We start from the raw sequence: 49,579 nt of genomic DNA on the forward strand, positions 1-49,579 counted from the left end.
CGCACGGCTGTCGGCAGTTTCGGCGGGTCGTTCGCCACGACGCCCGCGCATGATCTGGGGGCGGCGGTGCTCGAGGCGCTGGTCGACCGCGCCGGGATCGACAAGGCCGACGTGTCCGAAACCATCCTGGGCCAGGTCCTGACCGCCGCTCAGGGCCAGAACCCCGCCCGCCAGGCGCATGTGAACGCCGGTCTGCCGCAGGAAAGCGCGGCCTGGGGCATCAACCAGGTCTGCGGGTCGGGCCTGCGCGCCGTGGCCCTGGGCGCGCAGCACATCCAGCTGGGCGATGCCGAGATCATCTGCGCCGGCGGGCAGGAGAACATGACCCTGTCGCCGCATGCCGCCAACCTGCGCGCCGGTCACAAGATGGGCGACATGAGCTATATCGACACGATGATCCGCGACGGCCTCTGGGATGCGTTCAACGGCTACCACATGGGCCAGACCGCCGAAAACGTCGCCGAAAAGTGGCAGATCAGCCGCGAGATGCAGGACGAATTCGCCGTCGGATCGCAGAACAAGGCCGAAGCCGCGCAGAAGGCCGGCAAGTTCGATGACGAGGTCATCCCCTTCACCGTCAAGACCCGCAAGGGCGAAACCGTCGTCGACAAGGATGAATACATCCGCCACGGCGCCACCATCGAGAACATGCAGAAACTGCGCCCCGCCTTCACCAAAGACGGCACCGTGACCGCCGCCAACGCCAGCGGCCTGAATGACGGCGCGGCGGGTGTGCTGCTGATGTCCGCCGACAACGCCGAAAAGCGCGGGATCGAGCCGCTGGCGCGCATCGTGTCCTACGCCACCGCGGGCCTTGACCCGTCGATCATGGGCGTGGGCCCGATCTATGCATCGCGCAAGGCGCTGGAAAAGGCCGGCTGGAAGGCCGAGGACCTGGACCTGGTCGAGGCGAACGAGGCCTTCGCCGCCCAGGCCTGCGCGGTCAACAAGGACATGGGCTGGGATCCGGCCATCGTGAACGTCAACGGCGGCGCCATCGCCATCGGCCACCCGATCGGCGCCTCGGGCGCGCGGGTGCTCAACACGCTGCTCTTCGAAATGAAGCGCCGCGACGCCAAGAAGGGCCTCGCCACGCTCTGCATCGGCGGCGGCATGGGCGTCGCACTCTGCGTCGAGCGTCCGTAACCCACCTGACCGGAAAAAGGACGGGCCCTGCCGGGCCCGTTTCCAAATGATCCCCACAGATCCAGACCAGATCGTCTTTTCCGGCGGCGGCTTGCGCTGCTTTTGGCAGGGCGGCTTCATGACCGAACTCGCCAGGACACACAGCTTTGCACCAAAGCGGATCACCGGGGTGTCGGGCGGCGCGCTGGCCGGGGCGGCGTGGATTGCCGATGTCGAAAACAAACTGCTCGAAACCATGTGCGAGGCGTTCGAGACACGCGACAGCAATCTCGATCTCTTCAGCGCGGACGAAGACGGGATCACGCCGCACCAGCGCCTTTACTGCGATGTGGTTCTGACGGTTCTGGACACCGCCGCCTGCGAAAAGATCGCAAACGGCCCGCAATTCCAGATCCTGATCGCGCATCCGCCCTCGACCGGCCTGCCCACGCTCACCGGCACGGCGCTGGCGGCGGCTTACGAGGCGGAACTTCACGCCATAGGCTCTCCGCATTTCAACTGGGCCGAAAAGATGGGCCTGGAGGCGCACCTGGTCGATGCGAACCAGGCCGCGCGGGACGGCAAGCTCACCGACCTGGTCAATGCCGCCGCGGTGATCCCGCCGGTCTTTGAACCGCCGCTGTGGCAGGACAAGCGTGTCGTCGATGGCGGCATGGCCGATCAGGCGCCCATGCCCGAGCCAAACGAGGGCGTCACGCTGGTGTTGCTTACGCGGGACTACAAGCGCCTGCCGGAGGTCGCGGGCCGCCACTACATGTCGCCCAGCAAGGAAACGCCGGCGGACAAGATCGATTTCACCGATCCACAGAAGATCCGGGACACCTGGGCGCAAGGAGAACGCGATGCCCGCCAGTACCGTCAGGAATGACGGGACAACGACAAGCAATAATATTGCGCATCTCTGCGCATCAAGATAACAAGATTACCAAGATAGAATAGCCAGAACGGAGGATATCATGGCAAGAGTTGCACTCGTCACCGGCGGAAGCCGCGGCATCGGAGAGGCGATTTCCAAGAGGCTCAAGGCGGATGGCTATGACGTCGCCGCGACCTACGCGGGCAACGACGACGCGGCGGCGAAGTTCACCGACGCCACCGGCATCAAGACCTACAAGTGGAACGTCGCCGACTACGACAGCTCGGCCGCGGGCATCAAGCAGGTCGAAGAGGATCTGGGCCCGATCGACGTGGTCGTCGCCAACGCGGGCATCACCCGCGACGCGCCGTTCCACAAGATGACGCCCGAGCAGTGGAAAGAGGTGATCGACACCAATCTGACCGGCGTTTTCAACACTGTCCACCCGGTCTGGCCCGGCATGCGCGAACGCAAGTTCGGGCGGGTGATCGTGATCAGTTCGATCAACGGTCAGAAAGGCCAGTTCGCGCAGGTGAACTATGCCGCGACCAAGGCCGGCGATCTGGGCATCATCAAGTCGCTGGCGCAGGAAGGCGCGCGCGCGGGCATCACCGCCAACGCCGTCTGCCCGGGCTACATCGCCACCGAAATGGTCATGGCGGTGCCGGAGAAGGTGCGCGAGTCGATCATCGGCCAGATCCCGGCGGGCCGCCTGGGCGAGCCCGAGGAAATCGCGCGCTGCGTGGCCTTCCTGGCCTCCGACGACGCGGGCTTCATCAACGGCTCCACCATCTCCGCCAACGGCGCTCAATTCTTCGTCTAGGCACTTACGAGGAAAGCCCGCAAGGGCTTGATGAGTTGCCCCGGGCCTCAGCGCCCGGGGCTTTTTCGTGCGCAGGTGCACACTGGCGGCGCGACTTGCCGGGCTTTTCGGCAGATACGCACGGGCTATATCCTTTTGCAACGGACAGGAGGATACCATGCTCAAACAGATCAACGGCCTGCATCACGTGACCTCGATCGCCAGCGGGGCCCAGACCAACAACGATTTCTTTACCAAGGTGCTTGGGCTGCGCCGGGTAAAGAAAACCGTGAATTTCGACGCGCCCGACGTCTATCACCTCTATTACGGAGATGAGATCGGCACGCCCGGCACCGTCATGACCTATTTCCCCTTCCCCAACGCCGCGCGCGGCCGCCAGGGCACGGGCGAGGTCGGCACCACCGCCTTTGCCGTGCCCAAGGGCGCGTTGGGCTTTTGGCAGGACCGTCTGGACGGCTTCGGCGTGTCGGGTCTGAAAAGCGAGACCCGGTTCGGCGAAGACCGCCTGGCGTTCAACGGCCCCGATGGCGACGGCTTTGCACTGGTGGAAACCGATGGCGACAGCCGCACGCCCTGGATCGGCAACGGCGTCAACGAAGACACCGCGATTCGCGGATTCCATTCCGCCGACATGCGCCTCAAGGACGCCGCCGCCAGCGCCGAGCTTTTGCGCTTCATGGGGTACGAAGAGGTCGAGCGTGCCGGAAACATCACCCGTTTCCACGTGCCGAATGGCAACGACGCCAATGTCATGGATATTGTCGAGCTTGATGCGCCCCGGTCGGATCAGGGCGCGGGATCTGTGCACCACATCGCCTTTTCTGTCGACAACCGCGACACCCAGCTCGAGGTGCGCAAGGCGCTGACCGACACAGGCTATCAGGTGACCCCTGTGATTGACCGCGACTATTTCTGGGCGATCTATTTCCGCACCCCAGGTGGCGTGCTTTTCGAGGTGGCGACCAACGAGCCCGGTTTCGACCGGGACGAGGATACGGCACATCTGGGCGAGGCGCTGAAACTGCCCAGCCAGCATGAGCATCTGCGCCCGCAGTTGGAATCGGGCAACCTCGAACCGATCGAGGATTGATCCGATCAGGGTCGCCCGCTGGCAACCGTAGCGACCCGACTCTGACCCGACGCCTTTCGCGCGCCGGGTCGGTCGATTCGCTTATATGCGTTTTTACCGAGTCCCGACCGCCGTTATCGGTGCCAGGTCAGCACGTCGAAGGCTGTGCCATCGTTCAGGGCGTCCGACCCGCGCGTCAGTGCATGGTCTGCGACAGGCGCGTGATCTCTTCCTTGAGGCGCAGTTTTTGCTTTTTCAGTTCGGCGATTTGCAGATCGTCAACACCTGGCGCGCGCTGCGCCTCTTCCACTTCGGTCGAAAGGGATTGATGCTTTTTCTTCAGTTCCTGCAGGTGCGAACTCAAGCTCATGTGATCCTCCTTATGAATGGACTGGACCTCGAGTGCACCACAGATTTCGCTTTCTGTCACGCCGCAAGCGCAGCATAGCCCTAACGAAGCGTTACAATGCTGAAAGCATGGGCCGTTCAGGCGGGAAACGACAGCGCCGCGCCGCACCGCAGAACCGCGGCGATCTGCGGCGCATAATCTTCGCGATCCTCGACATGGGCGGGGCTGTCGTGCAGGATCACCGAGGCATGCAGGCGAAACGCCGCGCGGCCCTGCTTGCGCCCACGGATCAGCACAAGCTTGGGATCGCGCCCGCTGCGCGGTGCCAGCGGCAGGACCTGCACCGCATGCAGATGCGCGGCAAAGGCCGCCAGCAGTTCGGGCAGCCGCGCGGCCCGCTGGATCATCGTGACGGTGCCGCGCGGGTCGGTGCGCCGCGCGGCGACGGCCACCCAGTCGGACAGAGCGGTCGGCCCGGCAAGGCCGGTTTCCCGGCCCGCATCCTCTGCGGCCATGCGCCGACCCGGTTCGAAATAGGGGGGGTTGGCGATCACGTGATCGAACCGCTGCTGCTTGAGATCGGTCGGCAACTCCGTCAGGTCGGCGGTCACGATCTCGGCGGGCAGGTCATTGGCGGCGGCGTTGCGCCGCGCCAGATCGGCATAGGCGGGCTGCAGTTCGATCCCGGTCAAGCGCAGGCCCGGCACCCGCGCGCCCAGGGACAGAAGCGCCGCCCCGGCCCCGCAGCCCAGGTCGAGCACCGACTGGCCGGTGCGCGCGGGCACGGACGCCGCCAGCAACACCGGATCGACGCCGGCGCGGTAGCCGTCCCTAGCCTGCCACAGGCGCAGCTTTCCCCCAAGAAAATCGTCGCAGGTCAGTTCGGCCTCGGCGAAAGGCTCAGTCCTCAAACCGGACCCCGTTCGTCCGCAGGATACGCCGGGCATCGTTCAGATCGGCGCTGCGCACCATCAGGCGGCGCGGCAAAATGCCGATTGATCCTTCCAGGACGCTCATGTTTACGTCCAATTCAAAGCTGTCTATACCCTCATCTTCAAGGAGGGTGCGGGCCAGGGGGATCAGCGTGATGTCATTGGTGCGCAATAACTCTTCCATGCGGATTAGATAGGGAACGACCGCCCCGCTGTCGAGCCTTGTCAGGAGAGATGAATGAGCCTGGATACGCCCGCAGCAAAGCCGCACGAACGGCTGGCCGAAACGCTGGCCACGGACCTGACCGAGGTCAATGCCCTGATCCGGGCGCGCATGGCGTCCGAACACGCCCCCCGCATTCCCGAAGTGACCGCGCATCTGGTCGAGGCTGGCGGCAAGCGTCTGCGGCCCATGCTGACCCTCGCCGCGGCGCGCATGTGCGGCTACGACGGGCCCTACCACGTGCATCTGGCGGCGACGGTCGAATTCATCCATACCGCGACGCTGCTGCATGACGACGTGGTGGACGAAAGCGCGCAGCGCCGCGGGCGGCCCACGGCGAACCTTTTGTGGGACAACAAGTCCAGCGTGCTGGTGGGGGATTACCTTTTTGCACGCAGCTTCCAGCTGATGACCGAAACCGGCAACATGCGGGTGCTGCGCATCCTGTCGGACGCGGCGGCGACGATTGCCGAGGGCGAGGTGCTGCAATTGACGGCGGCGCAGAACCTGGCCACGACCGAGGCGATCTATCTGCAGGTGGTGCGGGGCAAGACCGCCGCGCTCTTTTCCGCCGCGACCGAGGTGGGCGGGGTGATCGCGGGCGTGGACGAAACACACGTCAGATCGCTCTTCGATTACGGCGATGCCCTGGGCGTGGCGTTCCAGATTGTCGATGATCTTCTGGATTATCAGGGCGATGCCAAGGCGACCGGCAAGAATGTCGGGGACGATTTCCGCGAACGAAAATTGACGCTGCCGGTGATCAAGGCGGTGGCCCTGGCGGATGCCGACGAACGCGCCTTCTGGAAACGCACGATCGAGAAGGGCGATCAGCGCGACGGCGATCTTGAGCAGGCGCTGGCGCTGCTCGAGGCGCATGGCACGCTGGAGGCAACGCGGCAGGACGCGCTGGAATGGGCGACGCGGGCGAAGGCCGCGATGGCGTCGCTGCCGCCGCACCCGCTGCGCGACACGCTGATCGAGCTGAGCGATTACGTGGTCGCCCGCATCAACTGAGCGAAGACGCCCGCAAGGGCGGAGGAGCGGCCCCTCCTCAAGCCCTCGCGGCCTTTCTTCGGGGCGGCAAGGTCAGGACAGGATGCGGGTCGCCCTGCCCCACCAGTCCGGATGATCCGCCGCAATGCCGGCAGCACAGTCCGTGGCGGTCTCTTCCGCGTCGAACCAGCCCCAGCAGGTACTGCCCGATCCCGACATTTCCGCGATATCACTCCAGCCCCGCAACGCCGCCAGAACATCCTGGACCACCGGGGCGATGTCAGGATGGCAGGCGACCGGCGTCAGATCGTTGCGCTGCTGCGCCAGCCAGTCCGCAAAGCGCCCGGTGCCCGGCGCATCCATCCCGATAGAACTGAACTCATTCAGCCGGTCATGCAGGTCGAACACCCGGCCCGTCGGCACGCCGACGCCCGGATTGACCAGTACGAGCCACCCGGTCGGCTGCATCGGCGCGGGCGTCAGAACCTCGCCAATGCCGCGCATCCGCATCGCCCGCGGTGCCGTCAGGCAAACCGGCACATCCGCCCCCAGGGGCAGCGCCTCTTGCGCCGTCAGCGGTGCACAGCCCCAAAGCTCCGACAGCAGCCGGATGGCGCAGGCGGCGTCGGAGGACCCGCCGCCGATCCCGCCGCCGTGTGGCAGGTTCTTGGTCAGACGGATCGCCGCGCCCGCGGTCACTCCGCGCATCTCGCGCAGCTGCTCAGCGGCGCGCAGCACGAGGTTGGCCGCGTCGGTCGGCACGCCTTTTGCAAAGAGACCGTCCACCTGCAATCGCAGCTCGCGCGCGGGTGACACGGACAGGTCGTCACCAACCTCTGCGAAGACCACCAGCGAATCGATCAGGTGATATCCGTCGTCCCGCAGTCCGGTCAGGTACAGGCTCAGGTTGACCTTGGCCGGGGCGCGGCCGTCAATCCTCGCCATTGGCGACGTTGAGCGGCGGCGCGCCTTCTTCCTCAAGCACCTGGTCCAGCCCGACCTCGAGCTTGCGGCGGATGCGCTCGGGGTCGGCCTCTTCCGAGACGTCCTCGAGATCGACGAAGGACAGCGCGCGTTTCCACTGGAATTCCGCCTCGAGCTTGCGGCCCACGGCCCAGTAGACATCGCCCAGATGATCATTGACCACCGGGTCCACCGCCATCAGGGCGGCGGCACGTTCCATATGGCCCACCGCCTCTTCGTAGCGGCCCAGGCGGTAAAGCACCCAACCCAGGCTGTCGACGATGTAGCCGCTGTCGGGCCGGGCCGCGACGGCCCGCTCGATCATCTCGAGCGCCTCGTCCAGCTTGATCTGCTTTTCCACGAGCGAATAGCCCAGGTAGTTCAGCACCTGCGGCTGGTTCGGGTTCAGCTCGAGCGCGGCGCGGAAATCGCTTTCGGAGTTCTCCCAGTCGTCCAGACGCTCGTAACAGATGCCGCGCGCGTAATAGAGGAACCACTGCGTGACGCTGGGCTCTTCGAACGTGTCGAGCGCGCGGGTATAGGCGGCGACCGCCTCTTCGAACTCGCCCTGCTGACGCAGGATGTCGCCCAGGGTCGACTGCACCACCGGCAGATCGCCATGGGTCTGGGCCAGCTGCTCCAGCACCTCGACCGCGGCGTCGACCTTGCCGCTGGCCCGCAGGGCACCCGCGCGGCCCAGTTCGGCGGCGTGAAAGGACGGGTCGTCCCGCGCGACCTTCTTGTAGGCCTGCACCGCCAGATCGTGCTGCTCGAGGCTTTCGAGCATTTCCGCGGTCAGCAGGATCGCATCCACATGACCCGGGCGCAGATATTCCGCGATGCGGGCATAAAGCAGCGTGAAGTCGTCGTTGGATTCGTTGCTGAGCGCACCGGCGAGGGTGTAGTAGACCTCGGCCAGGCCATCGCGGGCGCTCCGGATGTGGGTGAACGGCAGCCGCTCTCCGGCGGTGAGGCTGTCGCGCATTTCGGCCAGGCCGGGGTCGACCTCGATCCCGAAGGCCTCCCGGATCAGGGTCACGGCATCGTCGTTGCGTTCCAGCTGGCTGAGGATTTCGGCGCGGGCCATCACCGCGCGCCGGGTCATCTGCATGCCGCCTGCGGCATTCGCGGCAAACAGTGCCTCGGCGCTTTCGTAATCACCGACCGACGCCAGGGCCAGCGCCTTGTGATAAGAGGCAAAGGCCGACAGCCCGTCGGCCTGCGCCACCTCGTCGAACTGCACCAGTGCCGCGCTCATGTCGCCCTGACCCAGTTCGGCCCAGGCCTGCGCCAGCCCGTCGACCAGCGGGCCGACGCCACGGTCGTCCGCGATCTGGGTCAGGATTTCGGTGTATTTCTCTTCGGCGCCGCGGCTGGCCATCAGCACCATCTGCGCCGCCTGGCTGGTCTGCCCCAGATCGCGCAGCTTTTGCGCAAGCACGATCGCGCGGTCCATGTCGCCCAGCGACAGGTTCGACAGCACCGCCATTTCCAGCAGTTCGGCATTGTCCGGGTCAAAGCGCACGGCGCGGCCGAAATACTCGGCAGCGGCCTTGAAATCGCCCGCAAGGCTGGCCTGTCGCGCCGCCAGATAGTCGCCCGCGAGTCCCGGCGTCTGCGCCGCCGCAGGACTGCCCAGAACCATGGCCAGCGCGGCCCCGCGCAGCAGTCGATTAGCCCAATTGGTCACGTTGCCTCACTCCGCCTGTATCTGTTTCGAGAAGCGTACCTGCTGCCCGGGGGGCATGCAATGCGGCACGCCCGGCCAAAGCGGGACATTGCGGAAACGTGACCGGCCGCGCCGGTCGGCGCGGCACAGCCTACATGTTGGGGTAATTCGGCCCGTCACCGCCCTGCGGGACCGTCCAGTGGATGTTCTGGCTCGGGTCCTTGATATCGCAGGTCTTGCAATGCACGCAGTTCTGAAAGTTGATCACGAACCGCGGGTCCTTGCCGTCTTCCTCGACCACCTCGTAGACGCCTGCGGGGCAGTAGCGCTGCGCCGGTTCCGCATAGGTCGGCAGGTTCACGTCAATCGGCACGCTGGCGTCCTTGAGCGTGAGATGCGCGGGCTGGCTTTCCTCGTGGTTGGTGAACGAAAAACTGACGTTGGTCAGCCGGTCGAAACTTAGCTTGCCGTCGGGCTTGGGGTAGTCGATGGGCTTGAACTTCGACGCCTTGCCGGTGGCGGCGGCGTCGGTCTTGCCATGGCTCAGCGTGCCCAGCGCGGAAAAGCCGAAGGTGTTGGTCCACATGTCGAAGCCGCCCAGCGTCAGCGACGCCACCAGCCCACGCTTGGACCAGAGCGGTTTGACGTTGCGTACCTTCCACAGGTCCTTGCCGATGGCGCCGGTCCGTACTTCGGTCTCGTACTCGGTCAGTTCGTCCGATGCGCGCCCGGCCTGGATCGACTTGTACGCCGCCTCGGCCGCGGCCTTGCCCGACAGCATGGCGTTGTGATTGCCCTTGATGCGCGGCACGTTGACCATACCCACCGAACAGCCCAGCAGCGCCACGCCCGGCGCCACCATCTTGGGCATGGACTGGTATCCGCCTTCGGAAATGGCCCGCGCGCCATAGGCAACGCGTTTGCCGCCCTTCAAAAGCTCGGCCACCATCGGGTGGTGCTTGAAGCGCTGGAATTCCATGTAGGGGTAGAGGTACGGATTTTCGTAATTCAGGTGCACCACGAAGCCCACGTAGACCTGATTGTTTTCAAGGTGATAGATGAACGATCCGCCGCCCGCGTTGCTGCCCAGCGGCCAGCCCATGGTATGGGTCACGGTGCCTTCGCGGTGCTTGTCGGGGTCGATCTCCCAGATCTCTTTCATGCCAAGGCCAAACTTCTGCGGCTCCTTGCCCTTGGAGAGGTCGTATTTCTCGATCACCTCCTTGGCCAGCGACCCGCGCACGCCCTCGCTCAGGAACACGTACTTGCCGTGCAACTCCATGCCCGGTTCGGTGTTGGGGCCGTAGCTGCCATCAGGCTCCAGCCCGAAAACGCCCGCGACAACGCCCTTGACCTCGCCATTGTCACCATAGACCAGTTCCGAACAGGCCATGCCCGGGAAGATCTCGACGCCCAGTTCCTCGGCCTGCTCCGCCATCCAGCGGCAGACATTGCCCATCGACACGATGTAATTGCCATGGTTCGACATCAGCGGCGGCATCGGGAAATTCGGCACCCGCATCTTGCCCGCCTCGCCCAGCATGTAGAAGTTGTCTTCTTTCACCGGAACATTCAGCGGCGCGCCCTTTTCCTTCCAGTCGGGGATCAGCGCATCAAGGCCGCAAGGGTCCAGAACCGCGCCCGACAGGATATGCGCGCCGACCTCGGAGCCTTTTTCCAGCACGACGACGTTCAGATCGGCATCAAGCTGCTTGAGCCGGATTGCGGCAGAGAGCCCGGCGGGCCCCGCGCCGACGATCACCACGTCGTATTCCATCGCTTCGCGTTCAATATCGGCCATGTCGGACGGCTCCCATGCTGATTGCGCGGCCCCTGGACCGGCGGAAAACATTCGCATTCAGCTAAACCAGCGATGTCGCCAATTCAATCGCGACACGACGTAAAATTGCGCTATCGCGACGTTTGAACACGTCCCGGCGAACGGATGAGCTGCCAGCCGAAACAACAGACCCAGACCGTGGTGACGACGCCCAGAAAGCGTTCGAACGCCCCGTCATAAGCGGTGGGCAGCAGGAAGAACACCGGCGCGCCAATCCCCCACAAAGCCGCGCAGACCCACGACACCCGGGTCAGGCCCAAATGCTGCCCGACCAGCCCGGCCAGCGCGAATACGGCGGTGAAGAGCACGCCCATGGCGTAGACCACGTAGATGTGGATCACCACGCCTTCGTTGTCGCCGTCGCCATATTCGTTGCGCACCGCGATGATCGTCACGCAAAGCGCGAGCAGGGCAAGGCCCAGGATCACGAAATTCCACGCGCGCTTGCCGGGATGCGCATGCGCCGCCGCGATGGCCAGCGCCAGCAGCGACCCGGCATAGCAGTAAAGCGTTACATCCTGAATGATCTCGTACCGCCCGGCCGCCAGATCGCTGACAGTGTCGGCGACCCAGTCGTGCCCGGGCACAAGGATGCTGCCGACGACGTTACCCGCGATCAGCGCGATCGCGCCCAGAATGGCGATGATGCCCGCGCCGCGCATCAGATGCGGGTCGCATGGCCTGTCGTCGCAGTTGTCCATAGCGCCCCGCAGATGAGTTCAATAAGGGCAAACGTGCCTCGGGGCACATGGGTTCCCGGCCAAGAGTTCCGCTAGTGCGCGAGCATGGCCGCGATATCGTCCTTGAGCCGCATCCGCTCTTTGCGAATCTCGGTCATGCGCTGGTCGTCCAGAGGGGCGACGCCGGTTTCGGCGCGGCGCACGGCGCGGTTGACGTCATGGTATTTCTCGCAAAGCCGGGCGAAATGCGCGTCGCTCGCCTTGAGGTCATGAATTTTCTGCACCTGATCGGGAAAGTCGGCGGCCAGTTCGTGGGGAGTGTGGGACATCATTGTCTCCTGTCCTTGGTTGAAAATGGTGCGGTGCTTCAGCCGCGTCTGGCGGCCGGGTGGGTGGCCGCGGTCAGAATATGGTCAGAGGCGTGCACCACGTGGCTGGCCTGCCCCACGATCAGCGGATCGGGGGCGGTGGCGATGCTGTCATCCTTGCCGGGGTAATCGATCTGACTCAGGAAATGCTTCATGCAGTTGAGCCGTGCGCGCTTCTTGTCGTTCGACCGGATCACCGTCCAGGGCGCATCGGCAGTATCGGTGTAAAAGAACATCGCCTCTTTCGCCTGGGTGTACTCGTCCCATTTATCCAGGCTCGCCCGGTCGATGGGCGACAGCTTCCATTGCTTGAGCGGATCAGTCTCTCGCGCGGCAAAGCGGCGCTTTTGTTCACCTTGCGTGACCGAGAACCAGTATTTGAACAGCCGGATGCCCGAGCGCACCAGCATACGTTCGAATTCGGGTGTCTGGCGCATGAATTCGAGGTATTCGCCGGGTTCGCAAAAGCCCATCACCCGCTCGACCCCCGCGCGGTTGTACCACGATCGGTCGTACAGCACGATTTCGCCGCTGGTCGGCAGATGCTTGACGTAGCGCTGAAAAAACCACTGACCGCGCTCATCATCCGATGGTTTGTTAAGCGCCACGACCCGGGCCGACCTGGGGTTGAGATGTTCGGTAAAGCGCTTGATCGTGCCGCCTTTGCCCGCCGCGTCGCGACCTTCGAAAAGCAGCACGTATTTCTGCCCGGTCTCCTGCACCCAATGTTGCACCTTGAGCAATTCGGCCTGAAGCCGTGCCTTCTCCTCTTCATAGACGCGGCGGCCCAGCCGGGTGGCGTAAGGGTATTCGCCCCGTTCGAATCCCAGAACCCCGGCGTCGGGCCCTTGCGTTTCGGGCGCCGCGCCGGTTGGGACGGGCGCCTGCGCGGCGGCGGCTTTGGCGGTGATCGTGTCGGATGTCATGGCGGCCCTCTCATGAGTCGATGATTTTGGGCACAGACTGCCCGCACGGTGCGCCGGGCTGCCATGATCCAGATCAACGGGACGGTGCGATACCGCCGGTTTCTTGCGCGGTGTGGCGCCGCCGCAGCCCGCAGCCCGTTGCACCGCAGGCGGCCTTGCCCTATTGCCAACACCGGCAGCTTGCGCGCACAGTCGGGGCTGACAGATGTGCAAGCACGCGGGCGGCGCTGATCTCCGCCCCAATCGACGATACAAGTTTCGGGACAAAGACCCATGGAAAAGCTACCGATGACCCGCGCGGGTTTCTCCGCGCTCGAGGCTGAATTGAAGCAGCTGAAATCCGTTGAACGCCCCGCCGTGATCCAGGCCATCGCCGAGGCGCGCGAACTGGGCGACCTCAAGGAAAACGCCGAATATCATTCGGCCCGCGAAAAGCAGGGCTTTATCGAAGGCCGCATCAAGGAGCTTGAGAGCGTGCTGGGCCTGGCCGAGGTCATCGACCCCAAGACCCTGAACGGCCCGATCAAGTTCGGCGCCACGGTCCAGTTGGTCGACGAGGACACGGACGAGGAAAAGACCTGGCAGATCGTCGGCGAACACGAGGCCAATATCGAAAAGGGCCTGTTGAACATCAAATCGCCCATCGCCCGAGCCCTGATCGGCAAGGAAGAGGGCGACAGCGTCGAGGTGCGCACCCCGGGTGGTGACAAATCCTACGAAGTGCTGAAGATCGACTACATCTGAAGCTTGGGACAGGGCCATGGCCGACACCAACGAATCGCGACCCACGCCTTTGGGCCTTTACGATCGCCGTGACCGTGGCGGCGTGTCGGGGATCGAGATCACGGCCGCAGCACTCAGCGTGGCGTGGCTGCTGCTGGCGGGCGGCTTTTTCCTGTTCGTCAGCGACGGCGATACCGACGGCATCCGCTTTCTGCTGACGCTGATGACGCTGTTCCTGCCGGTGGCGATGATTTGGGTTGCCGCCACGGCGACCCGCGCCAGCCGCGTGATGCGCGAGGAAAGCGCGCGGCTGCAGACCGCCATCGACGCGATCCGCCATGCCTACGTGGCGCAGGCACAGGGCCAGGCGGGCAAGCCCGACAAACCCGATCAGGCGATCAGCAAGAAGCTCGACGATATTGCGGCGGCGCAGAAAAAGACGGAAACCGCGCTGGCGATGTTCACTTCGACCCGGGTGGCGCAGGCCAATACTGTCGCCCCCGCCGCGCCCATGGCAGCCACCGGGGAACAGCCCGCGCTGGCGCTTGGCACGCCCGCGGATTCGCTCGATCCGCCGCTGTCCAACGCCGATCTGATCCGGGCGCTGAACTTTCCCGAAACCGCGCAGGACAATGCCGGATTTGCCGCCCTGCGCCGCGCGCTGAAGGACCGCCCGTCGGCCCAGCTTGTGCAGGCCGCGCAGGACGTGCTGACCCTGCTGAGCCAGGACGGCATCTATATGGACGATCTGCGGCCCGACGCCGCGCGCACCGACGTCTGGCGCCGCTTTGCCGCCGGGGACCGGGGCCGCGCCATCGCCGCTTTGGGAGGGATCCGCGACCGGTCGTCGCTGGCGCTCACGGCCGGACGGATGAAGCAGGATCCGATCTTTCGCGATGCCGCGCATCACTTCCTGCGGCTTTTCGACAAGACCTTTGCCCGGTTCGCCCCCACGGCCACCGACGAAGAAATTGCCGATTTCGCCAACACCCGCACGGCCCGCGCCTTCATGCTGCTGGGGCGGGTGGCAGGCACCTTCGACTGATATCCTGCTGTGCAGGATACGAGAGACGCTGTCTCTCGTGCTCTCTGAGGTATTTGCGAACCAGAGAAGCAGAGAGCGTCAAAGACCGAAGCTGGCGAATGGCAGATAGCGGACCGGATTGCCGGGCCGGACATGGCGTTCCTCGTCGCCCAGTTCGACCAGTCCCTCCGCCCAGCTCAGGCCCGAGATGCGCCCCGACCCTTCGGAGCGGAAGACCTCGGCCCGGCCGTCGCGCACCCTGGCGCGCAGGTATTCGCGCCGCCCCGGTTTCTTGCGTTTTTCAAAGGCCGCGGGCAGGTCAAAGCCTTGCGGTGCGCTCCAGCCTGCGCCGGACAGCAGCGCCATGGCGGGGCGCGCGAAGATCAGCGTGCAGACCAGCGCCGCGACCGGGTTTCCGGGCAGGCCGAAAACCGGCTTGCCCCGCCACAGACCCAGCGCCAGCGGCCGGCCCGGTTTCAGCGCGATGCGCCATTCCTGCATCGCGCCCGCATCGCGCAAGAGCGCCGAAACGTGATCCTCGTCCCCCGCCGACGCGCCGCCGGAGGTCAGGATCACATCCGCCCCCTCCGCCGCCGCATCCAGCCGCGCACGCAAGGCCGCGCGGTCGTCGGGCACACGCCCCATGTCCTGAGCGGCGTGGCCCCAGCGGTCCAGCATGCTCAGCAGCATCGGGCGGTTGGCATCGAAAATCTGGCCCGGAGCGGCGGTCTCTCCGGCCTCGCGCAGTTCGTCACCGGTGGACAGGACAGCGACGCGCAGCCTTTCGTAAACGGGCACCTGCCCATGCCCCACGGCGGCAGCCAGCGCCAGATCGGCGGGCGTCAGCACCCGCCCCTGGCCCAGTGCGACCTCGCCCGCCGCCACGTCCTCGCCCGCCTTGCGGGTGTTCGCCCCGGGTTTGAGCGTGCCGCGAAACGCGACCTCTGATGCGTCCGCGCGCACGTCTTCGTCCAGTACCACCGTGTCGGTGCCCTCGGGCAGTGCGGCGCCGGTCAGCACCCGCAGGCAATGCCCCTCGGGCACCCGGCCCGCATTGGGTTTGCCCGCTGCCGACCGCCCCACCGCCAGCGGCAGCCGCAGGGTGTCGGGGCCCAGCAGGGAACTGTGAAAGGCATAGCCGTCGACGGCGGTATTCGCCTCGGGCGGGTTTGGACGCCGGGCCGTCAGGTCCTGCGCCAGCACCCGGCCCGCCGCTTGCATCAGCGGCACGCTGTCCTGCGCGACGACCGGGTTCAGGCGGTCGCGCAGCATCGCCAGTGCCGCATCGACCGGGGTCCAGTCCACGCCAGCGGGCAGGGCGAAACAGTCGTTGCGCAGGGGCGGCGGCTGCAAAGGGACGGCCCTGCCGTCGGGCGGCACGCCCAGGATCCAGCCCTCCTCGGGCGCTGAGACGTCCAACAGTCCCGCCAGCCGATCCGGCGCCATCCCGGCCAACCAGCCCGCCACGCTCGCGACCTGATGCGCATCCTTGATGACACCCGTTGGCGCGTCCGTGACTGTGAGCGAGGGCCAGATCTCGACCAAGGCAATCGGCGTCTCAAGCGGCTCGAACGGCCAGACCGCGACCTGCCCTGCAAAGGCCCGGCGCAGGCGCGCCAGCACCGGCAGGCCCATGAAAACCTGGCTGCCCACTGCCCCCGCGCCCGCCAACTGCCAGCAGGTGAACGCCCCCTTGGCGCGCGTTTCGACCTCGCGCCGCTCGGCAAACGGGTTGGCATAGTCCGCCTTGGTCCGTGGCAGCCCGTCGATGTCGCGTTGCAGACCGTTCATCCAGAACGGCCCCTTGCCGCCCAGCAGGCGGTTGATCTCGGCCGCGACATCGAAGCGGTTGTTGGCCTTTGGCGCATCCTCGATCCGCTCCGCAAACCAGTCCCACAGCACCAGCGGATCGTCCTGGCCGGTCACCGCGCGGGCAAAGCCGCGGGGATAGCCGAAGGGAAAGTCGAACCCGGCCATCACCCGCCGCCCGGCGCTCAGTTCAACGGCGAAGAATCGGTGCAACCAGTCCTCGGCAACCTGCCGATTGCGCAGATAGACCGGATCTTCGGCCACACCCCCCCGGACCACTGCCGCCCAGATCGCATCCTTCTTTGGGGCCTTGCCACGGTCGTTGCCGCCCGACCAGTCGACCATCACAAAGGTATCGAACCGGGTCACAGACCCACCTCTTTTAAAATGAAGTCGGCGATGGCGCGGGTGTCGTTCAGATCGAAGACCGGGCGGTCGCTGTTCAGCGGACTGTCACTGGCGATGGCGCGGATCGTGGGGTCGCCGGGGGCGATCAGCGCATTTCCGGTTTCGGCGCGAAACGCCTCGACCTTGGGGTGGCGGTCGCGCTTGTAGCCTTCGATCAGCACCAGATCGACCGGGGCAAGCTGGGCCAGCAGCGCCTCCAGCGCGGGTTCCTCGGCGCCGCGCAGCTCGGTCATCAGCGCGGTGCGGTTGCGCGAACTCAGCATGACCTGCGACGCGCCCGCGACGCGGTGGCGGTGGCTGTCCTTGCCGGGGTGATCGACGTCAAAGGTATGATGCGCATGCTTGACGGTGCTGACAGTGAAGCCGCGCCCGGTGATGTCGGTCACCAGCCGCTCCATCAGCCCGGTCTTGCCTGCATTCTTCCAGCCGGTGACGCCGTAGAGTCTCATACCATCGCCTCTGCCCGCGCCAGATCCTCTGGCGTGTTGACGTTGAAGAACGGATCCGCCACGCTGGCATCGAACACCGCCTCGCGTCCGTTCTGCGCCTCGGTCCAGAGGACGACCTTCTTCAACCCGCTCTGCAACGCGTCGCGCAGATCCTCGCGCAGCGCCACCGGCCACAGCCCGAAGGTCGGGTGCCGGATCAGGCCAGAGCGCGATTTGCTGCGGGTCTGCGCCTCGCCTTCGGTCGCGGCCAAGACCAGCGGATGCGTCTGCCCGTCCGCTGCGGCCTGCAACCGCGCCACCAGATCGCGTGGAAAGAACGGCGTGTCCGCCGCCACGGTCACGATGGTCTTCGCCCCCTGTCCGGCGGCCCAGTCAAGCCCGGCCAGCACGCCCGCGAGCGGGCCGGGAAAGCCCGCGATGCTGTCGGGCAGCACCGGCAGGCCGAACCCATCGAACCGGGCGGGATCGCCATTGGCATTCAGCGCCATGGCATCGACCTGCGGGGCCAGCCGCGCGATGACATGGTCAAGCAGCGTCTGCGCCCCCAGGGTCAGCAGGCCCTTGTCGCCACCGCCCATCCGCGTTGCCTGACCGCCTGCAAGGATGATGCCAAGGGGGCGGGTCACGCCGCGGCCTTTCGGCGGGCCACACGGTCCGACACCTCGGCGATGAAGGCCGCGCGGCTGCGTCCCTCCGGCAGGGCGGAATCGGGGACGATGATCCCGAAGGTGCCCAACGGGATCAGGGTGACATCGGGCAGCTCGACCACGGGCCGCGCCAGCGAAAGATCGGCCTCGCGCGCGCTCAGACGGGTTTGCTCGCGCAGCCGCTCGGCGCCGATCTGCAGGGTGGAATCCCCTTCCGCCGCAGACAGCTCGGCCAAGTGGCGGCACAGCCGGCGCTGATGAAGCATGACGACGACAAGGCTTGTGAACAGGCCGAAAAGGAAGGTCGCCAACAGGGGAAAAACCGGAAGGTCGTACGCCAGATCGGGCCTTAAACGAAAGTACGCCAGAGAGGCGAGAAAAATCACCACCCAGCCGCAAACCCACGTCAGCCAGCCGAACTTTCTGCTGCCGGACTGCTTCGCGAGGCCCTTGGTCAGCATCTGGCTGGCCCGGGCCACAACCGCGGGCGCAAGCCGGTAGCGCAGCGTCAGGATGTCTGGCCAAGGTTCACGATCATCCATGTGCCACCTCTGCGCGGTGCCAGTCCTTCCTTTTGGCGCGGATCCCGGCCGGGTCTCCGGCCAGCGCCCGTAGCCGCATGCCATGCCGGATCTCTTGAAAGCCAGGATCATTGGGAAACGTGTAGGTCACTCGGCGCTCTTTCGTCCATGTTTGCGGCTTTCGTCCGGCACGCTGTCGGGGTCGATATCGCGGACCAACCGGTCTTCTCCGCTTAGGCAGACGAACCGCCTGCCGCGCATCCGCCCGATGCAGGTCAGGCCCACTTGCCGCGCGATCTCCACCCCCCAGGCGGTGAAGCCCGAGCGTGAGGCCAGAACCGGGATGCCCATGAGCGCGGTCTTGATCACCATTTCCGAGGTCAGCCGCCCGGTGGTGTAGAGGATCTTGTCGTCGGCCCCGACCTCGTGCTTCAGCATCCATCCCGCGATCTTGTCGACCGCGTTGTGGCGCCCGACATCCTCCATATAGACCAGCGGGCGGTCAGCCTGGCACAGGACCGTGCCGTGAATCGCCCCGGCCTCGAGATAAAGCGACGGTGTCGTGTTGATCCGCGCCGCCAGCGCATAAAGCCACGAGGTCCGCAGCTCCGTCGCGGGCAGGCGCACTTGATCAAGGCCTTCCATCATGTCGCCGAACACGGTGCCGACCGCACAGCCGCTGGTGCGGGTCTTTTTCTTGACCTTCTCTTCATAGGTTGTCTGGCTCGCCGTGCGCACGACCACAACCTCAAGGTCCTCGTCATACTCGACGCCCGTGACCTCGTCGCCGTCCTGCAACATCCCCTGATTGCGCAGAAAGCCGAGCGCCAGATACTCGGGGTAATCCCCGATGGTCATCGCTGTGACGATTTCCTGGCTGTTGAGGAAGATCGTCAGGGGCCGTTCCTCGACCACCGAAATCTCGACCTCCGCGCCGGTCTGGTCGCGTCCGGTCACGGAACGGGTCAGGCGCGGGGCCTTGGGATCGGGGGCGATGAGATATTCGGGGGCGTCGCTGGTCAGAGGCAATTGCATCTTTCCCGTCCGTTGGTTAGCCAGAGCCTGGCAAGACTAGGGGACAGTGATGGCGGGCACCAGCGCAATGTCAAGCTACTGGCGTGGCGTCCGCGACGCGCTCCCTTTCGTGATCATGGTCGTGCCCTTCGCGATGCTCTTTGGCGTGGTGGGCACGGAGTCGGGCCTGACGGTCACGCAGACCGTTTCGTTCAGCGTCGTGGTGATCGCCGGGGCGTCGCAGTTCACCGCCTTGCAGCTTCTGAACGAAAACGCGCCGGTTGCGGTGGCGCTGGCGTCGGCCATCGCGGTGAACATGCGCATGGCGATGTATTCCGCGTCGCTCATCCCGCATCTGGGGCCTGCGCCGCTGTGGCACCGGATCTTCATCGCCTATTTCCTGGTCGATCAGACCTATGCCGCCTCGATGCTGGAGTTCGAGCGCAGCCCGCGCATGACGCTGGCGGAAAAGACCGCGTATTTCTTCGGCATCGTCACGCCGATCTGCCCGCCGTGGTATGTGGCGACTTGGGCGGGCGCGGTGCTGGGGTCGGCCATCCCGACCGAACTGGGGCTGGATTTCGCCGTGCCCATCGCCTTTCTCGCGATGATCGCGCCGCTATTGCGCACGCCTGCGCATCGGATCGCGGCGCTGACCTCGGTCGTGCTGGCGCTGGGGTTCGTCTGGCTGCCTTACAACCTGGGCCTGATCGTCGGCGCATTGGGCGGCATGCTGGCGGGTGGACGGGCCGAGCTTTGGGCCGAACAAAAGGCCGCGACATGATTGACGCCCCCACCATCTGGATCGTGATCTTCGGCCTGGGGCTGGCGAGCTTTGCGCTGCGTTTCGTCTTTCTGGGCTTCGTCGGAAACCGCCCTCTGCCGCCGTGGCTGTTGCGGCACCTGCGCTACACGGCGGTCGCCGTCCTGCCCGCGCTGGTGGCGCCGCTGGTGCTGTGGCCCAGTGCTACGGACGGGCAGCCCGACCCAACGCGTCTGGTCGCGGCCGCTGTGACCTTCGGCGTGGGTTACGTCACGAAAAACGTGGTTTTTGCCATGATCGCCGGGGCAACCGTGCTGATCGGGCTGGGCTATCTGCTGGGTTAGATCTTCGCGCCTGACCGGGGATCAGTTGCCCGGCACACCCGCATCCAGTTCGCGGATCGCGATGGATTTGTCATCGGCGTCGTTCTCGTACAGCCTGCGGGTCGACACGCCCGGGATGGCGCCGAACTGTTCGGACAGGTTGTTGGGGAACCATGTCGACCTGATGCCGCCGAACCCGGGCAATTGCTGCAGGATCTTCGCCGTGCTGGCCGCGCATTGCGCCTGCGGCACCGGCCCGCTGGCCTGGGCCAGCCGCAGGGCCTGTTCCGCCACTTCGGGCGACACCTCGATGCGCTGGATGATCACATGATAGGTCTCCCGCGCGTGGGCGCGAGCATAGAAATCGGCGATCTCCGGCGTGACACCGTAAAGCACATCGCGGACTTCGGGCAGGCGGGAATGCCGAACGGACCCCGCCGGATCAAAGATCACACGCTGCGATGCGTTGATCATCATGCTGGTATGCGCGCCCGATCCGGAGCGGTTGTTGACCATCGTGTAAAGCGTCAGCGCCGACGGGCCGTTGTGGCGATAGACGGCCCTTGCCACCTCTTCGGGGCTGGCATCCTCGCCGGATGTGTTGGCCGCGCATCCTGCCAGCGACAGCGCCGCAAGGCCCATCAGCAACCACAATACCAGACGCATGATAAGGACCTTTCAGCCGCGAAGCCCAAGCTTAGCCGTTGATCATCGCCAACAGGATCACCGCCACCAGAATGACGATAACGGTCTTGGTGACGAAGCTGATGAAGCCTGCAAAGGTCTTTTCCTGAACTTCGATGTCCATTTCGCCGTGCTTGTGTTCTGCCATGTCAATCCGTCCCCGGTTAGCGTTGTCGAAGCGTGGTTAGCGCATTTGCCCGGCCCTGTCACCACGTCAGAACCGCGCATTCTGACGCGGGCGCCTGCCGCCTCAGTCGGTGTCGAGTTCGGCGGCCAGACGAAAGCCGATGCGGCGCGGCGCCGCGGCGGCGGTCACCTTGGGCAAGGCCCGCAGGAGCACGCTGAGCTGGCTCACATGCTGGATCAGCTGGGTGCGCGTGCCGCGGTCGTCGCTGCCGTAGAAGGTGACGATATCGGGGTCGAAATAGCCCATACCCTCGATTCGCAGTACGCCCGCCTGCCCGCCGGTAAAGCCCATGGCAACCTCTTGTTCATTGTCCAACTGCTCTTCGAACTTCTGGATGTAAAGGATCAGCCGCTCATAGGCCCATTCCGCCGGGGATTTCGCGGCAACGGGCTTGCGCTTGACCGCGTCAGGCAGGTCCTCGGTGGTTGTGGCGCCCTGCGCATCATCGCAATGCACGTCGACCTTGCGTGGCAGGGCGGTCGCCTCGTGCGCCTCGGCGATAGTGGCAATCTCGTCGGTCATGGCGGTCCTTCATAGCGGCAGGGCGGTGGTGTCCTTGATCTCTTCCATAACGAAGCTGGCAGAGATATCCGAGAGCGGAACCTGCGCGATCACACGTTTGTAAAAGGCATCATAGGCGGGCACATCCGCGACCCGCACGCGCAGCAGATAATCAAGGTCCCCGGTCATGCGATAGGCGCCGATGATCTCGGGCATGGCGCGGATGACCTTTTGAAACTGCGCCATCCACTTGGCGTCATGCGCGCTGGTGCGCACCATGACCATCACATCGAGCGGGCAGCCAACGCGCGCGGCGTCGACCAGAACGACCCGACCGCGGATGGTGCCCGCTTCCTCCATCAGGCGGATACGGCGCCAGCAGGCGTTGCGCGACAGGCCGACACGGTCCGACACCTCGTCGACGCTGAGGCTGGCATCCTTTTGCAGAACGGTGAGGATACGACGGTCTGTTTCGTCAATCTTCGCAGTCATGTTGGGATTTTATCCCAAAACATACCGCAAGCAAGGTCTGATTTGGGACCTTTGCCCGCCCGCCATCGGCGATACCAGCACCAACCGAAAAGGAGACCGACATGACCACCACACTGACCGCCCCGCTGAGCCGCCTGTTCCGCGACCACCCCGCCAAGGTCGGCGAAAGCTATCTGCAGCACATGTTCTTTGCCCTGGGCTTTGCCTTCTGGCTGGCGGTCGCTGCGGGGGCTGCGCTGGTGCACGCGCTGATCCCGGCGCTGTGCGAAACCACGGCCAGCCGCATTCTGTGCCGTCTGCACGGCAGGATCACCCGCCGTCACGCGCGCTGAGGTGCCGGAAGATTCGAATTTTCCGGCCCGTTTTCCTTGAGGGAAAACGCGCGCCTAGACCTGCTGGAACACCCAGGCCCCGTCGGCGCGCAGGCTGCGCGTGGCACGGCCTTCGTGCCAAAGGTGCAGGCAGTGCGCCATGGATTCGACGAGGGCGAGACCGTATTCGCCCTCACCGATCTTGCGTTTGAAGAGCGGGGCAAAACAGTCGCCCGCCGCACGCGGCTCGGCCAGATGCGCCTCGAGCCGTTCCAACGCGCCATGGTGATTGTCGATAAGCTGTCGCATCCGTTGCGGCAGGCCGGTAAAGGGCAGCTTGTGCCCGCCCAGAACCAGATGATCGGGCCGCGCCAGCGTGCTCAGCCGTTCGCAGGCCTCCAGCCAGTCGGCGACGGGGTCGGCCTCGGGTTCGGTGGCATAGACGCCGATGTTGGAGGAGATCGACGGCAGGATCTGGTCGCCGCCCAGCACAAGGTTGTCATCCCGCGACCAGAGCGTCGCGTGTTCGGGCGCATGGCCATTTCCGATATGCACATCCCAGTCACGCCCGCCCAGCCGCAGCACGTCGCCCTGTTTGATCCGGGCAAAGCCCAAGGGCATCGGATAGACCACATCGGCAAAGTTGAAGGGCCGTTCGGCCTGCCGTTTGGCAAGGATCTCGGCATCCATGCCGCAGCGCCGCCAGTAGGTCAGCGTCTCTTCGGTTGGGCGGTCCTGCGCATCCAGCGTCAGCATCCGCGCGAAAAGCCACGCGGTCCGGGTCGCCAACAGGCGCGCCCCCTGCCCCTGGAACCAGCCGGCCAGCCCGACGTGATCGGGGTGGTGATGCGTGATCAGAACCCGGTGCACCGGCTTGCCCGCCAGCGGCCCGTTCAACAGCCTTTGCCAGATCCCCACCGTGCGCCTTGAATGAAACCCGGTATCGATCAGCGTCCAGCCGTCGCCATCGTCCAGCGCGTAGACGTTCACGTGATCAAGCTTCATCGGCAGCGGCAGGCGCATCCACAGCACACCCTCGGCCACCTCTGTAGCCGTGCCTTCGGCAGGCGGTTCGGCCCAGGGGTAGCGGATGACGTCGCCCGCGCCGTCCATCATGCGGCCAGATCGTCCGTGCTGAGCGCGTAAAGATCGTCCGAACCCGCGCGCGCCTGCGCAAAGAGGCTTTTGTGTTCCGCCAGCAGACGCAGGATGTAGAACCGCGCCAGCCGCGCCCGCGCGCCCCCCGGTTCGGCCACCGCGGCCCGCAGGTGGAAGTAGCCGCCCAGCACCCGCGCGAACCCACGCAGGAACGGCACCGCCCCGGCAAAGCGCGTGGTCATGTCCTGCTGCGCGACCAGCCATTCCACCGTCTCGCGCAGCGTCTCTGCTGCCTGCCAGACCGGTTCGGCCAGATCGGGCAGATCGGATTTCGCCGCTTCGGCAAAGGCTTCGATCTCGTCCAGCAAGGCAAAGGCCGCGTCGCCGCCGTCCATCATCTTGCGCGCCACAAGGTCCATCGACTGGATGCCGTTGGTGCCCTCGTAGATCGCCGTGACCCGTACGTCGCGGCAATACTGCGCGGCGCCCGTTTCCTCGATAAAGCCCATGCCGCCGTGGACCTGCACGCCGGTGTCCGACACCGCGATGCCGGTGTCGGTGCCGAACGCCTTGGCAATCGGGGTCAGCAGCGCGGCGCGGGCGGACCAGTCGGCATCCCCCGTGGCGTGGGCCATGTCGATGGCCACGGCGCAGGACAGGGCGATGGCCCGCGCGGCAAAGACATCCGCCTTCATCGTGGCCAGCATCCGGCGCACATCGGCGTGATCGACGATCGTATTGCCGCCCTCGACCGGGGTACGGCCCTGCTTGCGGTCCATGGCGTAGTCCAAGGCGTGCTGATACGCCGCCTCGGCCACGCCGATGCCCTGCCCGCCGACACCGAGGCGCGCGTTGTTCATCATGGTGAACATGCATTTCATGCCGTCATGTTCGCCGCCGACCAGCCAGCCGGTGGCACCGTCGTATTCCATCACCGCGGTGGGCGATCCGTGCAGGCCCATCTTATGCTCCAGGCTGACCACCCGCAGATCGTTGGCCTTGCCGGGGGTGCCGTCGTCGTTGGGCAGGTACTTGGGCACCATGAAAAGCGATATACCCTTTGTCCCGTCGACCCCGTCCGGCAGGCGCGCCAGGACCAGATGGCAGACGTTTTCGGTGAAATCGTTGTCGCCCCAAGAGATATAGATCTTCTGCCCGCTGATGCTGTAGGAACCGTCGCCGTTGGGCTCGGCCTTGGTCCGCAGCGCGCCCACATCCGACCCGGCCTGCGGTTCGGTCAGGTTCATCGTTCCGCACCATTCGCCGCTGATCAGCTTGGGCAGGTAGGTCGCCTTGATCTCATCGCTGGCGTGGTGTTCCAGCGCCTCGATCTGGCCCTGGGTCATCAGCGGGTTGAGCTGGATCGCCAAACACGCGGCGCTCATCATCTCGTTCACCGCCGTCGTCACCGTCATCGGCAGGCCCATGCCGCCATGTTCGGGATCCGCCGCGATGGCGACCCAGCCGCCTTCGGCGATGGCCTTGTGCCCCTCGGCAAAGCCGGGCGAGGTGCGCACGACCCCGTTTTCCAGGCGCGCCGGATGCTGATCCCCGGCGCGCTGCAGCGGGGCCAGCACCTCTTCGCACATCTTGCCCGCTTCGGTCAGGATGGCATCGACCATGTCGGGCGTGGCTTCGGAAAAACGGTCGGTGGCGGTGACGGCGTCAAAGCCCACGACATGGTCGAAAAGAAAGCGATATTCGGAAATCGGCGCGCGGTACGGCATGACTGTCTCCACTGCGGATGGCTTGGCAAGGTGCCGCGACTCCCCTATGCAGAGCCGCGCTGTTGGGGTCAGATTTATCCCCGCCGCGTGAAGCATCAACCGAAACGCCGCGTCACGGGACCCATGAACCAGCCCGCCCTTCAACGTCTAGGCACCGATGCCGACGCCCTGCGCGCGGCCGCGACCCACCTGCGCGACGGGCATCTTGTCGCCTTTCCCACTGAAACCGTCTACGGGCTGGGCGCCGATGCGGGCAACGATCACGCGGTCGCCGGGATCTTTGCCGCCAAGGGCCGGCCCAGCTTCAACCCGCTGATCGTGCATCTCGCCGAACGGGATGCGGTGCAGGCGCTGGTGCGCTGGTCGGACGCGGCTGAGGCACTGTCGGATGCCTTCTGGCCCGGGCCGCTGACCCTTGTGCTGCCGCTGATGCCCGGCGCGCCGGTGTCCAGGCTGGTGACGGCGGGGCTGGACAGCCTGGCGGTGCGAATGCCCGCGCATCCGGTGGCGCGGGCCCTGCTGGCGGAATTCGGCGGCCCGGTCGCCGCGCCGTCGGCCAACCGGTCGGGCCAGATCAGCCCCACGACGGCGCAGCACGTGGAACAGGGCCTGGGCGACCGGATCGCGGCGCTGGTGGATGCCGGGCGCTGCGACGTGGGTCTGGAATCGACGATCCTGGGCCTGACCGGCCAGCCGACCCTGCTGCGCCCCGGCGGCATCACCGCCGCGCAGATCGAAACGGTACTGGGCCGACCGCTCGCCCAGCGGCGCGATACCGAGGCGATTACCGCGCCGGGGCAGCTTTTGTCGCACTACGCACCCACGGCGCCTGTCCGGCTGAATGCCACACAGTGGCGCCAGGGCGAGGCGCGGCTTGGCTTTGGCGCGGTCAAGGCCGACCTGAACCTGTCGGAACGTGGCGACCTGACCGAGGCGGCAGCGAACCTCTTCGACTACCTGCACCGGCTGGACGCCACGGGGGCCAAGGCCATCGCCGTCTCGCCTATCCCGCATCGCGGCCTCGGCATCGCCATCAACGACCGGCTGAGCCGAGCCGCCGCACCGCGCGGCTGACGCTCAGGCCCGCCCGCCTTCGGACGACAGGGTCAGCGCCGATACGCCCAGCGTCGCCAGTGCCGCCTGCCATTTGCCGTCATCGCTGGTGCGGAACACCAGATCGGGCGAGGCGTCGCAGACCAGCCAGCCGTTTTCGGCCAGCTCCGCCTCAAGCTGCCCGGCCCCCCATCCCGCATAGCCCAGCATCATCAATCGTTCGCGCGGCCCCTGCCCCCGGGCGATATCCTCGAGCACATCGAGCGTCGCGGTCATGTGGATATCGGGATCGACCTCGAGCGTGGTCATGACCGATTCGTAATCCGGCGAATGCAGAACAAAGCCGCGCCCCATCTCGACCGGGCCGCCGAAATGCACCTGCTGGCCCGACATGTCCGCCGACGGCTCGATCGACAGCTGATCAAGCAGCATGGTCATGCTGACATCGCCGCTGGGCTTGTTGACGATCAGGCCCATCGCGCCCTCGTCCGAATGGGCGCAAAGATAGACAACCGAATGGGCAAAGCGCGGATCGCCCATGCCCGGCATGGCGATCAGCAGCTTGCCCGTCAGATCGGTCGAGGCGCTCTGCGCATCCATTCGCGTGCCCTTTATCCAGTGGTTTGGCCCAGCATGTACCCGCGCATCGCGACGTGCAAGGCCGCAACGCCGCCGCCCTGCACACGCAGGAATCGCCAACACGTGACTTGGCATTTCAGCGCGGACGCGGCATTCCGAACAGCATGACACGCATCTTCCTGACCCTTCTTGCCCTGATCGGCGGCCTTTCGGCGCCGGTGCTGGCGCAGTCCGACGACAGCATTTTGCGGGCCGAGCTGCGCCCGGGGTGGCGATTGGCGGATGGCGATCACATGGCGGCGCTGCATCTGACCATGGCGCCGGGGTGGAAAACCTACTGGCGCGCGCCGGGGGATGCGGGCATTCCGCCGCTCTTTGACTGGTCGGGTTCGCGCAACGCCAAGACGGTGGCGGTGTCCTGGCCCACGCCCGAGGTGTTTTTCCAAAGCGGCATGCGGTCGGTCGGCTATTCCCCCGAGGTGGTGTTGCCGCTGCGCATCTCGACGCGCGGGTCCGGGCAGGACGTGCGGCTGCGGGGCCAGGTGCAGCTGGGTGTCTGCAAGGATATCTGCGTGCCGAAAACCCTGCGCCTGGACGCGGTGCTGCCCGCCGCGCAGACCAAGGTCGACCCGGTGATCGCCGCAGCGCTGGCCAGCGTGCCCTTCAGCGCGACCGAGGCGGCGGTGCGGTCGGTGCGCTGCACCATCGGGGCCAAGGACGGCGCGATGACCCTGCGGGCGGAAATCGACATGCCCGCGCGCGGCGCGATGGACGCGGTGATCGAAACCGCCAACCCCGAGGTCTGGGTGGCGGAACCCAAGACCACTCAATCAGGCGGGCGGATCGTGGCCGAAACCCGGATGATGCACGTGGACGGCGGGGCCTTTGCGCTGGATCGGTCGGGGGTGCGGATCACCCTGCTGGGCAAGGGCCAGGCCGTCGACATTCGCGGCTGCGACAAGTAGCGACGCCCAAAGCGTTTCGCGATTGACTTGAAACATCCAGCATTGCCTGATGCGTTGAAATCGAAGATTTCAGGCAGCGTCAGGCGATACATGTTTATCGCGAAATGCTATAGGCCGCACGGCGGCGCATCAGCAGGTAGCCCAGCGCCGCCAGCAGATAGACCACCAGCGCCACCGCCGCCGCACCACCGACGAAAAGCAGCAGCGCGACCTGTAGCGCTGGCAGGCCCGGAAGCACCATCAACGGCGCGGGCAGCGCCCCGGTGACAGCCACCCACCCCAGCGTCGCGGCCAGCCATCCCCCCAGCGCCGCCGAGGCCGCCAGCATCAGCCCGCGAAGCCGCCCGTCACGAAAGCGCAGCCCGGTCTTCAGCGCCGCGATCTGGCGCGCGATATCCTGCTGCACCGCGATCAGCGCGGGCACCACCAGCAGCACCAGCACCATCCCGAAGCCCAGCCCGTAGACCAGCGTGATCACCGTGGGCTTGAGGAACTGCGCATCCTGCGATCGCTCATAAAGCAGCGGCGCCAGGCCCAGAACCGTCGTCAGCGTCGTCAGCATGACCGGGCGCAAGCGGTCCGCGGCCCCGTCGATGATCGCCGGGCGCACGCCGCGCGTCTTGGCGTATTCGTCGATCTGCGTCACCAGCACGATGGAATCGTTGATGATGATCCCGGTCATCCCCAAAAGCCCGACAACCGTGAACATGCTGAGCGGTACGTCCCACAGCGCATGGCCATAGATCGTGCCGACCAGGCCGAAGGGGATGATTGCCATCACCACCAGCGGCCGGGTCCAACTCGCAAAGACCCAGGCCAGCACAAGGTAGATGCCCAGCAGCACCAGGATCAGACCGGTGCGCGCATCATTCAAAAACGCGTCCTCCTGCTCGCTCAGCCCCGACAGCCGGTATTCGACCTGCCGTTCCGCCGCGATCCGGGGCAGGATTTCCTGCTGCAGGGCCTGCATCACCTCGGTCGCGCGGGCCGGATCGTCTTCTGAGATGTCGCCGGTCACGGAAATCAGACGGATACCGTTTTCGCGGCGCACCGTGGAAAAACCGGTGCGCTGCCCGACACTGACCAGATCGGCGAGCGACACGTAAGCGCCCTCGGGTGTGCGCATCATCATCCGTTCAAGGAAATCCGCCGTCAGCTCTCCGGCTGGCAGTTCGACCCGGATCGCGGCGGACCGTGGACCGTCGGGATAGGTCGCGGCCTCGATCCCGCCCAGCCGGTTGCGCAGCACCGCGCCCAGGTCGTCGATCCCGAACCCCAGCGCCGCCCCCTGCGGCGTCAGTTCTAGGATCAGCTCTTCCTTGTCGTAGGCGAGGTTATCCTCGACCGCCGACACCTCGGGGAATTGCAGCACGGCGGTTTTCAGATCCTCGGACGCGGCTTTCAGCACCTCGGCGCTGGCGCCGTAGAATTGCACGTCAAGCGCATCGCCCCCGGGGCCCGAGCGCCAGCCGCGAAAGCTGACCGTTTCCGCCATCGGGTGCCGTTGGACCTTGTCCTGCAACTCTCCGACGAAGGCGAAAGAGGAATAGGGCCGCAGGTCCGCCTCGATCAGTTCAATGGATATCCCGCCCAATTGATCGGCGTCCTTGGTATCGGTGCCCGCCAGCCCGCGCCCGGCGTTGCCGCCGATTTCCGCGATCACATAGGCCAGCGGGTTCAGACCGTGGCGTTCCTCGTATTCCTTGCCCAGCGCCTCGGTCGCGCGCTGCATTTCACGCATCATCTCAAGCGTGTCTTCGCGCGTCGCCCCGGGCGCCATGGCAAAGTTTCCGGTGACCGACGACCGTTCCGGCGCGTTGAAGAACCGCCATTGCACATCGCCCGAGATCAGCAGCGCCGCCTGGCTGGCCAGCGCCGCCACGGCCCCCGCCAGCACCACATAGCGGGCCTTGATGACCCCTGCCATGAGCGGGCGGAACAGCGTTTCGCGCATCCAGCGAAAGCCGCGGTTGGTCAGCCGCGATGGCAGGTCGTACCAGTGTTCGCGCGCCGAATGTGCGATGGCGCGGGCCATGTGATGCGGCAGGATCAGAAAGCATTCGACCAGCGAGGCCAGCAGCACCACGATCACGGTAAAGGGGATATCCTTGATCAGGTCGCCGAAGCGCCCGCCGATGGCCACCAGCCCGAAAAAGGCGATGACCGTGGTCAGTGTGGCGCAGAACACCGGCAGCGCCATGCGCTTGGCCGCGGATTCCGCCGCCTCGACCGGGGGCATGCCGCGCCGGGCCAGGTGGTCGGCATGCTCGCCCACCACGATCGCGTCATCGACCACGATCCCCAGCGTGATGATCAGCGCGAAAAGCGAGATCATGTTGATGGTGATGCCAAAGGCGTACATCAGCGCGATGGCCGCAAGCATGGCGGTCGGGATGCCCGCCGCGACCCAGAAGGCGGTGCGCGCGTTCAGGAACAGGAAGAGCAGCATCACCACCAGCGCCAGCCCGGTCAGGCCGTTGTCGAGCAGGATGTTGAGCCGCCCGCTGATCGCCTCGGCCCGGGTGCGGATCAGGTCGATGGTGACACCCTCGGGCAGGGCCGGTTCAAAGCCTGCGGCGACCTCTTCGACGGTGCGCTGGATGTCGATGGCATCACCCCGGTCGCTGCGGTCCACCCGGATCGAGATGGCGCGGTTGTCACCGACGAAATAGCTGCGTTCGCGGTCGATGCCTTCGACCCGGATGACGCCCACATCCCCGATGGTCAGCGCCGATCCGTCCGCTTCGGACCGCAGGACGATATCGGCGATCTGATCGGCCGAGCGTTTTTCGACCCCGGTGCGCACCCGCGCGTTGGCCCCGTCCACATCGCCAGCCGGATCGGCATCGACCTCGGCGGCGATGGCGTTCGCGATCTCGCGCAGGGTGACATCGTGCCGGATCAGGTTGGCCGATGGTACCTCGATCACCGTCTGCGGCGCGGCAAGGCCCTGAATGGTGCTCCGCGTCACGCCTTGGGCAAACAGCCGGACGACGAATTCATCGGCAAAACGGGCCAGCTGCGCGGGTTCCAGCGGCCCGGTGATCACCACGTCCGTCACCCGGTCGCGCCAGCCGCCGCGGCTGACACGCGGGTCTTCAGCCTCTTCCGGCAGGGTGGTGACCGCGTCGACGGCGGCCTGCACATCGTCGGCGGCGCGGCCCATGTCCCAGCCCGGCTCGAACTCCAGCTCGATACTGGCGCGACCCTCGGTCGAGCGGGCGCTGGTTTCCTCGACCCCCTCTACCGCCAGAAGCACCGGCTCCAGCACCTGCACGATGGCGGCGTCCACATCCTCGGCCCCGGCGCCGTCCCAGCGCACGCTCACGTTGACCTCGTCGATGATCACGTCGGGAAAGAACTGCGCGCGCATGTTGGGCGCGGCCAGCAGACCGGCGGCGAAAAGGATGATCAGCAGCAGGTTCGCCATGGTCGGATGGCGGGTAAAGTAGCTGAGGATGCCACCGGTGGATGCGGGCATGTCGCGGACCACGCTCAGCCCCCGATCCGCGCTTCGATCCGCTGGACGACGGCGGCGGGCACCTGGGCCTGTCCCAGCTGCGCCAGGATGCGGGTCCGCGCCTCGGCGGGCATGCGGGTGTTGCTTTCTACAAAGGCGACCAGCCGCTGGCGGCGTTCCTCGGTCAGCTCGAGCATTTCCGGCTCTTCGGGCGCGACCTGGGCGTCCGGACCGCTGCGCAGGGCGCGCACCTTGATGCCGGCCCCAAGAAGCGGCGTGCGTTCGGCGACGACCTCGCGGCCCGCCACGGGTGCGCCCGCGACAAGAACGTCGTCGCCCTGCCGGCGCACCACCTCGACCGCGATGCTTTCCAGCCGCTCTTCTTCCCCCAGCACCAGCACCTCTCCGGCGGCATTGACCGCCGTGGCGGGCAGGCGCACGACATTGTCCAGCGCGCCCTCCTCGATGGTGACGGTGACGAAATCGCCGGGCTTGAATCCCGGTGCCGATCCCAGCCGCGCGAACAGCAGCCGCCCGGTCTGCCCGTCGCCCACCGCGGCGCCTTCACGGCTCAGCACGCCAGAGGCCGTGAGGTTGGTGCCAAAGACATCCAGCGTGACGGTCACCGCCGCCTGCCGCAGCCGCCCCTGCCCGTCCAGAAGCCGCGCGTAGCCTTGGGTCGAGACGCGGAACGCAACCTCGAGCGCATCGGGGTCGACCAGCCGCGCCAGTTGTTCGTTCGACGACACCAGCCGCCCCTCGACCACGCTGACATCCGTCAACGTGCCGTCGAACCCCGCGCGGATCACAGTGTCATCCAGCCTGCGCTGCGCCTCGGCCTCGGCGATGCGGGCGCGGGCCAGCGTGGTGGCGGCCTGATCCACGCGCGCCTCGGCCTGGGCCAGCGCCTGGCGGCGGGTCAGCACCGCCTGCCGCGCGGCCGAGGCCGCAAGCTCCGCGGTTTCCACCGCCGCCGCCGTGCCGACGCCGCGCTCCACCAGATCGCGCTGGCGGGTCAGCGCCCGTTCGCGCAAGTCGGCCTGATCGCGGGCGGCGGCCAGTTCGTCCTGGGCCAGACCCACCGCACGCTCGGCCTCGCGCGCCTCGGCCTCGGCATCGGAAATGTCGCTTTGCACCCGGTCCAGCACCGACTGCATGTCAGCGGGGTCGATCCGGGCGAGAACCTGCCCTTCGGGCACTTCTCCGCCCTCTTCGAAACCATCGGCCAGTTCGATCAGAGTGCCCCCCAGCGCGGCGCGGATTTCAAGCTCGCGCCGGCTTTCGACAGTTCCGAATGCGCTGAGGATCGGGGTGACGGTCGCCGGTTCGGCGCTAACCACATTGACCGCGAACACCCGTTCACGCGCCTGCGGGACGCGCGGTTCGTCCGCCAGCCGCGTCTGTACCGCGTCGCGCACCAGGGTGCCCGCATAGACCAGAAGGCCCAGCGTCAGCGCCGCCAGGAAAAGCCCCGTCAATGCCTGCCTGAGAAACCTCATCCGTCGTCCCTGTGACCGCCCCCCGATGTGGGCGTCTGTCTAATGTAACTGCACCGCGGCATTTTCCAAACCACGCATCTGTTACGACGCGGCGGGTCATTTCCGTCGGCGATGTTCCTCGAGACGCGGAAAAATTTCGACAAAGTTGCAGGGACGGTGGCGATAGTCGAGCTGCTTGGCAAGGATGCCGTCCCAGGCGTCTTTGCAGGCGCCCGGGCTGCCTGGCAGCGCGAAAAGATAGGTGCCCTGCGCGACGCCGCCGGTGGCGCGGGACTGCACGGCGCTGGTGCCGATCTTTTCCATGCTGAGCAGGGTAAAGACCGTACCGAAGGCATCGATTTCCTTTTCGTAGACGTCGCGGTGCGCCTCGACCGTGACATCGCGGCCGGTCAGCCCGGTGCCGCCGGTCGAGATCACCACGTCGACCTCGGGATCGGCGCACCAGTCGCGCAGCTTTTGCGCAATGGCATCGCGGTCGTCGCGCAGGATGTCGCGGGCGGCCAGATGGTGCCCGGCCTCTTGCAGGCGCGCGACCAGCACATCGCCCGACCGGTCGTCGGCGGCCTGGCGCGTGTCGCTGACCGTCAGCACGGCGATGCGCACCGGGATGAAGTCACGGGTCTCGTCGATACGGCTCATGCGGTGGTGCCTTTCAGCTTGGCCTGCACGGCGAGGAGATCGGCCCAGGCCTCGCGCTTGGCGCTGGGTGTGCGCAAGAGATAAGCCGGATGCAGCATCGGCATCGCCGGGCGTCCGAACGCCTCGGCCCAGTGGCCGCGCAGCCGCATGATGCCGCGTTTTCCAAAGCAGGCCTGGCACGAGGTGTTGCCCATGACGATCAGCACCTGCGGGTCCGCCAGTGCCACGTGACGTTCCAGGAACGGCAGCAGCATCGCGATCTCGTCCGGTTTCGGGTCGCGGTTCTGCGGCGGGCGCCAGGGCAGGACGTTGGTGATGTAGACCCCGCCGTCACGCGACAGGCCGATGGCGGCCAGCATCCTGTCCAGCAACTGCCCGGCCCGGCCGACGAAGGGTTTGCCCTGCAGATCCTCGTCTCGGCCCGGAGCCTCTCCGATCAGCATGAGGCGGGCACCCGGCGTGCCGTCGGCGAAGACAAGGTTGCGCGCCCCGCGCTTCAACTCGCAATGCTCATAGGCGGTCATGGCGGCGCGAAGCGCGTCCAGATCGGGCGCGGCGCTGGCGGCGGCGCGCGCGTCGGCCACCGGATCGGCCTGCGCGGGCCGGGCGGGCGCGGGGGCGGCCGCCGCCTGTGCGGCGACCGTGGCCACCTGTGCCACAGCCTCTGCCGCCGCCTCGTAGCGGTTCACCGGCGTCTCGCCGATGGTGTCGGTCACGCCCAGTTCGACCTGCCAGTCGAGGGCGGCCCGAAGCCCGTGCCAATCCAGTTCCGAATCCATGGGGGTGATCCTATCCCGGCCCGCGCGGGTCGGAAAGCCGCGCCTTGGGGCGGCGGCGCCGCAAAGGACGCGGGGGCTCGCCCGCTGGGCCGCGTCAGGCAAAGCCGCTTGCCGCCCTTGGCCGCGCTTTCTATAACCGCACCGACCCGGCAAGGAGCCTGCCCATGCGTTTCGATCAGCGTCACCTTCTGGGGATCGAACCCCTGCGCCCGGACGAGATCACGACGCTGCTGGATCTTTCGGACAAGTACGTGACCCTGAACCGGCAACGCGAAAAACGCTCGGGCATCCTGTCGGGGCTCACGCAGATCAACATGTTCTTCGAAAATTCGACCCGGACGCAGGCCAGTTTCGAGCTGGCCGGCAAACGTCTGGGTGCCGATGTGATGTCGATGGCGATGCAGGCCAGTTCGATCAAGAAGGGCGAGACGCTGATCGACACGGCGATGAGCCTCAACGCCATGCACCCCGACCTGCTGGTGGTGCGCCATCCGCAGTCGGGCGCGGTGGATCTGCTGGCGCAAAAGGTCAATTGCGCGGTGCTCAACGCCGGTGACGGGCGGCACGAACATCCCACCCAGGCGCTGCTGGACGCGCTGACCATCCGGCGGGCCAAGGGACGGCTGCACCGGCTGTCGGTGGCGATCTGCGGCGACATCGCCCACAGCCGCGTGGCGCGGTCGAACATCCTGCTTCTGGGCAAGATGGAGAACCGCGTGCGCCTCATCGGTCCGCCGACGCTGATGCCCGCGGGCATCGACCAGTTCGGTGTCGAGGTTTTCGAGGACATGCGCGAAGGGCTGCGCGACGTCGATGTGGTGATGATGCTGCGGCTGCAGAAGGAACGCATGGACGGCGGCTTTATCCCGTCCGAGCGGGAATACTACCACCGCTACGGGCTGGATGCCGAAAAGTTGGGCTTTGCCAAGGACGACGCTATCGTGATGCACCCCGGCCCGATGAACCGCGGGGTGGAAATCGACGGCACACTGGCCGATGACATCAACCGGTCGGTGATCCAGGAACAGGTTGAAATGGGCGTGGCGGTGCGCATGGCGGCGATGGATCTGCTGGCGCGCAACCTGCGCGCCCGCCCAAAGGAGGTGATGGCATGACCACAATGGAGATCTCGGAATACGACGCGGACACCACGCGGGTCTTTCACCTTGATCTGCCGCCCGAGGCGATCGAACGCTACACCGGCCAGGCCGGGACCGGCGAATGGCCCCTGCAATACGGGCTGGGCGCGAAAAAGCTGCGCCCCGCCTTTGTCGAGATCGTGACGATCCGCGATCTGGGCGACATGCCGCTGTCGACGTACCTGTCCGAAGGCTACGGCCTCAGCGGAGAGGATTTTCGCGCGGATCGCGCCCGGCTGGACGCGCTGCGCGGACATGTGGTGATCTTGACGAGCCAGGCCTTCGACCGGACCGCCCAGACGCTCAGCATCCAGTCGCCGCTGCGCTGGATCGGCACCTATACCGACACGTCAAAGACCCCCGTGGGCGAGCCGCTGCGCAGCGAGAGCGCCAAGGGAACGCTGGCAGGCGGTTCCCCTGCGGTGGCAGGGGCGCGCGGCAGTTCCGGGGTTCTGAAACTGGTGCTGGCGGTTGTCGGGGTCATTCTGCTGGCGGTCATCATCTATGCCATCAGCGGCTGAAGGTGCCGACGGCCACCGCCCCCACGCCACGCCCGACGGTTGGAACGGCATCCTCGACCCCGGCGAGCGGATCGTCTGGCAGGGGCGGCCCGACGGCGGCTGGCACGTGACGGCGGGTGGCATCGCGGCCACGCTTTTCGGCGCGGCCTTCGCGGGCTTTGCGCTCTTCTGGATGGTGCTTGCCGCCGCGGGCGGCGGCTATTTCTGGATGTTCGGGCTGTTGCACTTCGCGGCCGGGCTGAGCCTGGCGTGCGGCGGACTCATCGGCCCGGTCTGGCGGCGGCGGCATACCTGGTACACGCTGACGGACCGGCGCGCCTTCGTGGCCACGGACGTGCCGTTCATGGGGCGCAAGCTCGACTCCTATCCCATCGGGCCCGACACGCCGCTCACCCTGCGCGACGGCCCCTTGGGAACGATCGACTTCGCCACCCGCACGCGCAGCAGCCGCAAACGCTCCTCGATCCAGACGATTGGCTTTGAACGCCTGCCCGACGCCCCTGCCGTCTACCGCCTGATGCGGGGGATTCAGGCAGACCGCACATCGAAAGACATCTCATGACCGACACGCTGATCTTCAACGCCCGCCTGATCGACACCGACGCGCACGAGGTGCGGCCCGGCGCGCTGCTGCTGTCAGAGGGCCGGATCGCCGAGGTCTTTGACACCCCCACGCCCGAGGTCGGGACCGACCGGGTGCCCGAGGCGGCGCGGATCGATGCGCGCGGGCGGCATCTGGCCCCGGGCATCGTCGATATCGGCGTCAAGGTCTGCGAACCCGGCGAACGGCACAAGGAGAGCTTCAAATCCGCGGGGCTGGCGGCCGCCGCGGGCGGGATCACCACCATGGTGACGCGCCCCGACACCCTGCCCGCCATCGACACGCCCGAAAGTCTGGAGTTCATCCGTCGCCGCGCGAACGAGGCCGCCCCCGTCAATGTCCTGCCCATGGCCGCGCTGACCAAGGGCCGTGACGGGCGGGAAATGACCGAAATCGGCTTTCTGATGGATGCGGGCGCGGTGGCCTTTACCGATTGCGACCACGTGATCACCGACACCAAGGTGCTGAGCCGCGCGATGACCTACGCGCGGTCCCTGGGCGCGCTGGTGATGATGCATCCGCAGGACCCGGGCCTGTCGGCGGGCGCGGCGGTGACCAGTGGGAAATTCGCCAGCCTGCGCGGCCTGCCCGGTGTCACGCCGATGGCCGAACGCATGGGGCTGGACCGCGATATCGCCCTGGTCGAGATGACCGGCGCACGCTACCACGCCGATCAGATCACCACCGCCCGCGCCCTGCCCGCGCTGGAGCGGGCCAAGGCCAATGGCTTTGACGTGACGGCCGGCACGTCGATGCATCACCTGACGCTGAACGAACTTGACGTGAGCGATTACCGCACCTTCTTCAAGGTCAAGCCGCCGCTGCGGTCCGAAGAGGACCGGCAAGCGGTGTTGGAGGCGCTGCGTTCGGGCCTCATCGACGTGGTCGGGTCGTTCCACACGCCGCAGGACGAGGAAAGCAAGCGCCTGCCCTACGAAGAGGCCGCGTCAGGTGCGGTGGGGCTCGAAACGATGCTGCCGGTGCTGTTGCGGCTGGTGCATTCGGGGGACCTCGACCTGCCGACACTGTTCCGCGCGATGTCACTCAACCCGGCGCGGCGGCTGGGGCTCGACAGCGGTCGGCTGGCCCGCGGCGCGCCCGCCGATCTGGTGCTTTTCGATGCGGAAAAGCCGCTGATCCTGGATCGGTTCAAGCTCGAGTCGAAGTCCAAGAACACCCCCTTCGACGGCGCGCGCCTGCAGGGCAAGGTGCTGGGCACCTGGGTTGGCGGGGTCCGGGTCTTCGGATAGGGCGTTTCACGCGTTTGCGGGAGCGTCGCCAGAGCTCTGGTAGGGGTTGGAAACGCCGCCCAACAGAGCTGTCAGCAATGCCGGTCCGCTTGCGACGGCCGCACATTCACGCCCGATCCCGGTTACAGAGCAAGCGATCCGATTGCCCACAAGACATCGGCTTCGACGATCTCGCCACGTTCGATCAAATGCTGACCGTGATCCTGCATCCCCTGAAAGCCGCTTGCCGCCGCGACCTGCCGCAATGTGTTCATATCCGCCGCATCCGAGATCGCCTGTGACAGCGGCGCACTGACGCTCAATAACTCGGACAGCACCCGGCGCCCGGCGTAGCCCGACCCGCCACAGGTGTCGCAGCCCGTGCCGGAACAGGCCTTGCAGACCCGGCGCACTCTGATCAAGGCTCGCAATTCACCAGCCGAGAGTGGCAGACGTTTCTTCGCAAGCACGACCTTGAACCCAGCATGAGCCGACGCGGCAATTGTCACGACAACGCGGTCGCCGAAAGCCTCTTCCAACTGCTGAAACGGGAGCCGATAAGGCGCAGAACCTATCCGACACGCGACAATGCAAGGCGTGACGTGTTCGAATACATCGAGCTCTTCTACCACCCGAAGCGCAAGCACACGAACAACGGCATGCTGTCGCCCGTTGACTTCGAAAACAGGCAGCTCAAACTAAAACAGGCAGGTGTCTAGGAAACTTGGGGCACCTCACTCTGCCACCGCGCGCATTAAAGCTTCTGCATCCTCGCTCAAAGCCATGTTGTCTTTAGCGGTCGCTCACCCGGACCACGCAATTCCGATATTGCTGGCCGTAGGAAACCTTGTTCAGCGCGAAACCAGTTCCGAGCGATTGGGCAGAACCAGCAACCGGTTCTTTAGCTCGGGTGTTACGTCAAGGGATAAGAGTTCGTCGTAAAGCGACATGACATCGGACTGTGACGCACCGCCCATCCACCGTGTCAGGATCGTCTCGTAAAGCGCGCAATAGCCCAAGATGTAGTCGCTATCAGTTGACTTCTTGCGCTGACCCCACCGCTTTTCTGCATCTGCAGCTGCGCGGTACGCATCGATTGCCGCTGGATGGTCGCGCAGACGTGCCAGGCAGTTTGCCTCCTGCACCATTGCGATCTGGCGGTTGCCCTCCTGAAGCCTGATACTGCGCAGCACATCCAACGCCTTGGCGTCTTCCTTGCGACTCATAAGAGTGATAGCGCGCTCCCAGCGTATAACCCCCCGGGCGCGCGCTATAGCTTTAATCACCGTCAGCCTCCACTGATAGCTTCGAGGATCTTCTCGACCTGCCTGAGCAACTTTGCCCACCACGGCTCTTCCGGCGGTTCCGGGGGTGTTGGCGGACCGGAGGGTACCTCTGTCGACGAATAGGTCTTCATCGGTCCCCAGGGCGTATTCACCGTATATGACCCGTCGTCATTTGGCCCCGGCTCAGCCTCTGGGCCTTCGAGCGGCGGAATCTCGGACATGGCTTTGCTGATTGCTTCGACCAGCGAGAAGACGCCAGAGAAGATCGCCCCCCATCCTGTCGCCTGCGCCTCCTGACAATCCGTTGCCGCAGTGCAGATCGCCTGAGCCGCGGTGACGGCCGTCATCGTCGTCAGCGCCCGGTAGCTCATAGTCGCGGTCAGGCCGGTCGGATCGACAAGGTTAACCGGATCGTTTTGCACGTAGGCATAAAGGTTCGGATTACCGCCGCCGAAACCGATCGGATCTTTCTGCAGGAATGTGCCGGTTTCGGGATCATAGGCGCGGGCGCGGAAGTGGATCAGGCCCGATTCCGCATCATGCTCCCTGCCTGTGAAGCCGTATGGCTGTTCAAACGCGGCGCTTTGGCTGCGAAGACCATATCCTTCATAATCGTAATCCTGCGCCACACTGCCGGTTGCGATTGATACCGCCGCGATGATGGATCCCAGGCGATTGGCTAACAGCTCGAACGTCGAACCCGATCCCGGCGCGGTTGTCCCGGCGTAGTCCTCGAACGCGAGCGGTTCATCGACCTTCGGACCAAAGAGCCAACGGCGTTCAACCTGCCCGCCGCTCCAGGTTTGCACCACATCGTGCGTTTCGGGCGCACTGAGCCTATCCGCATCATAGATGTAGGCCTCAGTCAGGCTGTTGGTGGTCTTTGCGATCCGCCGATACAGCGCGTCATAGGCGTATTGCGCCGTATCTGAGGCGGATTGGTATCCCACCAGCCGATTTTGGCTGTCATAGGAATATGTCTCGACCTCTCCAGTCGCCTTGGACACGCGCGATGTGCGGTTGCCGCGCGCATCGTAGGTGTATGTGTAGTTCGCGTCCTCGGTCAGGCTGTTCTGGGCATTCGTAGAGTACAGCCCGGACAAATGCGTGCTCAGACGATTGCCTTCACCGTCGTAGGCGTAGTCTTCAACCGGAACCGGTGTGCCACCGTCAATTGGCGGAATGCCTTCCGTGACCTGGACAAGCCGGTTCAGCGCGTCATAGCTGGTAAACCGTGAGTTGGCAGGATCAAGAGCATCGACAACCGAGGTCAGCTTGCCATCGGACGCATAGCCATAAGTCCGATCAAGCAGCGCCACACCGGACTGAACGTGGGTAAGCGCACTGAGCAGGCTGTTTGTATAAGCATACGACGTGGAACGGCCAGAGGTCCCGGTCAGCGAAGTCCGCCGCCCCTCGCCGTCATATTCGAAGCTGTAGACGTCTCCCCAAGGGGCGGCCAGCGTTGTCAGACGGCTCTCGACGTCATAGCCGTACGCCGTGCTTCCGCCCAGATCGTCGGTCAAGCCTATGCGACGGCCCAACAGGTCGTAGCTGTAGCTGAGCGTGACCTGGGGCTGCGGGCCGACGGTACCGTCCGTTGTGGCAGAGACAACCCGATTGCGCCCGTCGTAGGCAAAGCTGACCCGGCTGTCATCGTCAGACGCCTCGACCAGGTTGCCCTGTGGGTCAAAGCTGTAGTTCAACGTATTGTCCGCGGTCACAACTTGGACACGGCGGCTTTCGCCATCGTATGTCGCGGTTTCAACCGAGGCGTCTTCGCGGGTCAGTTGCACCAGATTGCCGCGAGCATCATAGGCCCAGCCCATGGTGTTGCCCGATGGATCGGTCCGGCTAACCATACGATTGCGGCTGTCATAGCCGAAGGTTGTCGTGCCGCCCCGTGCGTCCGTGAACGCAAGCAGGTTGTCCTGAGCGTCATAGCTCATGGACTTAACAAAGCCTTCGGCATCCGTGGTTTCACGCAGCCGCCCCACTTCATCGTAGTCGAATGCGTTGACCGCGCCATCACTGGATATGTGGCCGACCATTTCCCCGGCTTCATTGAAAAATCTCTGCAATTCACCTTCGGCCGGATCGGTGAAGGTAACGAGACGCTCAAGCCCGTCGTAGCCCATGGTCGTGACCAGACCGGTCGCGTCGGTGAAGCTGGCCACGTTGCCTGCCGGCAAATAGCTGTACTCCCGAAGACCGTCGATCTGAACGCCGTCCGCGCCGGTTACCTCGACAGTCAGTATGCGATTTAGGCTGTCGAATGTGCGACGGACCTGCCGTTCGATGGGCGTACCCTGCGCCTCGGCAACAATGGTCGTGTTGCCGGCCGCGTCATAGGTCAACGCGGTGATCGAACCATCGGCATAGGTCATGGAGGCAATGTTCAGATCTTCGTTATACGTCATCTCCGTGACGTTGCCGTTCTTGTCGGTGCGTGTGGCGAGCTTGCCTTCGGGGGTGTAGGTCATCGCTTCGCTGTTGCCGAGCGAGTCGGTGATCTGAACCACTTCACCAAAGGCGTCATAGGCGTAGGTCATGGTGAACCCGTCGCCATCGGTCTTGGTTACAGGCTTGTTGAACACCGGCTCGTAGGTGAACGACATCGACCGCTCAGCCGAGCTGCCGACCGCTTCGGTGACGCTTTGAACGTTGCCGCGCAAATCATAGGTAAGCGTGTCGACGCGAATGCCGCCCGGGGACGCATCACTTGGACGTTCGATGCGTACGGCAAGGTTTTGTTCATCGCGCGTGACCCGAGTTTCGCGATCCAAGGGATCGACCGACCGGACGACATAACCGAACTGGTTCACCTCAACCGTCGTGACCTGACCCTTGCGGTCTGTTACGGTCGTAATCCGGTCTTCAGGTTTGACGTATAGAAGAGGATTGGTGGCCGGACCGCCCAGTCCGTCGACCAATCCCAACGACGATGCCACCTGATTGGCAATCTGCGAGCCGTCGGGCATCTGCGAACCAATCATGTTGCCGATATCGTCATATGCGTAGGCCGTCGTATTCCCGTTCTGGTTGGTCGATGACACCAGACGACCGTTCTCGTCATAGCTGAAGCCCACTGTGGAGCCTGTCGGCTCGGTCGCCTGGGTCAGATTGCCGATATCGTCGTATTCGAATGCGGTCGACCGCCCGTCCGGATAGGTGATCTGCGACACCCGTCCCGAAGCGTCATAGACAAAGCTGGTCACGCCGCCGACCTGGTCGGTGATCGTCTCCAGCCGACCATCGGCACCGTAGGCATAGGTCTTGGCGTTGCCTTGCGGATCGATCTCGGCGGTTTGCAGGCCGTTCTCGTCATAAGTGATGACGGTGCCGTCCTTCATCCGGCGTTCCCATGTGCCATCGGGCAGTCGGGTCAGCTCGGAAAACTCGCCATCGCCGGACACAAAGCGGCCCGAGGCGGAGGGTTTGGAAAAATGCACAGTCGTGCTGAAGCGCTGGGTTGAAAGCAGATCGAGGCTGCCATCACCGTTGATGTCTTTCAGGTCGATCTCGCCAAAGCCGTAATCCACCAGGCCGGATTCGAACGGCAGAAACGTCCCGTCGCCTTTGGATCGGTAGACGAACACCTCGTTGCCGAAGGTCGCCACAAGGTCGATCAGCCCGTCGCCGTTGGCGTCGGCCACGTTGACCGCCATGATCGAGGTGGCCTGCGGCGGGCGGGTGATCGTGACCGGCGCGCCAAAGCTGCGATTGCCGGTGTTTTCGACATATTGCAGGTCTTCGTTGCGCGAGTAGATCAGATCCCTATCGCCATCACCGTCAAAATCGGCAAAGCGCGAGAACGGTCCTAGCAATGCGCGACCGCCGTTGCCGGTCTTCGACAGCACCCGGGACATGTTCCGGTTGCCGTTGTTGTACCAGAAATCCATGCCCTGCGTCGTGCGGTAGCTCACATCGTCCAGACCGTCGCCATCAATGTCGGTCACATGGACCTGCAAGGTGCTGTCGCCGTTGAAGAAGAGCCCCTCATAAAGCTGCAGACTGCGGCCGTTCGGCCCGCCGTAGCTGATCCAGACCTCATCCGTGCGGAAGATGAAGAAGCCGGAATTGGCCACGTAGATGATGTCTTCGAAGCCGTCCTGGTCGATATCCGCCACGGTCACGTCCAGCGCCCGGCTGCCCGTATTTCCGGACTCGAAACCGACCGAATAACCACCGAAGCCATCATTGGCGAGGAACCCGTAGCTGCGCTCGTTCTGCGTGGTGAAGGCCACATCGACGGTGCCGTCGTTGTTGAGCTCGCCAATCGCGGTGCCGGACAGGTTGGGCGGGTAGCTGCCCGTCTGCGGCACGGCGTTGGGGTCGACAAAGGCCACCGTGTCTTCCAATCGCAGGTCGCCGTTGCCGTAGTTGATGACGGTGGTCAGCGCGCCCTTGCCGTTCTCGCCGTAGACCACGTCAAGATCGCCGTCGCCGTCGATATCGGTGCCGAAAACGCCTGTCGTGCCGATGGAGGGGAACACAAACGGGTCGTCAACGAACTCGGTCAGGGTGGGCTCGGGATCGAAGGTGGTCACGCCGTCGTCGTCGATGATCGACACCTTGCCATCCGGGCCTTCGACCAGTTTCTGCAGCCCGTCGATGGACCAGCCATTGCCGTAGGGCGATGTGGCCTCGTTCTGCACGTAGAACTCTGCATTGTGCGAGGCCCCCACGGTCGAGCAGTCGTATTGCGCGCGGCTGACAAAGCGGTAGGCATAGCGGCCGGAATCCAGGCCCGAGCCATCGACCGGCATGGATTGGCTGAGGCGGACCTCTTCGCCCACCAACGCGGGCGTGGAACCGTCAAGCCCCTGGCGCGGAGTCCAGCTGCGGGTATCGAGGATCGACAGACCGCCCGCTTCAATGCGCGTATCCAGCGTTACCGGCAACGAGGCATCGCCCGCGATCGTGACGTCGCCGGCCACGATGACGGTTGGGTTTGCAGCCTGGCTATGATAGCTCAGCGTCACGTCCTGCATCTCGCCAAAGGCGGTGTAGCCAGGCAGCGTGTAGCTGGTCGAATTGTCCCCCTTGAAGGGCGTCAGCATCTGCATGCCCGTGGGCGCATCCGCCCCTGCGCGGGTGGCGGGTGCTTGCGGCAGGAAGGTGAACAGCGCACCCTGTTCGATCCGGTTGAAGGTGCCGCTGACGGTCGCACCACCTGCATCCACGCCAGCATCCGCGACACGGCGGAAAAGGCCGTTCAGGCCGCTCACCCGCCACATTTCAAGCCGCGTCGACTCGGGCAGGTTGTCGAGATTCGGACCGGTGATGGTCATGCCTTGGGTAAAGATCGCCCCCGGCGCATCCAGGGCGTAGATGCGACAGGCCCGGGTGTCTTCGTCAAAGCCCGCCTGGTCGAACAGATCGGGCAGCGAACCAAGGCACACGTCGCCCGTGTAGGCCGCACCGGTGCTGGTCTGCACGGAATCCGCGGCGATGGTCACCGACAGGCCGGACGCGACCGAAGAGATCACGGTGTCCTGTCCGGCCACGACCGTGGCACAGCCATCGGTCAGCGGCACCAGCAGAAAGTCGGGATCAAGATCGCGGTTCTGGTTTTCGGTGACGGTGATGGTGCGCAGGGTGCCCAGGTAACCGCCGGGTCCGCCATTGGCCGATGGTTCGATGATCACCTGATCACCGCCTGCGCTGAGGCTGCCAAAATCAAAGGCGCCGCTTGCGTCGGTGGTGGTCATCAGCGCCGCATCGCGCAGGCGCACCGGCATGTCGCCAAGGGGCTGAAGGGTCTTGGCATCCAGCACGCGGCCAAAGACGCCGGTGTCGCCCGCCGTGGCATCGACCACGTCGATATTGAGAACAGCGGTGTCGGTCAGCGTCCCGTCGGACACGCCCACGGTAAAGCTGTAGCTGCCCAACTGGCCCGCCTCGGGGCGGAACCGCAGCGCGCCGCTCGTCGCTTCGAGCCCGATGCCCTGCGGCAGCGGGAGGGGTGTGGCAAAGAACGAGATCGGGTCGTCATCGGGATCGCTTCCCGTCAGGTCCAGCGCCAGTTCCAGACCCAGCTCGACCACATAGCGATCGCGCAGATCACCAAGCACCGGCGGCTGGTTCAGCGACGCGGCGGTCACGGTCAGGCTGGCGGTGTCGGTCAGCAGACCGTCATCGACGGTGGCCATGATTTCGTACTCGCCCGGCTGATCGGCCACAAAGCCGACCTCGCCATCGCCAAGATCGGCGAGGAACGGGTCAGAGCCCGCGGGCTGCGCGGTGATGGCATAGCTGAAGGTCAGCGGATCATTGTCGGGATCGGAGGAGCCTGCGGCGGAGTAGGTCACCTCGGTGCCGACATCGACATCCGCCGGCCCGTCAAGTGCTGCGACGGGCGCGCGGTTGGGGGCGGTCACCGTGAAGGTGACCGGGTCGCTGTCGAATTCGTAATCCGACACGATCAGCTGCACCACATAGTCGCCCCGCCGGTCCGGAGACAGGCTGGCCAGCGGCTGATCGGCATCCAGCAGGACGGCGCTCGATCCGTCGGGTCTGCTCAGCAGCGTCCAGGCGTAGCTGAGCACGTCGCCGTCGATGTCGGAAGAGGTCGTGCCGTCCAGGGTGGCGGTGTCGCCGACAAAGGTCTCGGCAGGGCCGGTAATCGCGGCGGTCGGGGGCGAGTTGAGAACCTCGACCTCGATCACCGCCGGTTCGGCGATCAGTTCGCCGTCGGTGGCGGTGATCTGCAGCAGATAGGTGCCGACGCGGTCGGGGGCAAAGGTCAGCGCATCGCCCGGCACGACCGCGGCGTCCAGAGCGGCGGCGCTGCCATCGGGCCGCGCGATCAGCGACCAGCCAAAGCTCAGCGCATCGCCATTGGCATCGTAGGCATAGAGGGACGCGGTCAGGTCGACGGTCTCGCCCGAGATCAGTTCGAAGCGCGCGCCACCGTCCACAACGGGCCGCAGGTTGGTGTTGCCGACAAACACCGTATCGGCCACCGAGGCGCCCGCGCCATCGGCGACGATCAGCTGCACCACGCCCGAGCCGGGGCCGGTGCAGACCGGATTGTTGCGGTTGAAGGGGTTGGTCTTGGCGCGGTCTTCCGCCTGCAGGGTGCCCGCAACATAGGCGCCCATATCGGCCTTCTTGCCGATCTCGGCCGAGGTCACATGCACCGACACCCGGCCCGGCACCGTCCAGGTGCCATGTTCCACGCCGTCGCTGTCGATCAGCGTGACGTCACGGGTGTATTCCTGCTTGTTCTCGATCTCCCAGACCAGCAGGTCGCCCTGCATGCCGTCCTGGCGGCCGCGGCTGTGCAGCGTGATCTGCACCGGCTCCGAGGCGCTGGCGGCGAGGTCGCCGGGCAGGCGCGTGTCGAACTGGCAATAGCCGCCTGTGTCGGCGCGCTTGAAGTGATAGACCGGCGCAAAGCGGATCACATCGCGGAAGCGGCCTTCGCGGATCGACAGGCTGACATCCGGCATCGCGGTGTCGGCACCGGTCAAGGCCACGGACGATCCGTCGCCCATCAGACCCAGCGACGACCAGGCGTATTGCACCCCGCCGCTGCCGACACTCAGCGTGCCATCCAGCGACAGCTGACCCAGATCGCCGACCAGACGGTCCCGGCCCGCCTCGGCCACCGGGCGCGGCGGCGCCACGCGGATCAACGTCGTGGCGGGCACGCCCGCCACATCCGCATCGGCCACCAACAGCTGCACTACATAGTCACCCGCGACATCCGGGGTGAAGGCCACAAATCCGGTGCGCTCGGCCTCCAGCACCGCCGACGCGCCTTCCGGCGCCGAGAGCAGGCTCCAGTCATAGGACAGAAGATCGCCATCGATGTCGTAGCTCTGGCTGCCATCGACGATCAGCCGCGCGCCCACCGCGGACGTTGTGGCCGGCGCGATCCGGGCCACGGGGCGCAGGTTTCCGCCACCTGCCACGACCAGCAGATGATCCTGATCGGTAAAGCGGCCATCGTCGACATTCAGCGCCAGCAGGTAATCGCCCGCCGTATCCGCGGTAAAGCTCGACAGACCGTCGATATCGGTGCTCAGCTGCGGTGCCGCACCCGCGGGCGCGACAAGAACGCCAAGCGCGCCAACCAGCACCTCGCCATCCACATCCGTCGAGGCATAGGGTTCGACCGACAGCGTCTCTCCGAGCGCCGCACCCAGCTGATCGAACCGCGCCGAAGCCACCGGCGCCACCACGCGGCCGCCCACGCCTTCGTAGAAATCGACGCCGCGCGCTTCCAGATCGGCGCGGGTCAGAAGCGTCCCGATCACGTCCGTCAGTGTGGCCGAACCGCCGGTCTGCCCGAAGATCAGCGTCAGGTCGGTGCGGCCCGCATCGGGCGACATCCGCGCATTGGTCAGGGGATCGGTGTCCAGCTCCAGCGCATCGACCATAGCCAGCAGCCCGCCCGCGTCGCTGGCGGTATACAGGTTCCCGCCAAGCGTCACGCTCAGCGTGTCGGCCAGCGCGCCCGCGCCGTCATCCAGCACGAAGCCGTCGATGCGGGTGTGATCGCCGGGGGCGGTCAGACGCTCGCCCAGATCGAATGTGTCGGCCACCGCGGCATCGGCGGTCTGCACGCTGTCATAGTTCAGGCGATAGACATCGGTGCTGCCGGAATTCGGCAGGAAGGTCAGGTCGAGGACATCGGGCTCGGACGTCACGCCCTGCGCGTCCTGAACCCTGAGAGCGACGCGGTATTCCCCCTCGAGATCGAGTGACACGGCCGCCATCGGCCCGGTCCCGATAATCGCCGCGGCACTGCCCGCAGGCGCGGTCTCGACCGACCACATGTAGCTCAGCGAATCGCCATCGACGTCATAGCTGTCCGCGCCATCCAGCGTGACCGGAGAGGTCCCGTCCGGCACATCGCGAATCACCGCCTGCGCAACTGGTGGGAGATTTCCGGTGCCGAATGTCAGAAGCGCCGTGGCCGCGGCGCCACCATCCTGGGCCAGCATGGTGATGCGCGCAACGTAGGTGCCGCCGATATCGGGCGTCACGCTTGGACGCAGCAAAGCGGCATCCGAAAAGTCCGCCACGCTGCCTGCGGGCCGCGAAACCCATTCCCAGGAAGGCGTCAGCGCACCGCCGACGGGAAGCTCAAGCCCGTCTGTCGGATCCAGTTTGAGGGAGTGCCCGACCGCGGCACGCATCGGTGTCGGCGTATCGGCAAGGGCTTGATTGAAAAGCAGAATTTGCGAAAGGTACAAAAAAATGGCCGCGCAGCAAGCGCGCTTCAATGCAATCATAACATGTCCCCCGTAACCGGTTATCGTCTTTTGAGGACATCGTTAACCAACTCACCTCAAGTCGCAATGACAAATTCGTGAACTTTCTCGACCGATGAACAGAGGCCGCCGTTTTCCATTAAAGACCGCGCAGAACGGAGCTGATTCAGAGCTGTCGGAATCCGGATTTTCCGGTCATCAGCGCAGCTCCAGAACTCTCCCCTGAGATGATCCGCTGCCAAGCGCGACAATTCCCAGCAGCCGCGACTGCCCGGCCGAATCAATCCGGACCTCGTAGATCGCACCCGAAGGCGCGCTCCGCCACTCCTCGCGAATCTCTCCACCCAGAAGCTCCAGCAACCTGTCCGGCAGCCTTGATGAGGTTTCGGCACTCGTCTGGTGGTTCGCCTGACCTGCCACGGGATATTTCCTCCAACTGGAACCAGAGTCCACCCAAGGAAGGGACGGACAATGAAGCGAACGAGATACAGTGAAGAACAGATCATCGGCATTCCGACCGAGCATGAGGCCGGCGCGAAGTGTGCCGATCTGTGCCGCAGGCATGGCATGTCGGAGGGCACATTCTATGCCTGGAAGGCGAAGTATGGCGGGATGACGGTTTCCGACGCCAAGCGGCTGAAGGCGCTTGAGGACGAGAATGTGAAGCTGAAGAAGCTGCTGGCTGAACAGATGCTGGATGCGGCGGCGATGAAGGAGCTCTTGTCAAAAAATGGTAAGGCCCGCCGTAAAGCGCGCGGCCGTTGCGCATCTGCAGGCCCGAATGGGTCTGTCGGAACGGCGGGCCTGTCAGATTATTGGCGCGGATCGCAAGATGGACCTGTCACGCTTTCGTGCCGCTCCGATTGCTCACTTATGCAGCCTTTGCTTTGAAGGCCAAAGGGCTTTTCCAGCCGAGTGCTGAATGCCTCCGTCGCGGATTGTAGAAGCCATTGATGTATTCAAAGATGGAGATCTCGGCGTCGCGACGTGTGCGCCAGGAGCGTTGCCACAGCAACTCAGCCTTGATCGTTTTGAAGAAGGTTTCCACCGCTGCGTTGTCGTAGCAATTTCCAGTGCCACT

General features: G+C 65.4%; 46 protein-coding genes and 2 pseudogenes. 18 read left to right on the plus strand and 30 right to left on the minus strand.

Translation table 11 applies throughout. The annotated features are described in order from the left end of the window. From ACOXXX_RS20040 to ACOXXX_RS20055, 4 genes are all read left to right on the plus strand, one after another. Window positions 1-1,146, plus strand: a 1,146-nt coding sequence (locus tag ACOXXX_RS20040) for an acetyl-CoA C-acetyltransferase (protein ID WP_422828404.1), incomplete at its 5' end; no start/stop codon positions are given. A gap of 46 nt (window positions 1,147-1,192) precedes the next feature. Beyond that, window positions 1,193-2,014 carry a patatin-like phospholipase family protein gene (locus tag ACOXXX_RS20045; protein WP_422828405.1) on the plus strand — a complete coding sequence of 274 codons (822 nt, stop codon included), beginning with the start codon at window positions 1,193-1,195 and terminating at the stop codon, window positions 2,012-2,014. Between the two features lie 88 nt (window positions 2,015-2,102). Beyond that, window positions 2,103-2,825 carry an acetoacetyl-CoA reductase gene (phbB, locus tag ACOXXX_RS20050; RefSeq protein WP_422828406.1) on the plus strand — a complete coding sequence of 241 codons (723 nt, stop codon included), beginning with the start codon at window positions 2,103-2,105 and terminating at the stop codon, window positions 2,823-2,825. 157 nt (window positions 2,826-2,982) lie between these two features. Next, on the plus strand, window positions 2,983-3,915 hold the full coding sequence (locus ACOXXX_RS20055) for a VOC family protein (RefSeq protein ID WP_422828407.1): 933 nt from the start codon (window positions 2,983-2,985) through the stop codon (window positions 3,913-3,915). A gap of 175 nt (window positions 3,916-4,090) precedes the next feature. Here ACOXXX_RS20055 and ACOXXX_RS20060 read toward each other — a convergent pair whose 3' ends face one another. The 3 genes from ACOXXX_RS20060 to ACOXXX_RS20070 all read right to left on the minus strand — a co-directional run bounded on the left by ACOXXX_RS20060 (window position 4,091) and on the right by ACOXXX_RS20070 (window position 5,359). Beyond that, window positions 4,091-4,264: a YdcH family protein gene (locus ACOXXX_RS20060; protein WP_422828446.1), complete on the minus strand. Its 174-nt coding sequence runs from the start codon at window positions 4,262-4,264 to the stop codon at window positions 4,091-4,093. A gap of 116 nt (window positions 4,265-4,380) precedes the next feature. After that, window positions 4,381-5,154, minus strand: a complete 774-nt coding sequence (locus ACOXXX_RS20065; RefSeq protein WP_422828408.1) for a tRNA1(Val) (adenine(37)-N6)-methyltransferase — start codon at window positions 5,152-5,154, stop codon at window positions 4,381-4,383. Beyond that, complete coding sequence (locus ACOXXX_RS20070) at window positions 5,144-5,359, minus strand: DUF2007 domain-containing protein (RefSeq protein WP_422828409.1); 216 nt, start codon at window positions 5,357-5,359, stop codon at window positions 5,144-5,146. The genes ACOXXX_RS20065 and ACOXXX_RS20070 overlap by 11 nt, the downstream gene beginning before the upstream one ends. Before the next feature lie 54 nt (window positions 5,360-5,413). Between ACOXXX_RS20070 and ACOXXX_RS20075 the strand changes: the two genes are divergently transcribed. After that, complete coding sequence (locus ACOXXX_RS20075; protein ID WP_422828410.1) at window positions 5,414-6,415, plus strand: polyprenyl synthetase family protein; 1,002 nt, start codon at window positions 5,414-5,416, stop codon at window positions 6,413-6,415. Between the two features lie 72 nt (window positions 6,416-6,487). On the opposite strand, the gene ACOXXX_RS20080 is transcribed toward ACOXXX_RS20075, so the two are convergent. From ACOXXX_RS20080 to ppk2, 6 genes are all read right to left on the minus strand, one after another. Next, on the minus strand, window positions 6,488-7,339 hold the full coding sequence (locus ACOXXX_RS20080; protein ID WP_422828411.1) for a 4-(cytidine 5'-diphospho)-2-C-methyl-D-erythritol kinase: 852 nt from the start codon (window positions 7,337-7,339) through the stop codon (window positions 6,488-6,490). Continuing rightward, the gene (locus ACOXXX_RS20085; RefSeq protein ID WP_422828447.1) at window positions 7,326-9,002 is read right to left on the minus strand and encodes a tetratricopeptide repeat protein; all 1,677 of its coding nucleotides are present in this window, start codon (window positions 9,000-9,002) and stop codon (window positions 7,326-7,328) included. The genes ACOXXX_RS20080 and ACOXXX_RS20085 overlap by 14 nt, the downstream gene beginning before the upstream one ends. Before the next feature lie 175 nt (window positions 9,003-9,177). After that, on the minus strand, window positions 9,178-10,827 hold the full coding sequence (locus tag ACOXXX_RS20090; RefSeq protein WP_422828412.1) for an electron transfer flavoprotein-ubiquinone oxidoreductase: 1,650 nt from the start codon (window positions 10,825-10,827) through the stop codon (window positions 9,178-9,180). A gap of 110 nt (window positions 10,828-10,937) precedes the next feature. After that, a complete protein-coding gene (locus tag ACOXXX_RS20095; RefSeq protein ID WP_422828413.1) occupies window positions 10,938-11,567 on the minus strand; it encodes a DUF998 domain-containing protein in 630 nt (209 codons plus the stop codon). Window positions 11,568-11,638: 71 nt separating this feature from the next. Further along, a complete protein-coding gene (locus tag ACOXXX_RS20100; protein WP_422828414.1) occupies window positions 11,639-11,875 on the minus strand; it encodes a YdcH family protein in 237 nt (78 codons plus the stop codon). A gap of 38 nt (window positions 11,876-11,913) precedes the next feature. Then, window positions 11,914-12,840 (minus strand): polyphosphate kinase 2, encoded by a 927-nt coding sequence (gene ppk2 / locus ACOXXX_RS20105; protein WP_422828415.1) that lies wholly within the window; start codon window positions 12,838-12,840, stop codon window positions 11,914-11,916. A gap of 273 nt (window positions 12,841-13,113) precedes the next feature. On the opposite strand from ppk2, the gene greA reads away from it, so the two are divergent. Further along, on the plus strand, window positions 13,114-13,584 hold the full coding sequence (greA, locus tag ACOXXX_RS20110) for a transcription elongation factor GreA (RefSeq protein ID WP_422828416.1): 471 nt from the start codon (window positions 13,114-13,116) through the stop codon (window positions 13,582-13,584). A 16-nt stretch (window positions 13,585-13,600) separates the two neighbouring features. Then, window positions 13,601-14,608 carry a hypothetical protein gene (locus tag ACOXXX_RS20115; protein ID WP_422828417.1) on the plus strand — a complete coding sequence of 336 codons (1,008 nt, stop codon included), beginning with the start codon at window positions 13,601-13,603 and terminating at the stop codon, window positions 14,606-14,608. A gap of 78 nt (window positions 14,609-14,686) precedes the next feature. On the opposite strand, the gene glp is transcribed toward ACOXXX_RS20115, so the two are convergent. From glp to ACOXXX_RS20140, 5 genes are all read right to left on the minus strand, one after another. Further along, complete coding sequence (gene glp, locus ACOXXX_RS20120; protein WP_422828418.1) at window positions 14,687-16,765, minus strand: gephyrin-like molybdotransferase Glp; 2,079 nt, start codon at window positions 16,763-16,765, stop codon at window positions 14,687-14,689. Further along, complete coding sequence (mobB, locus tag ACOXXX_RS20125; RefSeq protein ID WP_422828419.1) at window positions 16,762-17,253, minus strand: molybdopterin-guanine dinucleotide biosynthesis protein B; 492 nt, start codon at window positions 17,251-17,253, stop codon at window positions 16,762-16,764. Before mobB ends, glp begins: the two co-directional genes overlap by 4 nt. Then, window positions 17,250-17,879 (minus strand): molybdenum cofactor guanylyltransferase MobA, encoded by a 630-nt coding sequence (gene mobA / locus ACOXXX_RS20130; protein ID WP_422828420.1) that lies wholly within the window; start codon window positions 17,877-17,879, stop codon window positions 17,250-17,252. Before mobA ends, mobB begins: the two co-directional genes overlap by 4 nt. Then, entirely contained in the window at window positions 17,876-18,442 is a 567-nt protein-coding gene (locus tag ACOXXX_RS20135) for a hypothetical protein (RefSeq protein ID WP_422828421.1), read from the minus strand. The genes mobA and ACOXXX_RS20135 overlap by 4 nt, the downstream gene beginning before the upstream one ends. A 126-nt stretch (window positions 18,443-18,568) precedes the next feature. Continuing rightward, window positions 18,569-19,456, minus strand: a complete 888-nt coding sequence (locus tag ACOXXX_RS20140) for a formate dehydrogenase accessory sulfurtransferase FdhD (protein ID WP_422828422.1) — start codon at window positions 19,454-19,456, stop codon at window positions 18,569-18,571. A 49-nt stretch (window positions 19,457-19,505) separates the two neighbouring features. Between ACOXXX_RS20140 and ACOXXX_RS20145 the strand changes: the two genes are divergently transcribed. Beyond that, window positions 19,506-20,219: an AzlC family ABC transporter permease gene (locus ACOXXX_RS20145; RefSeq protein WP_422828423.1), complete on the plus strand. Its 714-nt coding sequence runs from the start codon at window positions 19,506-19,508 to the stop codon at window positions 20,217-20,219. Then, the gene (locus ACOXXX_RS20150; RefSeq protein WP_422828424.1) at window positions 20,216-20,542 is read left to right on the plus strand and encodes an AzlD domain-containing protein; all 327 of its coding nucleotides are present in this window, start codon (window positions 20,216-20,218) and stop codon (window positions 20,540-20,542) included. Before ACOXXX_RS20145 ends, ACOXXX_RS20150 begins: the two co-directional genes overlap by 4 nt. A 21-nt stretch (window positions 20,543-20,563) precedes the next feature. Here ACOXXX_RS20150 and ACOXXX_RS20155 read toward each other — a convergent pair whose 3' ends face one another. From ACOXXX_RS20155 to ACOXXX_RS20170, 4 genes are all read right to left on the minus strand, one after another. Continuing rightward, window positions 20,564-21,187, minus strand: coding sequence for a hypothetical protein (locus ACOXXX_RS20155; protein ID WP_422828425.1), 624 nt, complete (start codon window positions 21,185-21,187; stop codon window positions 20,564-20,566). A 31-nt stretch (window positions 21,188-21,218) separates the two neighbouring features. Then, window positions 21,219-21,353, minus strand: coding sequence for an aa3-type cytochrome c oxidase subunit IV (locus tag ACOXXX_RS20160; RefSeq protein ID WP_422828426.1), 135 nt, complete (start codon window positions 21,351-21,353; stop codon window positions 21,219-21,221). 102 nt (window positions 21,354-21,455) lie between these two features. Beyond that, a complete protein-coding gene (locus ACOXXX_RS20165) occupies window positions 21,456-21,914 on the minus strand; it encodes a DUF6173 family protein (protein WP_422828427.1) in 459 nt (152 codons plus the stop codon). Between the two features lie 9 nt (window positions 21,915-21,923). Beyond that, window positions 21,924-22,385: an Lrp/AsnC family transcriptional regulator gene (locus tag ACOXXX_RS20170; RefSeq protein WP_422828428.1), complete on the minus strand. Its 462-nt coding sequence runs from the start codon at window positions 22,383-22,385 to the stop codon at window positions 21,924-21,926. Window positions 22,386-22,486: 101 nt separating this feature from the next. Between ACOXXX_RS20170 and ACOXXX_RS20175 the strand changes: the two genes are divergently transcribed. Next, window positions 22,487-22,717: a DUF6356 family protein gene (locus tag ACOXXX_RS20175; RefSeq protein ID WP_422828429.1), complete on the plus strand. Its 231-nt coding sequence runs from the start codon at window positions 22,487-22,489 to the stop codon at window positions 22,715-22,717. 54 nt (window positions 22,718-22,771) lie between these two features. Here ACOXXX_RS20175 and ACOXXX_RS20180 read toward each other — a convergent pair whose 3' ends face one another. Beyond that, window positions 22,772-23,809, minus strand: coding sequence for an MBL fold metallo-hydrolase (locus tag ACOXXX_RS20180; RefSeq protein ID WP_422828448.1), 1,038 nt, complete (start codon window positions 23,807-23,809; stop codon window positions 22,772-22,774). Then, entirely contained in the window at window positions 23,809-25,521 is a 1,713-nt protein-coding gene (locus ACOXXX_RS20185) for an acyl-CoA dehydrogenase (protein ID WP_422828430.1), read from the minus strand. The genes ACOXXX_RS20180 and ACOXXX_RS20185 overlap by 1 nt, the downstream gene beginning before the upstream one ends. Before the next feature lie 123 nt (window positions 25,522-25,644). On the opposite strand from ACOXXX_RS20185, the gene ACOXXX_RS20190 reads away from it, so the two are divergent. Beyond that, entirely contained in the window at window positions 25,645-26,595 is a 951-nt protein-coding gene (locus ACOXXX_RS20190; RefSeq protein WP_422828431.1) for an L-threonylcarbamoyladenylate synthase, read from the plus strand. Between the two features lie 3 nt (window positions 26,596-26,598). Here ACOXXX_RS20190 and ACOXXX_RS20195 read toward each other — a convergent pair whose 3' ends face one another. Next, entirely contained in the window at window positions 26,599-27,174 is a 576-nt protein-coding gene (locus ACOXXX_RS20195; RefSeq protein ID WP_422828432.1) for a YqgE/AlgH family protein, read from the minus strand. Between the two features lie 143 nt (window positions 27,175-27,317). Here ACOXXX_RS20195 and ACOXXX_RS20200 point away from each other — a divergent pair, with 143 nt between their 5' ends. Next, complete coding sequence (locus tag ACOXXX_RS20200) at window positions 27,318-28,118, plus strand: protein-disulfide reductase DsbD domain-containing protein (RefSeq protein ID WP_422828433.1); 801 nt, start codon at window positions 27,318-27,320, stop codon at window positions 28,116-28,118. Between the two features lie 94 nt (window positions 28,119-28,212). Here the strand turns inward: ACOXXX_RS20200 and ACOXXX_RS20205 are convergent, their stop codons facing one another. The 4 genes from ACOXXX_RS20205 to ACOXXX_RS20220 all read right to left on the minus strand — a co-directional run bounded on the left by ACOXXX_RS20205 (window position 28,213) and on the right by ACOXXX_RS20220 (window position 34,495). After that, window positions 28,213-31,599, minus strand: a complete 3,387-nt coding sequence (locus ACOXXX_RS20205) for an efflux RND transporter permease subunit (protein ID WP_422828434.1) — start codon at window positions 31,597-31,599, stop codon at window positions 28,213-28,215. 14 nt (window positions 31,600-31,613) lie between these two features. After that, window positions 31,614-33,077 carry an efflux RND transporter periplasmic adaptor subunit gene (locus ACOXXX_RS20210; protein ID WP_422828435.1) on the minus strand — a complete coding sequence of 488 codons (1,464 nt, stop codon included), beginning with the start codon at window positions 33,075-33,077 and terminating at the stop codon, window positions 31,614-31,616. Window positions 33,078-33,173: 96 nt separating this feature from the next. Beyond that, window positions 33,174-33,716: a molybdenum cofactor biosynthesis protein B gene (moaB, locus tag ACOXXX_RS20215; RefSeq protein ID WP_422828436.1), complete on the minus strand. Its 543-nt coding sequence runs from the start codon at window positions 33,714-33,716 to the stop codon at window positions 33,174-33,176. Beyond that, window positions 33,713-34,495 (minus strand): uracil-DNA glycosylase, encoded by a 783-nt coding sequence (locus ACOXXX_RS20220; protein WP_422828437.1) that lies wholly within the window; start codon window positions 34,493-34,495, stop codon window positions 33,713-33,715. Before ACOXXX_RS20220 ends, moaB begins: the two co-directional genes overlap by 4 nt. Window positions 34,496-34,659: 164 nt before the next feature. Between ACOXXX_RS20220 and ACOXXX_RS20225 the strand changes: the two genes are divergently transcribed. Genes ACOXXX_RS20225 through pyrC form a run of 4 tightly spaced genes read left to right on the plus strand, consistent with a single transcriptional unit; the run spans window position 34,660 to window position 38,006 of the window. Continuing rightward, window positions 34,660-35,610, plus strand: a complete 951-nt coding sequence (locus tag ACOXXX_RS20225) for an aspartate carbamoyltransferase catalytic subunit (protein WP_422828438.1) — start codon at window positions 34,660-34,662, stop codon at window positions 35,608-35,610. Continuing rightward, window positions 35,607-36,155, plus strand: coding sequence for an aspartate carbamoyltransferase catalytic subunit (locus ACOXXX_RS20230; protein WP_422828439.1), 549 nt, complete (start codon window positions 35,607-35,609; stop codon window positions 36,153-36,155). The genes ACOXXX_RS20225 and ACOXXX_RS20230 overlap by 4 nt, the downstream gene beginning before the upstream one ends. Next, complete coding sequence (locus tag ACOXXX_RS20235; protein ID WP_422828440.1) at window positions 36,139-36,717, plus strand: aspartate carbamoyltransferase catalytic subunit; 579 nt, start codon at window positions 36,139-36,141, stop codon at window positions 36,715-36,717. Before ACOXXX_RS20230 ends, ACOXXX_RS20235 begins: the two co-directional genes overlap by 17 nt. Beyond that, complete coding sequence (pyrC, locus tag ACOXXX_RS20240) at window positions 36,714-38,006, plus strand: dihydroorotase (protein ID WP_422828441.1); 1,293 nt, start codon at window positions 36,714-36,716, stop codon at window positions 38,004-38,006. The genes ACOXXX_RS20235 and pyrC overlap by 4 nt, the downstream gene beginning before the upstream one ends. A 122-nt stretch (window positions 38,007-38,128) precedes the next feature. Here pyrC and ACOXXX_RS20245 read toward each other — a convergent pair whose 3' ends face one another. Continuing rightward, window positions 38,129-38,407 carry a hypothetical protein gene (locus ACOXXX_RS20245; protein ID WP_422828442.1) on the minus strand — a complete coding sequence of 93 codons (279 nt, stop codon included), beginning with the start codon at window positions 38,405-38,407 and terminating at the stop codon, window positions 38,129-38,131. Here ACOXXX_RS20245 and ACOXXX_RS20250 point away from each other — a divergent pair. Then, window positions 38,396-38,704: pseudogene (locus ACOXXX_RS20250) on the plus strand (IS3 family transposase); the annotation flags it as partial. The gene ACOXXX_RS20245 and the pseudogene ACOXXX_RS20250 sit on opposite strands and share 12 nt — an antisense overlap. Before the next feature lie 132 nt (window positions 38,705-38,836). On the opposite strand, the gene ACOXXX_RS20255 reads toward ACOXXX_RS20250, so the two are convergent. From ACOXXX_RS20255 to ACOXXX_RS20265, 3 genes are all read right to left on the minus strand, one after another. After that, window positions 38,837-39,211: a hypothetical protein gene (locus ACOXXX_RS20255; RefSeq protein WP_422828443.1), complete on the minus strand. Its 375-nt coding sequence runs from the start codon at window positions 39,209-39,211 to the stop codon at window positions 38,837-38,839. Between the two features lie 62 nt (window positions 39,212-39,273). Further along, window positions 39,274-48,423, minus strand: coding sequence for a PKD domain-containing protein (locus ACOXXX_RS20260; RefSeq protein ID WP_422828444.1), 9,150 nt, complete (start codon window positions 48,421-48,423; stop codon window positions 39,274-39,276). 273 nt (window positions 48,424-48,696) lie between these two features. Next, window positions 48,697-48,918: a hypothetical protein gene (locus ACOXXX_RS20265; protein ID WP_422828445.1), complete on the minus strand. Its 222-nt coding sequence runs from the start codon at window positions 48,916-48,918 to the stop codon at window positions 48,697-48,699. Between the two features lie 51 nt (window positions 48,919-48,969). Between ACOXXX_RS20265 and ACOXXX_RS20270 the strand changes: the two are divergent. Further along, window positions 48,970-49,333, plus strand: a pseudogene (locus ACOXXX_RS20270) (transposase); the annotation flags it as partial. A 36-nt stretch (window positions 49,334-49,369) separates the two neighbouring features. On the opposite strand, the gene ACOXXX_RS20275 reads toward ACOXXX_RS20270, so the two are convergent. Continuing rightward, window positions 49,370-49,579: integrase core domain-containing protein (locus ACOXXX_RS20275; RefSeq protein ID WP_422826436.1), on the minus strand; the 210-nt coding region annotated here is incomplete at its 5' end.

It is taken from the genome of Thalassococcus sp. BH17M4-6, assembly GCF_049323015.1.
Classification (GTDB): domain Bacteria; phylum Pseudomonadota; class Alphaproteobacteria; order Rhodobacterales; family Rhodobacteraceae; genus Puniceibacterium.

Bases quoted from the DNA above. Each gene is read 5' to 3' on its own strand.
- ACOXXX_RS20140 (WP_422828422.1), bottom strand. From the start codon at position 19,456: ATGCAATTGCCTCTGACCAGCGACGCCCCCGAATATCTCATCGCCCCC.
- ACOXXX_RS20210 (WP_422828435.1), bottom strand. From the start codon at position 33,077: ATGAGGTTTCTCAGGCAGGCATTGACGGGGCTTTTCCTGGCGGCGCTG.
- ACOXXX_RS20220 (WP_422828437.1), bottom strand. From the start codon at position 34,495: ATGGATTCGGAACTGGATTGGCACGGGCTTCGGGCCGCCCTCGACTGG.
- phbB (WP_422828406.1), top strand. From the start codon at position 2,103: ATGGCAAGAGTTGCACTCGTCACCGGCGGAAGCCGCGGCATCGGAGAG.
- ACOXXX_RS20180 (WP_422828448.1), bottom strand. From the start codon at position 23,809: ATGGACGGCGCGGGCGACGTCATCCGCTACCCCTGGGCCGAACCGCCT.
- mobB (WP_422828419.1), bottom strand. From the start codon at position 17,253: ATGAGACTCTACGGCGTCACCGGCTGGAAGAATGCAGGCAAGACCGGG.
- ACOXXX_RS20095 (WP_422828413.1), bottom strand. From the start codon at position 11,567: ATGGACAACTGCGACGACAGGCCATGCGACCCGCATCTGATGCGCGGC.
- ACOXXX_RS20200 (WP_422828433.1), top strand. From the start codon at position 27,318: ATGACACGCATCTTCCTGACCCTTCTTGCCCTGATCGGCGGCCTTTCG.
- ACOXXX_RS20195 (WP_422828432.1), bottom strand. From the start codon at position 27,174: ATGGATGCGCAGAGCGCCTCGACCGATCTGACGGGCAAGCTGCTGATC.
- ACOXXX_RS20260 (WP_422828444.1), bottom strand. From the start codon at position 48,423: ATGCGTGCCGCGGTCGGGCACTCCCTCAAACTGGATCCGACAGACGGG.
- ACOXXX_RS20150 (WP_422828424.1), top strand. From the start codon at position 20,216: ATGATTGACGCCCCCACCATCTGGATCGTGATCTTCGGCCTGGGGCTG.
- moaB (WP_422828436.1), bottom strand. From the start codon at position 33,716: ATGAGCCGTATCGACGAGACCCGTGACTTCATCCCGGTGCGCATCGCC.
- ACOXXX_RS20170 (WP_422828428.1), bottom strand. From the start codon at position 22,385: ATGACTGCGAAGATTGACGAAACAGACCGTCGTATCCTCACCGTTCTG.
- ppk2 (WP_422828415.1), bottom strand. From the start codon at position 12,840: ATGACATCCGACACGATCACCGCCAAAGCCGCCGCCGCGCAGGCGCCC.
- ACOXXX_RS20090 (WP_422828412.1), bottom strand. From the start codon at position 10,827: ATGGCCGATATTGAACGCGAAGCGATGGAATACGACGTGGTGATCGTC.
- ACOXXX_RS20255 (WP_422828443.1), bottom strand. From the start codon at position 39,211: ATGAGTCGCAAGGAAGACGCCAAGGCGTTGGATGTGCTGCGCAGTATC.
- greA (WP_422828416.1), top strand. From the start codon at position 13,114: ATGGAAAAGCTACCGATGACCCGCGCGGGTTTCTCCGCGCTCGAGGCT.
- ACOXXX_RS20115 (WP_422828417.1), top strand. From the start codon at position 13,601: ATGGCCGACACCAACGAATCGCGACCCACGCCTTTGGGCCTTTACGAT.
- ACOXXX_RS20085 (WP_422828447.1), bottom strand. From the start codon at position 9,002: ATGGTTCTGGGCAGTCCTGCGGCGGCGCAGACGCCGGGACTCGCGGGC.
- ACOXXX_RS20060 (WP_422828446.1), bottom strand. From the start codon at position 4,264: ATGAGCTTGAGTTCGCACCTGCAGGAACTGAAGAAAAAGCATCAATCC.
- ACOXXX_RS20135 (WP_422828421.1), bottom strand. From the start codon at position 18,442: ATGGATGATCGTGAACCTTGGCCAGACATCCTGACGCTGCGCTACCGG.
- ACOXXX_RS20080 (WP_422828411.1), bottom strand. From the start codon at position 7,339: ATGGCGAGGATTGACGGCCGCGCCCCGGCCAAGGTCAACCTGAGCCTG.
- ACOXXX_RS20205 (WP_422828434.1), bottom strand. From the start codon at position 31,599: ATGCCCGCATCCACCGGTGGCATCCTCAGCTACTTTACCCGCCATCCG.
- ACOXXX_RS20230 (WP_422828439.1), top strand. From the start codon at position 35,607: ATGACCACAATGGAGATCTCGGAATACGACGCGGACACCACGCGGGTC.
- ACOXXX_RS20155 (WP_422828425.1), bottom strand. From the start codon at position 21,187: ATGCGTCTGGTATTGTGGTTGCTGATGGGCCTTGCGGCGCTGTCGCTG.
- ACOXXX_RS20235 (WP_422828440.1), top strand. From the start codon at position 36,139: ATGCCATCAGCGGCTGAAGGTGCCGACGGCCACCGCCCCCACGCCACG.
- pyrC (WP_422828441.1), top strand. From the start codon at position 36,714: ATGACCGACACGCTGATCTTCAACGCCCGCCTGATCGACACCGACGCG.
- ACOXXX_RS20225 (WP_422828438.1), top strand. From the start codon at position 34,660: ATGCGTTTCGATCAGCGTCACCTTCTGGGGATCGAACCCCTGCGCCCG.
- ACOXXX_RS20185 (WP_422828430.1), bottom strand. From the start codon at position 25,521: ATGCCGTACCGCGCGCCGATTTCCGAATATCGCTTTCTTTTCGACCAT.
- ACOXXX_RS20070 (WP_422828409.1), bottom strand. From the start codon at position 5,359: ATGGAAGAGTTATTGCGCACCAATGACATCACGCTGATCCCCCTGGCC.
- ACOXXX_RS20145 (WP_422828423.1), top strand. From the start codon at position 19,506: ATGGCGGGCACCAGCGCAATGTCAAGCTACTGGCGTGGCGTCCGCGAC.
- ACOXXX_RS20055 (WP_422828407.1), top strand. From the start codon at position 2,983: ATGCTCAAACAGATCAACGGCCTGCATCACGTGACCTCGATCGCCAGC.
- ACOXXX_RS20190 (WP_422828431.1), top strand. From the start codon at position 25,645: ATGAACCAGCCCGCCCTTCAACGTCTAGGCACCGATGCCGACGCCCTG.
- ACOXXX_RS20075 (WP_422828410.1), top strand. From the start codon at position 5,414: ATGAGCCTGGATACGCCCGCAGCAAAGCCGCACGAACGGCTGGCCGAA.
- ACOXXX_RS20165 (WP_422828427.1), bottom strand. From the start codon at position 21,914: ATGACCGACGAGATTGCCACTATCGCCGAGGCGCACGAGGCGACCGCC.
- ACOXXX_RS20045 (WP_422828405.1), top strand. From the start codon at position 1,193: ATGATCCCCACAGATCCAGACCAGATCGTCTTTTCCGGCGGCGGCTTG.
- ACOXXX_RS20100 (WP_422828414.1), bottom strand. From the start codon at position 11,875: ATGTCCCACACTCCCCACGAACTGGCCGCCGACTTTCCCGATCAGGTG.
- ACOXXX_RS20160 (WP_422828426.1), bottom strand. From the start codon at position 21,353: ATGGCAGAACACAAGCACGGCGAAATGGACATCGAAGTTCAGGAAAAG.
- ACOXXX_RS20175 (WP_422828429.1), top strand. From the start codon at position 22,487: ATGACCACCACACTGACCGCCCCGCTGAGCCGCCTGTTCCGCGACCAC.